This is a genomic window from candidate division TA06 bacterium, from assembly GCA_016208585.1.
Classification (GTDB): Bacteria; Edwardsbacteria; AC1; order AC1; family EtOH8; genus UBA5202.
Window position 1 is genome coordinate 1 of sequence record JACQXR010000043.1, and the last position, 50,984, is coordinate 50,984.

Annotated in this window: 44 protein-coding genes, 2 tRNA genes and 1 rRNA gene; 37 read left to right on the plus strand and 10 right to left on the minus strand. The window is 51.0% G+C overall.

The features are described 5' to 3' along the window. From HY768_03510 to HY768_03520, 3 genes are all read left to right on the plus strand, one after another. A partial coding sequence (locus tag HY768_03510; GenBank protein ID MBI4726286.1) for a transposase occupies window positions 1–259 on the plus strand: 259 nt, incomplete at its 5' end. A gap of 206 nt (window positions 260–465) precedes the next feature. Further along, window positions 466–1,314, plus strand: a complete 849-nt coding sequence (locus HY768_03515; protein ID MBI4726287.1) for a T9SS type A sorting domain-containing protein — start codon at window positions 466–468, stop codon at window positions 1,312–1,314. Beyond that, window positions 1,311–1,886, plus strand: coding sequence for a hypothetical protein (locus HY768_03520; GenBank protein MBI4726288.1), 576 nt, complete (start codon window positions 1,311–1,313; stop codon window positions 1,884–1,886). Before HY768_03515 ends, HY768_03520 begins: the two co-directional genes overlap by 4 nt. A gap of 46 nt (window positions 1,887–1,932) precedes the next feature. Here the strand turns inward: HY768_03520 and HY768_03525 are convergent, their stop codons facing one another. Continuing rightward, the gene (locus HY768_03525; GenBank protein ID MBI4726289.1) at window positions 1,933–3,036 is read right to left on the minus strand and encodes a metallophosphoesterase; all 1,104 of its coding nucleotides are present in this window, start codon (window positions 3,034–3,036) and stop codon (window positions 1,933–1,935) included. A 371-nt stretch (window positions 3,037–3,407) separates the two neighbouring features. On the opposite strand from HY768_03525, the gene HY768_03530 reads away from it, so the two are divergent. Both HY768_03530 and HY768_03535 read left to right on the plus strand, forming a co-directional pair. Beyond that, window positions 3,408–4,939: ribosomal RNA gene (locus HY768_03530) — 16S ribosomal RNA — on the plus strand. A gap of 156 nt (window positions 4,940–5,095) precedes the next feature. Further along, window positions 5,096–5,172, plus strand: a tRNA-Ile gene (locus tag HY768_03535). A 228-nt stretch (window positions 5,173–5,400) separates the two neighbouring features. Here HY768_03535 and HY768_03540 read toward each other — a convergent pair. Continuing rightward, the gene (locus HY768_03540; protein ID MBI4726290.1) at window positions 5,401–5,913 is read right to left on the minus strand and encodes a hypothetical protein; all 513 of its coding nucleotides are present in this window, start codon (window positions 5,911–5,913) and stop codon (window positions 5,401–5,403) included. Between the two features lie 591 nt (window positions 5,914–6,504). On the opposite strand from HY768_03540, the gene HY768_03545 reads away from it, so the two are divergent. From HY768_03545 to HY768_03645, 21 genes are all read left to right on the plus strand, one after another. Next, window positions 6,505–7,194, plus strand: a complete 690-nt coding sequence (locus HY768_03545; GenBank protein ID MBI4726291.1) for a HAMP domain-containing histidine kinase — start codon at window positions 6,505–6,507, stop codon at window positions 7,192–7,194. Window positions 7,195–7,215: 21 nt separating this feature from the next. Beyond that, complete coding sequence (locus HY768_03550; GenBank protein ID MBI4726292.1) at window positions 7,216–8,616, plus strand: sigma-54-dependent Fis family transcriptional regulator; 1,401 nt, start codon at window positions 7,216–7,218, stop codon at window positions 8,614–8,616. Continuing rightward, on the plus strand, window positions 8,613–8,984 hold the full coding sequence (locus HY768_03555) for a response regulator (GenBank protein MBI4726293.1): 372 nt from the start codon (window positions 8,613–8,615) through the stop codon (window positions 8,982–8,984). The genes HY768_03550 and HY768_03555 overlap by 4 nt, the downstream gene beginning before the upstream one ends. 147 nt (window positions 8,985–9,131) lie before the next feature. Continuing rightward, window positions 9,132–10,256 carry a response regulator gene (locus HY768_03560; GenBank protein MBI4726294.1) on the plus strand — a complete coding sequence of 375 codons (1,125 nt, stop codon included), beginning with the start codon at window positions 9,132–9,134 and terminating at the stop codon, window positions 10,254–10,256. 258 nt (window positions 10,257–10,514) lie between these two features. Continuing rightward, window positions 10,515–14,117: a CHASE3 domain-containing protein gene (locus HY768_03565; GenBank protein MBI4726295.1), complete on the plus strand. Its 3,603-nt coding sequence runs from the start codon at window positions 10,515–10,517 to the stop codon at window positions 14,115–14,117. Window positions 14,118–14,299: 182 nt separating this feature from the next. Further along, complete coding sequence (locus HY768_03570; GenBank protein ID MBI4726296.1) at window positions 14,300–15,982, plus strand: PAS domain-containing protein; 1,683 nt, start codon at window positions 14,300–14,302, stop codon at window positions 15,980–15,982. A 120-nt stretch (window positions 15,983–16,102) separates the two neighbouring features. Further along, complete coding sequence (locus HY768_03575) at window positions 16,103–16,483, plus strand: response regulator (GenBank protein MBI4726297.1); 381 nt, start codon at window positions 16,103–16,105, stop codon at window positions 16,481–16,483. A gap of 33 nt (window positions 16,484–16,516) precedes the next feature. Continuing rightward, window positions 16,517–16,900 (plus strand): response regulator, encoded by a 384-nt coding sequence (locus HY768_03580; protein ID MBI4726298.1) that lies wholly within the window; start codon window positions 16,517–16,519, stop codon window positions 16,898–16,900. 487 nt (window positions 16,901–17,387) lie between these two features. After that, window positions 17,388–18,038 (plus strand): DUF4159 domain-containing protein, encoded by a 651-nt coding sequence (locus tag HY768_03585; protein ID MBI4726299.1) that lies wholly within the window; start codon window positions 17,388–17,390, stop codon window positions 18,036–18,038. Between the two features lie 37 nt (window positions 18,039–18,075). After that, window positions 18,076–19,251 carry an MFS transporter gene (locus HY768_03590; GenBank protein ID MBI4726300.1) on the plus strand — a complete coding sequence of 392 codons (1,176 nt, stop codon included), beginning with the start codon at window positions 18,076–18,078 and terminating at the stop codon, window positions 19,249–19,251. A gap of 14 nt (window positions 19,252–19,265) precedes the next feature. Further along, the gene (locus tag HY768_03595) at window positions 19,266–22,541 is read left to right on the plus strand and encodes a hypothetical protein (GenBank protein MBI4726301.1); all 3,276 of its coding nucleotides are present in this window, start codon (window positions 19,266–19,268) and stop codon (window positions 22,539–22,541) included. Between the two features lie 526 nt (window positions 22,542–23,067). Then, window positions 23,068–24,309, plus strand: a complete 1,242-nt coding sequence (locus HY768_03600) for an ATP-binding protein (protein ID MBI4726302.1) — start codon at window positions 23,068–23,070, stop codon at window positions 24,307–24,309. A 264-nt stretch (window positions 24,310–24,573) separates the two neighbouring features. Next, the gene (locus tag HY768_03605) at window positions 24,574–24,828 is read left to right on the plus strand and encodes a hypothetical protein (GenBank protein ID MBI4726303.1); all 255 of its coding nucleotides are present in this window, start codon (window positions 24,574–24,576) and stop codon (window positions 24,826–24,828) included. Between the two features lie 42 nt (window positions 24,829–24,870). After that, the gene (gene lepA / locus HY768_03610; protein ID MBI4726304.1) at window positions 24,871–26,682 is read left to right on the plus strand and encodes an elongation factor 4; all 1,812 of its coding nucleotides are present in this window, start codon (window positions 24,871–24,873) and stop codon (window positions 26,680–26,682) included. A 1,010-nt stretch (window positions 26,683–27,692) separates the two neighbouring features. Continuing rightward, window positions 27,693–27,986, plus strand: coding sequence for a hypothetical protein (locus HY768_03615; protein MBI4726305.1), 294 nt, complete (start codon window positions 27,693–27,695; stop codon window positions 27,984–27,986). Window positions 27,987–28,099: 113 nt separating this feature from the next. Beyond that, window positions 28,100–28,807 carry a signal peptidase I gene (lepB, locus tag HY768_03620; GenBank protein ID MBI4726306.1) on the plus strand — a complete coding sequence of 236 codons (708 nt, stop codon included), beginning with the start codon at window positions 28,100–28,102 and terminating at the stop codon, window positions 28,805–28,807. Window positions 28,808–29,047: 240 nt separating this feature from the next. After that, window positions 29,048–29,770: a signal peptidase I gene (gene lepB / locus HY768_03625; protein MBI4726307.1), complete on the plus strand. Its 723-nt coding sequence runs from the start codon at window positions 29,048–29,050 to the stop codon at window positions 29,768–29,770. Between the two features lie 150 nt (window positions 29,771–29,920). Then, entirely contained in the window at window positions 29,921–30,268 is a 348-nt protein-coding gene (locus HY768_03630; GenBank protein ID MBI4726308.1) for a class I SAM-dependent methyltransferase, read from the plus strand. A 94-nt stretch (window positions 30,269–30,362) separates the two neighbouring features. Further along, window positions 30,363–30,647: a hypothetical protein gene (locus tag HY768_03635; GenBank protein ID MBI4726309.1), complete on the plus strand. Its 285-nt coding sequence runs from the start codon at window positions 30,363–30,365 to the stop codon at window positions 30,645–30,647. 476 nt (window positions 30,648–31,123) lie between these two features. Next, entirely contained in the window at window positions 31,124–31,504 is a 381-nt protein-coding gene (locus tag HY768_03640) for a hypothetical protein (GenBank protein MBI4726310.1), read from the plus strand. Beyond that, complete coding sequence (locus HY768_03645) at window positions 31,461–32,015, plus strand: hypothetical protein (protein ID MBI4726311.1); 555 nt, start codon at window positions 31,461–31,463, stop codon at window positions 32,013–32,015. The genes HY768_03640 and HY768_03645 overlap by 44 nt, the downstream gene beginning before the upstream one ends. A 41-nt stretch (window positions 32,016–32,056) precedes the next feature. Here HY768_03645 and HY768_03650 read toward each other — a convergent pair whose 3' ends face one another. Further along, entirely contained in the window at window positions 32,057–32,923 is an 867-nt protein-coding gene (locus tag HY768_03650) for a phosphatase PAP2 family protein (GenBank protein ID MBI4726312.1), read from the minus strand. Window positions 32,924–33,221: 298 nt separating this feature from the next. On the opposite strand from HY768_03650, the gene thiS reads away from it, so the two are divergent. From thiS to nifU, 5 genes are all read left to right on the plus strand, one after another. Next, entirely contained in the window at window positions 33,222–33,422 is a 201-nt protein-coding gene (gene thiS, locus HY768_03655; protein MBI4726313.1) for a sulfur carrier protein ThiS, read from the plus strand. 45 nt (window positions 33,423–33,467) lie between these two features. Beyond that, complete coding sequence (locus tag HY768_03660; GenBank protein MBI4726314.1) at window positions 33,468–34,238, plus strand: thiazole synthase; 771 nt, start codon at window positions 33,468–33,470, stop codon at window positions 34,236–34,238. Beyond that, window positions 34,235–35,383: a 2-iminoacetate synthase ThiH gene (gene thiH / locus HY768_03665; GenBank protein MBI4726315.1), complete on the plus strand. Its 1,149-nt coding sequence runs from the start codon at window positions 34,235–34,237 to the stop codon at window positions 35,381–35,383. The genes HY768_03660 and thiH overlap by 4 nt, the downstream gene beginning before the upstream one ends. Before the next feature lie 36 nt (window positions 35,384–35,419). Then, on the plus strand, window positions 35,420–36,082 hold the full coding sequence (gene thiE / locus HY768_03670; GenBank protein MBI4726316.1) for a thiamine phosphate synthase: 663 nt from the start codon (window positions 35,420–35,422) through the stop codon (window positions 36,080–36,082). A gap of 62 nt (window positions 36,083–36,144) precedes the next feature. After that, complete coding sequence (gene nifU, locus HY768_03675) at window positions 36,145–36,579, plus strand: Fe-S cluster assembly scaffold protein NifU (GenBank protein ID MBI4726317.1); 435 nt, start codon at window positions 36,145–36,147, stop codon at window positions 36,577–36,579. Window positions 36,580–36,799: 220 nt separating this feature from the next. On the opposite strand, the gene HY768_03680 is transcribed toward nifU, so the two are convergent. Continuing rightward, window positions 36,800–40,657 (minus strand): S8 family serine peptidase, encoded by a 3,858-nt coding sequence (locus HY768_03680; GenBank protein MBI4726318.1) that lies wholly within the window; start codon window positions 40,655–40,657, stop codon window positions 36,800–36,802. A gap of 254 nt (window positions 40,658–40,911) precedes the next feature. Here HY768_03680 and HY768_03685 point away from each other — a divergent pair, with 254 nt between their 5' ends. The 6 genes from HY768_03685 to HY768_03710 all read left to right on the plus strand — a co-directional run bounded on the left by HY768_03685 (window position 40,912) and on the right by HY768_03710 (window position 45,904). Then, a complete protein-coding gene (locus HY768_03685) occupies window positions 40,912–41,193 on the plus strand; it encodes a zinc ribbon domain-containing protein (protein MBI4726319.1) in 282 nt (93 codons plus the stop codon). Beyond that, a complete protein-coding gene (locus HY768_03690; protein ID MBI4726320.1) occupies window positions 41,190–41,627 on the plus strand; it encodes a hypothetical protein in 438 nt (145 codons plus the stop codon). The genes HY768_03685 and HY768_03690 overlap by 4 nt, the downstream gene beginning before the upstream one ends. 170 nt (window positions 41,628–41,797) lie before the next feature. Continuing rightward, the gene (locus HY768_03695; protein ID MBI4726321.1) at window positions 41,798–42,721 is read left to right on the plus strand and encodes a PorV/PorQ family protein; all 924 of its coding nucleotides are present in this window, start codon (window positions 41,798–41,800) and stop codon (window positions 42,719–42,721) included. Continuing rightward, window positions 42,718–43,074 (plus strand): hypothetical protein, encoded by a 357-nt coding sequence (locus tag HY768_03700; protein MBI4726322.1) that lies wholly within the window; start codon window positions 42,718–42,720, stop codon window positions 43,072–43,074. Before HY768_03695 ends, HY768_03700 begins: the two co-directional genes overlap by 4 nt. Window positions 43,075–43,090: 16 nt before the next feature. Further along, a complete protein-coding gene (locus HY768_03705) occupies window positions 43,091–43,771 on the plus strand; it encodes a DUF4388 domain-containing protein (protein ID MBI4726323.1) in 681 nt (226 codons plus the stop codon). Window positions 43,772–43,855: 84 nt separating this feature from the next. Beyond that, entirely contained in the window at window positions 43,856–45,904 is a 2,049-nt protein-coding gene (locus HY768_03710; protein ID MBI4726324.1) for a S8 family serine peptidase, read from the plus strand. 286 nt (window positions 45,905–46,190) lie between these two features. Here the strand turns inward: HY768_03710 and HY768_03715 are convergent, their stop codons facing one another. The 6 genes from HY768_03715 to HY768_03740 all read right to left on the minus strand — a co-directional run. Then, window positions 46,191–47,330, minus strand: coding sequence for a restriction endonuclease (locus HY768_03715; protein MBI4726325.1), 1,140 nt, complete (start codon window positions 47,328–47,330; stop codon window positions 46,191–46,193). A 15-nt stretch (window positions 47,331–47,345) separates the two neighbouring features. Next, the gene (locus tag HY768_03720; protein ID MBI4726326.1) at window positions 47,346–48,284 is read right to left on the minus strand and encodes a site-specific DNA-methyltransferase; all 939 of its coding nucleotides are present in this window, start codon (window positions 48,282–48,284) and stop codon (window positions 47,346–47,348) included. 51 nt (window positions 48,285–48,335) lie between these two features. Continuing rightward, window positions 48,336–48,410: transfer RNA gene (locus HY768_03725), tRNA-Asn, on the minus strand. 137 nt (window positions 48,411–48,547) lie between these two features. Beyond that, window positions 48,548–49,663, minus strand: a complete 1,116-nt coding sequence (locus tag HY768_03730) for a hypothetical protein (GenBank protein MBI4726327.1) — start codon at window positions 49,661–49,663, stop codon at window positions 48,548–48,550. Next, window positions 49,629–50,417, minus strand: a complete 789-nt coding sequence (locus tag HY768_03735; GenBank protein MBI4726328.1) for a carbohydrate binding family 9 domain-containing protein — start codon at window positions 50,415–50,417, stop codon at window positions 49,629–49,631. Before HY768_03735 ends, HY768_03730 begins: the two co-directional genes overlap by 35 nt. Before the next feature lie 182 nt (window positions 50,418–50,599). Then, window positions 50,600–50,984 (minus strand): hypothetical protein (locus HY768_03740; protein ID MBI4726329.1); only part of this gene is annotated, 385 nt, incomplete at its 5' end.

Below are 50,984 nucleotides of genomic sequence, written 5' to 3' on the forward strand. Positions count from 1 at the left end.
TTGGGCCAGGAAATTCTTCGACAACTGGAAGACCTCACTCAAATGGCAGCGATTGGAACCCTACGAAAAGTTTGCCGGGATGATCGAACGCCACTGGGATGGCATTGCCGCTTACTGCAAACCCGAGAACAAGGTGTCTCTCGGTTTTGTGGAAGGTTTAAACAATAAGATCAGGGTCATCCAGCGGCGAGCCTACGGCCTTAGAGATGAAGAATATCTTCGGCTCAAGATCTTGACCTGCATGCTGCCTGAGATTTGATCCAAAATGAATCAAAATCGCCCACTCATTAGGGAGAAGAGCCTAAAGTTTTAACTTGAACCGGGAGCCAATGGATTTTTAAAAACAAAATTTTTAAAGCCACATATTTTACTTGACAGGACAATGCTTTAGGTGTAAGATCAATTGCACGGACAGGCAACGGCCTAAATTTTAACCGCTTTGTTTGGCTTGAAGGTAAGGGCCGGATGGAGTGGTTTTATGCTTTAAAACCAAATAAAATAAAGGAGGGAAATGCCATGAAAAAAATGTTAGTCATATTGCTCTTGGCAGTAGCATTCAGGGTTTTTGCCAATCCGATTGCTCTGCCAACCTGTATTAACGAGGTGCAGATCCGTCCGGTTTCCCGCTTTGAAATACATATTCATCCGCATTCTCCCGACTCGGTATATCCAATAAATTTCGATGGCTGTTCGGTGACCTGTTCCAGCGGCGTTTTTCAGGTGCCAAACTTTACGTTGACCGACAAGTATACCCACGCCGTTATTGCAGATTCGCAACTTGGCGTCGATTTTGTTCTGAGCCCGGTGGCGGATTCATTGGTTTTTAAAGATGGTTCCGGCACACTGCTTGATATGGTTCTATGGCCTTTGGATTTTGCCGCTCCTGATTCGGGCTTTAGCGCGGCGCTGTTATGCTCTCTCCAAAATAGCGCACAATATTTTTATTGGTGCGTCAATTGCACAACAACTTTCGGCTCCCACAACGGCGGTTACGATCCGGATTACCAGGGGGTTGAAGGCCGGGGTGATTCCTTAAAGCCGGAGGCTTTCTTTGAGGTGTATCCCAATCCGGCTTCGTCCCAGGTAGTTCTTTCTTTTATGGCGCCTAAAGGTCAAAGCTATGATTTAAAAGTTTATGATTTAGCCGGAAGATTAGTAAAAAAAATAGAGGAAGGCGTTGGCGAAGGGCGATACATTACAGCCATTTGGATGGGAATAAATATGGATGGCAGGATGGTCTCTGAGGGCACTTATTTTGTTGTATTGCATTCAGAAGGCCGTAAAACATCACGAAAAATAACCCGATTTAAATGAAGATAATTGCTTTAGCGGTATGCATTTTTAGCATAGTTGCGCCAGCCTATGCACGTATAGCTAAGTTCAAAAGCGAGAAGGTTGTAGTTACTATAAATTCAGGCTGGGCTGCGGTTAATGGGGTTTATTGGATGCAGGCCCAGAGAGCGCCCGCCAGGTTGAATATTTTTTATCCGTTTCCCAAAGGACGATGGAATTTTCCGGAAAATGTTAAAGCCAGTTCAATAAGCCAAAGCGGTAATATTTCTGAACTTAAAGTGATGGTCAGTCCGGATTCTGATGGAGTCTATTTTAACTTAGTGTTCCCGGATACTTTCTTGCTCCAATTACAGGTCTCCTATCGGCAAGCATTAAAAGGAAACGAATTTTGTTATATACTCAAAAGCACTCAAGAATGGGGATTGCCATTGGAGCGGGCAGAATTTGAAATAAGCATTCCGGTAAATTTAAAAAGACAAAATATAAACTATAAGCCCGATTCGATCATTGTTGAAGAAAAACGATTTATTTATAAAATTGTCAGGAAATCTTTTTTGCCCAAAGAGGATATTTGGATAAGGTGGGAAAAATAAGAGGGGCCGCAAACGGCCCCTCTTATTTATTGTCAACATTTACAGATTACTGGGGAACCAGGGTTATCAGCACTATCTCGCTTCTGGACCCTATCCTCATCGGCGGGCCCCAGGTGCCTACCCCGGGGGAGACGTATATCTGAAACTCACCATCCTGGCCGTACCCGCTGTAAAACTTGTAAGCCAGGGGGATAAAAAGCGAGAAGGGAAATATCTGCCCGTTATGGGTGTGTCCCGAAAGCTGCAGGTCGATTCCGGATCTTTGGGCATCTTCAATTTCCAATGGTATGTGATAAAGCAAGACCGAGGGTTTCTGTTTGTCCCGGTTCAACTTTGCGGTTAGTTCCAGCAGGGCAGGGTTGTTTTTCGAATTGCCCCGGGGCGAATCCACTCCAAAAATCTGCAAACCGCTGCACTCGGCTGCTTCGTTCCGCAGCACCCGGACACCGGTTTTGGCCACTAAGGCCGTGGTTATGTCAATGCCCTCATAAATCTCGTGGTTGCCGGTAACGAAGAAGGCCGGAGCCTGCAATTTTTCCAGGGGCTGCACTAATTTGTAACCGGGCTTGGCCGAACCGTCGAACAAATCCCCGGCAATGGCCACCAGATCGGGGTTTAAGGCATTGGTCCGGTCCACGATCTTTTGCAGGTATTTGGGCCCGTAAACCGCCCCCACGTGAATATCCGTGAGCAGGGCGATGGTCACTTTCGGCTCTTTAAAGTTTTTAAGCCCGATGGTGGCCTCCGTGGTCCTGATGACTGCGGCGTTGATTATGCCGTAAACCCCGATCAGCACGGTCACCCATAGGGAGGCCCAGCCCCAAACCCTGGGGGGCAGGGGATGGGAGGCCAGTCTGAATAAAAGCTCGGCCAAGTGCAACATTCCGAAAACCCCCAGGCCCAGGAAAACAAAGCCGAACCAGGCCGCGGCCAGCCCATAGAAAGGCCGGATCAGCGGTCCATCCACAGTGCGCGATAGAAACATGGCCAGGGGAAAGCAAAGGGCCAGCAAGAAAAAAGCCGTCAAAAGCCAGCCGGTCCTGGAAAGAGCAAACGAAGAAACGATCCTGCGGTATAAATAAAAGTGTATCAACAATAATATGGAAATAATAACCAGCAATACTAAAACGAATATAATAGTGCGCAGCATAAGGCTCCAAGTTTATAAAGCTTTGATTAGTTGTTATTTTATGATATCCTAATATCCTTGTAAAGTCAACAGGTTATTGTGTTTTTGAGAAATTGAATGGAGGGCCGTTCCATCTTAATAGGGTTCTGAATCACCAAAAGGCTTTATAATCCATTAAATTATTAAAGTAAAGTAAAGTGCATTTATTTAAGGAATTTTGCAAAATGGTGCTTGACATTAAAGCCTGATTTGTGTATAATTACAAACACTACGGAACAATGGGAAACAAATGATTTTAGTTCTTTGAAAACTGAACAAGCAAGCACAGTGTACATATGATTGAGTTTCTGGATCGTTTTTTTAAATTTTCCATTTATAAAATTTAATATTTTTTTATGGAGAGTTTGATCCTGGCTCAGGACTAACGCTGGCGGCGTGCCTAATACATGCAAGTCGAACGGTCATGCATTTATAGCAATATGAGTGTATGGTAGTGGCGAACGGGTGAGTAACACGTGGATAACCTACCTTTATGTGGGGGATAACTCCGGGAAACTGGGGCTAATACCGCATAACATCATTCTGGGCCATCTCAGGATGATCAAAGACGTAAGTCGCAAGAAGATGGATCCGCGTCCCATCAGCTAGTTGGCGGGGTAACGGCCCACCAAGGCTTTGACGGGTAGCCGGACTGAGAGGTCGATCGGCCACAGGGGGACTGAGACACGGCCCCTACTCCTACGGGAGGCAGCAGTAGGGAATTTTGGTCAATGGGGGAAACCCTGAACCAGCGACGCCGCGTGGGTGATGAAATCCTTCGGGATGTAAAACCCTTTTCATCGGGACGAAATAAAAATGACGGTACCGGTGGAATAAGCCTCGGCTAACTCCGTGCCAGCAGCCGCGGTAATACGGGGGAGGCAAGCGTTGTCCGGAATCACTGGGTGTAAAGGGCGTGTAGGCGGGCCATTAAGTCGATTGTTAAATCTCTCCGCTCAACGGAGAAATCGCAGTCGATACTACTGGCCTTGAGTGCGGAAGGGGAGAATGGAATTCCTGGTGTAGCGGTGAAATGCGTAGATATCAGGAGGAACACCGGTGGCGAAGGCGGTTCTCTGGTCCTGCACTGACGCTGAGGCGCGAAAGCAAGGGGATCAAACAGACTTAGATACTCTGGTAGTCCTTGCCCTAAACGATGGGTACTAGGTGTTCGTCCTTTTTAAGGATGAGTGCCGCAGCTAACGCATTAAGTACCCCACCTGGGGAGTACGATCGCAAGGTTGAAACTCAAAGGAATTGACGGGGACCCGCACAAGCGGTGGAGTATGTGGTTCAATTCGACGCAACGCGAAGAACCTTACCTAGGCTTGACATGGCAGTGAACAACTATGGAAACATAGTCTTCCGTAAGGACGCTGCCACAGGTGGTGCATGGCTGTCGTCAGCTCGTGTCGTGAGATGTTGGGTTAAGTCCCGCAACGAGCGCAACCCTTATCCTTAGTTGTTTCCACGGAAGTGGTTACCCTCTAAGGAGACTGCCCCGGATAACGGGGAGGAAGGCGGGGATGATGTCAAGTCCGCATGCTCCTTACGTCTAGGGCTACACACGTCCTACAATGGGGCCGACAATGGGATGCAATACCGCAAGGTGGAGCTAATCCCAAAACGGCCTCTCAGTTCGGATTGCAGTCTGCAACTCGACTGCATGAAGTCGGAATCGCTAGTAATGGCGGATCAGCATGCCGCCGTGAATACGTTCCCGGGTCTTGTACACACCGCCCGTCACGTCATGGGAGCCGGTAATACCTAAAGTCGTTTGCCTAACCTGAAAAGGAGGGCGGCGCCTAAGGTAGGATTGGTGACTAGGACGAAGTCGTAACAAGGTAGCCGTACCGGAAGGTGTGGCTGGATCACCTCCTTTCTAGAGAACCCGCAGGACCTCCCAAGACTTATTGGGACCGGGGTCCTGCACATAAATCCAGGTTACTCAAATTGTATGGCCTGTGCTCTGCTTTTCGGTTTTTTAGGAAAAGGTTATGGGTTATAGGTAATAAACTTATAATCTGTAACCTTTTTTTATGGGCCCATAGCTCAGTTGGTTAGAGCGCGTCCCTGATAAGGACGAGGTCAGAAGTTCGACTCTTCTTGGGCCCACCATTCTTACTGCTTGCATTTTGCGGGCAGTTTTTTATCGGCTATAAGCAACGCCCCAGTGGATCTCATTATTTGGACAGACAAAAAGCCCCACGCTTTCAGCGGGGGCTTTTCTGCATAGCACCACATTCCAGTTTATCTTATAACCTGCATTCTTTTGGTCAAATTAAAGCTTGGTAACTCCGGCCGGTAAAGACAGGTTTCCGAAACGATGATCATTACGGTTAAACTCTAAATCGGCGAAGCGGTGAAGCTGGCTTGGTAGGAATATTCGCCGGGCGTCATCTCCTTTGAGATCAATAAGCGCAGGTCAATAGTCAGAGAACTGCCCCGTTCGATCTTTTGGCTTTGGTACAAGGTTTGAGGCTTGGCTGCAAAAGGCTGGTAGTTGTTTTGATCCGATAATTTGTACATCAAAAGTCCGCGGGGAAACCGCTGGCCGTCACAATTATATATCCCGCCGCTTAATTCGGTTTCTACCAGAGCTCCATCGCGGCTGTTGCACCAAAGCTGCAGGGCCAGGGCCCGGGGAATATCAACGTAGCCCCGTTCCATGTCCCGGGATGATATTTCAATGGTATTGTGACTTTCCCGAAGTTCCAAACGGGCTATTTTAGCCACTGTAACACTGGTGTTTACGCTGGCCGAAACATCGGATGGTCTAGGCAGGTCCAGACTTTGGGCCAAACCAGAACTGATGCTTAGCCCGGTTAGGGCTATTATTATGTTTAGTTTGTTTTTCATACTTCCTCAACTATTTAAGGAAGCATCTAATATGCCAAAACTAATTATTTTCGTAAAACGTTGTTACGCAAAATATTATAATAATAAATAGAAAATGGATATTACTTTAAAACGACATGTTTTAACGACAATAGTCATAACAAACACTCAAACTGTAAATGTCTGAAATAAAAGACAATGGTTTCAATTTATTGTATATCAACGTATTATGCCAATATTATAAATTTGGTATGTCTTATGCAACATAAAATAATGACAACTTGTGAATGAAATAATTTTCATTGCTATTCTATTGACATCTTTTAATTCCTGTGATACTCTTTATTAATCCCAAATGACAGTGCCCTTCACTCAGGTATTGTGAAGAAGACTCAATTGGGACGCAGACTTTGACCAACATTCAGTCAAACGATAAACGTTTACCCCGCCGGCGTTGCCTGATAATATCGATTTTTATCAGTGTAATCATTGAAAATCCGGTATCGCCTTTGTTGGCGGGCTAAACGAAAATTTGCGTGCCGTTCCCCCGGATACCTTATTCCTGAATGAGCGGGACGATCATATAAATTCCAAATAGAATGGAGAATTAAAATGGACAACTCTCACGGCGGGATTCTGAAGACCTATAAGTATGCCGTATTTTCCGAGATCGCCACTTCATTCGTCCATGAAATGAAAAATCCGATCTCGGCCATAACCCTGGGCATGGAATTTTTCGACATGAGCCTGGCCGAAGGCGACCCCCAGAAAGAGACCCTAAGGAGCATTTACAAGTCTTCGGAAAAGTTGAATGCCCTGTTAGACAACCTGCTGGTTTATTGCCAAAACGGCAATTTCGAAAAAACGCCGTTCAAGATTTCACAGGTGGCCAGGCAGGCGGTAAGCCTGGTAAATTATTTCACCACCAGGCATCAGGTAAAAGTGGAGATAACCGAGGCGCTCCAGGAGCCATGGATCACCAGCCGGGCCAGCCTAGTGCTGCAGGGCCTGGTTTATCTGATGGTCTGGTCGGCCAAAAGAATGCCCCAGGGCGGCAAGATAATTATTGAAATATTATCGGGGGGACAAAGCGTTATTTTAAAATTCCATGACCAGGGCCCGGTCCTGAATGCCGGACAGCGCGACAGGATAATGAATCCCGAACTTCCCTTGGGACCCAATGCCGATGATCTGGGGCCGCAGCTGGCCCGGCGCCTGTTTCTGGAAAACGGGGCCGAGTTCAACCTGAATGCCGGCCAGCCGAAGGCGCCGCTGTTTTCGGTAAAATTCAGCAATCAATAACCAGCCGAAAGACATAAACCCATGAGCCAGAAACCACCCTGTAAAGTGCTGATCGTCGACGACGACCAAAGCATCTGTCTGCTTTTAAAGCAGATACTGGGAAGCGCCGGGTATCAGGTCAGTTCGGCCAGCAGCGCCGCCGAGGGGCTTAAAGTTTTGGCCGAGGAACAGCCGGATCTGGTGCTGTTGGACATGAGACTGCCCGATGCCTGGGGCCTGGACGTGATCCCCAAAATAAAGGAGATCGACCCCGATATTCCGGTGATAGTGATCACCGGACATGCCAGCATTGAGGACGCGGTCAAGGCCATCAAGGCCGGGGTCTACGATTACCTGCAAAAGCCGCTCCATGCCGACCACGTGCTTTTGGCCGCGGCCCAGGCGATGGAAAGAAAAAATCTGCTGGCGGAGAATAAATACCTACAGCAGACCCTGAACGAACGTTACGGATTCGAAAACATCGTGGCCAAAAGCCGGCCGATGATGGCGGTATTCGGCACCATCCGCAAGATAGCCGAGACCAAGACCACGGTGCTGATCCTGGGAGAATCCGGCACCGGCAAGGAGTTGGCGGCCCGGGCGGTTCATTTCAACAGCAAGCGCAAGGGGGCCAAGTTCGTGCCCATCAACTGCGGGGGTATCCCCGAAACCCTTTTAGAATCGGAACTGTTCGGCTACGTCAAGGGCGCATTTACCGGAGCCAACGGCAGCAAAGAGGGCTTGTTCAAGATCGCCGACAAGGGCACCATCTTTCTGGACGAAATCGGCACTATGCCGATGTCGTTGCAGGTGAAACTGCTGCGGGCCCTGCAAGAAGGGGTGTACTATCCCTTGGGCAGCACCGTTCCCACCGAGGTGGACGTCAGGGTGATAGCCGCCGCCAACCAGAACCTGGAGGAGGCCGTCAAGAAAGGACTTTTTAGGGAAGACCTGTTCTACCGGCTGAATGTCATCCAGATAAAATTGCCGCCTTTGCGGGAACGGCGCGACGACGTCATGCTGCTGGCCCATCACTTTTTAAAGAAATACTGCGCCGAGCAAGAAAAACCCATAGAGGGGTTTGCTCCCGAGGCTTCGGACTTCCTCCTGCGGCACGACTGGCCAGGCAATGTCCGGGAACTGGAGAACGCGGTGGAACACGGAGTGGCGTTGTGTACCGGGAAATTGATCACGCTGGAGGACTTTCCCCAGCGCCGGGCCAGTACCCGGACCGAGGAAGTGTCGCTGATGATAGACAAACCTCTGCGCCAGGCTCGTGATGAATATGAAAGGCGCTATATCATCGGCCTGTTGAAAGTTACCGGGGGCAATGTTACCAAAGCGGCCGAGATGGCCGGGATCGCCCGCCAGAATCTGCAGCTAAAGCTCAGGGAATACGGCATCAGCTCCAAATCGTACGCCCCCAAAAACAGGGAGCAATGATGAAAAAAGTGCTGATAGTGGACGACGAGGCGGTGCTGGCCGAAACGGTGGCGCTCCTTTTGAAACGCCAGGGTTATCATGTCCTGTGGGCCAGCGACGGCAGCCAGGCGCTTAAATTAGTGGAAGAACAGAAACCGGATTTGGTAATAGCCGACCTGGTGATGCCCAATATGAACGGATTGCAGCTTTTGGAATGGGTGCGGGACCGCCGCAGTCTGGATAAAGTGAAGTTCCTGCTGATGACGGTCAAGGAAAGCGTGCTGGAGCCGTTGAAACGGCATCACACCGAAGCCGACGACTACATGGCCAAGCCTTTTGACAAGGACCAGCTGCTGGAAAAGGTGAAAAAGCTGATCGGAGAATCATAACCCGGGCAAGCCGGAACCAATTTCGCCACGCCTGCGTGCCGACCTGTCCGCCGCAGTCCGCCAGAGTCGGACGAAGGAGGAAACGCAAAATATTTTCTTCAGTTTGTATTAAATTTGAGTGGTTAACTAAACTTTAGGTTTAGTAAAATGAGCGAACAACCAAAAATATTGCTGGTGGATGACGAGGAGACCAATCTTAATCTCCTCAAAAGCCTGTGCCATAAAATGGGGTACGGCTGCCTGACCTCTCGCGACGGCAGACAAGCGGTGGAGGCGGCGTCTACCCAGCACCCCGACCTGATAATGATGGACGTGATAATGCCCGAGATGGACGGTTTTGAGGCCACCCGCAAACTGAAGAGCGATCCCGCCACCTCCCATATCCCGGTCATCATGGTGACTGCGGCCAGCTCCCGGGAGGACAAGCTTAAGGGCATAGCCTGCGGGGCCAACGATTTCATCACCAAGCCGGTGGATGTCCAGGAGCTTTCCTTACGGATAAAGAACAACCTGAATATCAAGGAATACCACGATTTCTTAAAGAATTACAGCCTGACACTGGAACAGCAGGTGAAGGAAAGGACAGTCAAGCTGGAGAATGTCCTGCTGCAGCGGGACCAGGCTTTTGACAAGATCAAGGCCGGATACATCGACACCATATTCCGGCTGACCTTGGCGGCCGAGTACAAGGACGGCCAGACCGGGAATCACATCCGGCGCACCAGCCATTACGCCAAAACCCTGGCCCTGGAAATGGGGCTGGACCAGGAGTTCGCCGAGACCATTTACTATGCCATGCCCATGCACGATATCGGCAAAGTGGGCATCCCGGACTCCATACTGCTGAAGCCCGGGCCGTTAAACGCCGAAGAATGGCTGGTGATGAAGGAGCACACCACCATCGGCAGCCGGATATTGACTGGCTCGCAGTCCGAGATTCTGAACCTGGCCCAGCAGATAGCATTGACCCATCACGAGCATTGGGACGGCAAAGGTTACCCCCAAAAACTTGCAGCAGAGCAGATCCCGCTGGCCGGGCGCATTGCCAACGTGGTGGATCAATACGACGCCATCCGCAGCCGGAGGACTTACAAGCCCCGGATGGATCACCGGCAAGCCTTAAATATTTTGACTGAGGGCGATGATCGCTCCCAACCCGGACATTTTGACCCCGGAATAATTGAAGTATTCAGAAAAAAGCATCAGGTCTTTGAGGAAATATATAAGGCACATGCCGAACGGAACGAAGCGGCCCGGGGAGGAAAATCATGAACGCCCAAGTAAAGCTTATACAAACCAGTCGGTGACCTGCCTACGCCGAGGCTTCCGCTTACGTCAAGACTACAGCGGACAGGCAAAAGGCATGATAAGGGTCGCTGAGGCCCAATTGCAGGGCTTTTATGTCATTACGAGACCGACTTCATCGCCCTTACTTGCGAAGTAATCCAAAAATAAAAATGCAAATTATAATATGACCGGATTAATAATAAGACTGGGTTATTTGACAGTTAAGCTTCCAACGGAGGTCTGATGAAACAGGTTCCGGATGAGGGAATGGGGCTGCCGCGCGGTCGCGCCTCATGGAGCGTTTGGCTGGCCGGGGCAATAGCGGCAACCGGTTTAGCCGGGCTGGGCGGCTGGATATTCGATGTCGGCATTCTGAAGAGCGTGCTGCCGGGTTTGGTGGCCATGAAGGCCAACACCGCCGTGGGTTTTTTGACATCCGGGCTGGCCCTGTTGCTATTGACCTGGCCTGGGGAACGAAAGCGATTCCGGCTCATTGCCGGCATCGGCTCCGCCTTTGTCGCGCTGTTAGGATTAGCCAGCCTGAGCCAGTACCTGTTCGGGTGGAACCTGGGCATCGACCAGTTATTGTTCAAGGAACAACCCGGAGCGGCATTCACGACGCATCTCGGACGAATGGCGCCCCCGACCGCGTTCAACTTTGCGCTGCTCGGCCTGGCGCTTACTCTATCGTCGTTCGGCCGCCGGCCCCGCTTAGGTCAGTCGTTGGCTCTGATCGCCGGCCTGGTCGGGCTGCTGAGCATGCTGGGCTATTTTTTCGGTAATCAAGCGATCTATTTTTTTCCCTCCTGGACCCAGATGGCCGTCCATACCGCAGTTTGCTTTGTTTTACTCTCCGTCAGTATTCTCCTATACTACTACAGGTCGGAACCGAACATTTTACTTAGTTCCGATCCTGTTTCCCGGCCGGTCGGACTGGGCTTCGGCCTGGTGTTCTTTATCCTTTTAGTGGTCGGGATGATCTCCATTCAAAGCGTGACTATGATGAATGAATCGGCCCGAGGGATAGAACATACCCATCAGGTCATTCAAGAACTGGAGCAATATCGTGCCAAAATGAAGACCGCGGAGAGCGCCCAACGGGGTTATGCCATTTCAGAGAAAGCCGTCTTTCTGGAACGTTATCAAGCAGATCTGGGAGATGCAGTGCGGCTTCTGTCACAGGTTCGGGAACTGACCAAGGACAACCGGGGTCAGCAGCTCCGACTTGTCGGTCTGGATTCTTTAACCAGGTTAAAGATAGGTTTTTCGCACGACGTGGTCGCCGCCAGGCAGTGGAAAGGGAAAGCGGCGGCCCTGATTGCCTCTGGCTCCGGCCAGCGGTTGATGAGCCGGATCGACGCGGCCATCGACGGGATGACCGGGGAGGAAGCGCGGCTGCTGGCCCAAAGGCGCGAACAGGTTCGGCGGGCCCTTGCCATCACGGTAACGATGACCCTGCTCGGCGGTTTACTTGCCGCGCTGGTTGTCGTTTTTAGCGGCAGGCTAGTCGCCCGCGAGATGGAGGCCCGGCGCGGGGCCGAGCAGGCGCTTCAGGCCGCCAACGAGGAGTTAGAGGCCTCCAACCAGCAGGTCACCGCCGCCAATCAGGAGTTATCCGCCCTGAATCAGGAACTGCAGACTGCCCAGGAGGAGTTGGAACATCATCGCGATCAATTGCAACTGATGGTTAACGAGGCCACCGTCGAAATTCAGAAAAACTATCAAGAGTTGAAAGAAGAGGCCGAAGTTCGCAGGCGGGCCGAGGAATATCTGAAGGACAGCGAACAACTCAGCCGGGCGATCATGGAACAATCGCCGATAGGCGTCTCGGTTCGCAACAGGTTCGGAAGGCTGGAAAGATACAACGATGCCTGGCAAAAACTGTGGGCCATGACCGACGAAGATGTTAAAAAAGACCTGGAGACCGAACGAACCAGGCTGGCCCCGGATCAAAAGGACGGCTACCTGGGCGAGTGGGCTGCAGAAGTTGAACGGGTGTATAAAAAGGGTGGAATACTGCATGTCCCTGAACTTCTGCTCAGTAAGCCGGAATTAGGGGGCGACCGTTTCATTTCGCAATATTTCTACGCCCTGACCGGAAAAGACGGCGGGGTTGACCGGGTGGTGATATTGACCCAGGACATCACCGAACGCAAACGGGCCGAGGAGGAATTGCGCCAAATGCAAGGGCAACTGGAGACCAATTACGCCGAACTGGAGGCAGCCAACCAGGAGTTGCAATCTTCCGAAGAAGAGTTGAGGGCAGCGGAGAAGGGATTAAGGAGCCATGTGGAAGAATTGCACAAAACCAGAGAAATATTGCGGGAGAACGAAGAACGATATCGTAGTTTATTTGACAACTCCCTGCTGGGGGTATACCGGACAACACCGGAGGGCCGGATATTGCTGGCCAATCCCGCCCTGATCCGAATGTTAAAGTTCGGTTCCTTTGAAGAGATGTCCTGGCGTAACCTTGAAAAAGAAGGATGGCCCGATTTTTCGCCATCCAGGACGGCATTTAAGGAAAAAATTGAGGCCGAAGGCGTTGTCACTGGCTGGGAGACGATGTGGGAAAATTCAGCGGGCGAACCGGTTAACATTAGAGAAAGCGCCCGGGCAATAAGGGATGCCAATGGCAAAACATTATATTATGATGGAATGGTCGAGGATATCACCGGGCGCAAAGTGATGGAGCAGGAACTGCTGCAGGCCCAGAAAATGGAGGCCATAGGCCACCTGGCCGGCGGGGTGGCCCACGACTTCAACAACATGCTGGCCGGGATCGTAGGCAACGCCGAACTGCTGCAGTTAAAAGTTTACGGACAGAAGGAACTGGAGGCCTATGTAGACAACATCATCAAGGCTTCGGGGCACGCCGCCAATCTCACCAAACAGCTTTTGGCCTTTGCCCGCAAGGGGCAGTATCAGCAGGCTCCGGTCAATGTCCATCAGGTCATCGCCGAAACCCTGGGCATCCTGGGCAATACCATAGACCGGCGGATCAAGGTAGAACAGCGCTTAAGGGCCAACCCGGCGGTTATTCTGGGAGACCACAGCCAGTTAGAGAACGCTCTGATGAACCTGGGGATCAACGCCCGGGACGCCATGCCCGAAGGCGGCAAGCTGATTTTCTCCACCGACATGGCAAACCTGGATAAAGAATACCTCCGCAATCATAAGTACAAGGTCGAGCCCGGGCCTTATATCCAGATCTCGGTGGAGGATACCGGCTGTGGCATGACCGACGAGGCCAAACGCCATCTGTTCGAGCCGTTCTTCACCACCAAGGAAAAGGGCCAGGGCACCGGGCTGGGCCTGGCCGGGGTCTACGGCTGTGTCAAGAACCACGAGGGATCGATAGAAGTATATTCCGAACTGGGCCGGGGGACGGCGGTCAAGATCTACCTGCCGGTATACGGCGGCCTGCCTGCGGCCGGGGATCAGGACTTTATCCAAATGGAGTTTCTGCGCAATACGGCGGGTACCGGAAGCATTCTAATAGTTGACGACGAGGAAATGATCCGGAGCATCGCCGCCCAGATTCTTAAAAATGCCGGCTATCATGTCCATGCCTGCGCCGACGGCCAGGAAGCGGTGGAATTGTACTCCAGACAACACCAGAATATTGATCTGGTTATAATGGATATGGTAATGCCCAAACTGGACGGACGCGAGGCCTTTGGCCGGATGCGCAAGATAAACCCCAAGGTCAAAGTGCTTTTGTCTTCGGGTTTTTCCGAGGACGGCGACGCCCAGGCCATTCTGCAGGACGGGGCGCTGGGATTCATCCAGAAGCCTTACCGCAGCGCCGAGCTGCTGTTGAGGGTGCAGCAGGCCTTGCAATGAACAATAAATCCGACTACGCCCAGCCTTTGATAGGACTACGTCGGACAAGCAACGAATAATAATCGATGGAGTACTCACTATTCAGTAGGCTAACCCGGTAAATAGCGGCTACTGACTACTACTGGCTACCGTCTACCGAGTAGCTCCCGGTAATCAAACCTTCAACCCCGCGGTTCAAAAGTATGAAGCTGTTCAAAGGCCTGGCCTTAAATCACAAAAGTACGGTATTGATCATCCGCTGGTTGGTGGTGCTGCTGGTGATCTTCATGGCGGCTTATAGCCCCAAGGGCCTGGATTTTAACAGCCCCAATTACCTGCTGTCGCTGATCTACCTGATCCTCAACCTGGCCATCTCCTTTATTCCCCAACGTTACTTTGACAGGGGCTGGTTTGTTTACCTGCTGTTTGTGCTGGACATCATCTTCGTCTCGGCGGTGATCTATTTTGCCGAGGGCATAGACACCGACTTTTACCTGATTTATTTTTTAAGCATCTTCATGTCCAGCGTGGGCCAGAGCCTGGGGGGGTCCTTTCCGGTGGCCATCGTTACCTCGCTGTTGTACGGCTGGCTGGTCTACAAGAAGTACGGGACGGACATGTTCGGTGAGCCTGCATTCTGGCTGAGGATCCCGTTCTTCTTTTTGATAGCCATGTTCAGCAGTTTCTGGTCGGTCCAAGTTGCGGCCGAGCGGAAGAAGAAGGAACAGGCCGAGGAATTTAGTCACAGGCTTCAAAAAGAGATAGAACAGGCCACCGAAGAATATTTAAAGGCTAACGAAAACCTTAAATATTTTAAAGAATACAACGACAACATAATGGCCAGCATCAACAGCGGGGTGATCGTGGTGGATATAAACCGGGTGGCAACCACTTTCAATAAGGAAGCCGTGAATATTTGCCAGCTCGTTTCCGCCGCAGTGGTAGGCAAATCTTTGCGGGAATACGAAAAGCTTAAGCCCATTGACGATTTGCTTAAGGCTACCATGGAACACGGTAATCCCCTTTCCAGAAAAGAGATGGTTTTAACGATGGAAAACAAAAGCGAGAAAGTGATAGATGTCTCCACTTCGCTGCTGCACAGCCAGACCACTAGGACCAACGGAGCCATTGCCATCTTTTCCGATATTTCCAAGACCAAAAGCCTGGAAGAGCGGGTTAAAAATTCGGAAAAGCTGGCGGTGCTGGGCGAGATGGCGGCGGTGATGGCCCACGAGATCCGCAATCCCTTGAACGCCATCGCCGGATTCTCCCAGCTGCTGCAGACCAAGGTGAACGAGGCCGACCCCCGGCGCAAATACGTGGACATAGTCACCCAGGAAGCCTTCCGGATAGACACCCTGATCTCCGATATCCTTGATTTCGCCCATCAGAAGAAGGTCGCCAACCTCGAGGTCAATGTGGAAGAACTGGCGGATCGGGTGATCGCAGCCAAATCGGACCAGGCAAAGAAAAAGGGGGTATCCCTGACAAAACAGCCCGCGTCCAATACTCCGGCGGTAATGGGCGACGCCGTGAGGCTGGAGCGGATACTGCTGAATCTTGTTAATAACGCCATTGACGCCATGGACCAGCCGGGCAATATAACAATAAAGACAGAGCGGCTGGAGAGCGACCAGGGCCCCTTAGCCCATATTTCGGTGCAGGACAGCGGCTGCGGCATTCCCCCGGAAAACTTAAAGGCCATATTCAAGCCGTTCTTTACCACCAAGTCGGCCGGGACCGGCCTGGGGCTGGCCATCATCCAGAAAATAGCGGAGGAACATCACGGGATTATCAGCGTGGAAAGCGAGATAGGCAAAGGCACCACTTTTAACCTGACGCTTCCAGCGGTGGGAAAGACGGGGGCACAAGGCAATGAACAGTGAACAATTAACAGGCCACCAGTCACTGCGAGCCTACTTTACTACGGGCGTACTTTACTACGGGGTACTACTCTACTGCCGGCCTACTTTAATACTTTTAAAATACAACCAAGGAGCGTCGGTATGAAACGCATCATCGTGGCCGATGACGAGGCCAATATCCGGCTTCTGATGGAGGCGGTTTTAACCGAAGAGGGACACCAGATAACGGCGGTGGCCAGCGGCCGTGAAGCCCTAAGAAAGATACTAAAGGAGGATTTTGACTTGGGGATTTTTGACATTAAGATGCCGGACATGAACGGCTTGGAGCTGATCCAGAGAATAAGGGAACTTAAAAAAACTTTTCCGGTCGTCGTTTGCTCGGCCTTCAAGCACCTGCAGGACGACTATGTCATCGGCACTTCGGGCATTGCTGCCTATATCATCAAGCCGGTGAATCTTGATGATTTTAAAAACAAAATCAAAGAAATACTGGAACAAAAACAGTCGTCGGATTCCGGTTGAAATAAAAAATCAAATAAGGTATAATCATACGTTATGGAAAAGATCGTCAAGAATCCCAAAAAAATATTAGTGGTTGATGACGACCGCAATGTGCTGTTTTTGATGTCCGAATTGCTGGCCCGGGAAAACTATGAGATCATTCAGGCATCGGACGGGCTGGCCGCTTTGAAACTTGTCCGCCAGTTGTTGCCCGAACTGGCGGTGCTGGACGTGATGATGCCCGGCCTAGACGGGTTTGAACTCTGCCGCCGGATAAAAAATGATCCCCTGACCAGCGGCATTAAAGTGATAATGGTCACCGCCAAAACTTTGGGCAAGGATATTGAAACCGGACTATCGGCCGGAGCCGACCACTACATCACCAAGCCGTTTAAGATATCCGAGCTGTCCACTAAAATAAAGGAATTGATCGGCTGAATAAAAAAGGCGGCTTGATCAATAACCCGCCTTTTAATTTTATTTTATAAGTGGACGGATAATAAATATCATTGGCACCACGATTTAGAGCTTATCCTCAAATAACAATTTGGGCATAAACGGCTGCAAAACCGCCATACTGCGTCACGCTCATTCACCGTATCGCTGTGGATACGCTTCACTCGCGTTCCTGGTCTGGCATGGTTCGACAGGCTCACTACATGCCTTTTCGCTCGTTTATGCTGACCCAAAGCTTATTTAAGGATAAACTCTTAGTAAAAAATAATAGTTACCCAATATACTAATGGGAGCGTATATTAGTAGACATTCCGGTTTCTTTTAAATCCAATATAATTAGCGTATTTAGCGTGTTTCGGTGGAAAAAAGTCTACTATTATCCGCTCTGATTAGTAAAAGCTCCGCTTAAAAGCGGGGCCTTTCGTTTTCTCCTTGCTTTTAGGCATCCAGCGTTGTAAAATACTAATTTATGCGTATCAAAGTCCTTATATTATTTTTCATCGTGCTATTGGCCTGTAGTATTCAGGCCGGATTCATCGACATCGTCCGCCTGAAATACGGGGGCGGGGGCGATTGGTACAACGATCCCGAGGAAGAGACAAATCTCTTGAAGGAATTCTCGGCCCGCACCGGGGTCAGCGTCAATGCCGAAAAGGTCTCGCTTTCGGCCGGCGATGACGACCTGTTCCTGCATCCGTTTCTGTTCATCACCGGGCACGGCGAGATAAAGTTTACCGCCCGCGAAGTGGAGCGCCTGCGTCTCTTTCTGACCTCGGGCGGATTCCTATACGCCGACGACGACTACGGGATGGACCAGTCATTCCGCCGGGAAATGAAGCGGGTGTTCCCGGAGACGGAGATGCAAGAGCTATCTTACGACTTTCCACTGTTCAATTGCTATTATGATTTCTCCGCCGGCCTGCCCAAGATCCATGAGCACGAAAAGGGGCAACCTAAAGCCTACGGCCTGTTTTACCAAGGGCGGCTGGCGGTCTTTTATACTTTCAACACCAACATCTCCGACGGCTGGACCAACGACCACAACGACCCGGCCGAGAAAAGAGAAGAGGCGGTGAGAATGGGAATCAATATTTTGTGGTATGCGTTGACCAGGCCGTAAATCTTTCAGTCAGGCAAATAATCATATTTCAACTTGCATGAAAAACGACCAGGTTCAACTCAAATCCCTCAACATTCCCTTGATGTATGCCATCACAGTGGCCGGCGGAATGCTGTTCTTCCTGCCGGTGCTGGCCCTGTATTTTCAAAGCAAGTTGTACACCGCCACCAACGTGGCCCTAGTATTTTCCATCGAAGCCGTCTGCCTGGTTTTGTTCGAGGTTCCCACCGGCGCTGTGGCCGACCTTTTCGGCCGTAAAAGAACCATCTTATTAAGCCGGCTGGCCGACCTTTCGGCCGTGGTCTTGCTTTATTTCGCCAAAACCATGCCCATGTTCGCGGGATATGCGCTGTTGAACGCCCTGGCCCGCAGCCTCTCCAGCGGGACCGAAAGCGCGTTGATCTACGATACCCTGAAAGAAGAGGGCAGGGAGCAGCAGTATAAAAAGATAATCGGCATCCACTACGCCCTGTGGCCGTTGGGCGCTTCGGCCGGTTCGATAATTGGGGGATACCTGGTCAAAGATTCATTGCAGCTCCCGGTGCTTTGGACATTTCTGCCGGTAGGCCTGACATTCATAGGCTGCCTCTTTCTGAAAGAACCACGGTATCAAAGGAAGGAACACCGGAATATCTTCCGGCACATGAAAGACGCGTTCAGGACAATTTCCGGGAACAAGCAGTTAATAGTGCTGATCTCGGCTTCCCTGGTCATGATGTCGCTGGGGGAAACGATCCATTACCTGAGTCCGTTGTTCTTCAAATTCAAGTTGATACCAATACAGTATTTCGGATACATCTCAGCGCTTACCTACGGGCTTTCCTCGCTGGGGCATTATCTTTCGAACAGTTTTGTCAAGTGGATGGGGGACAGAGTCTCTTTGATAGTGATTACACTGCTCTCTCCCATTTTGACCCTGGCCGCCACCTTTGCCGGAAGCTGGGGAACGGTGGTCCTGTTCACCCTGCCATCGATCTGCTTCGGACTGAAGAACCCGGTGATAGACCATCTGTTGAACAAAGAGATCTCATCCGGCCAAAGGGCCACGATCATCTCCGCCAATAGTTTTGCCAGCCAGTTGGGAATAGCGGCGACGGCCCCGCTGTTCGGGTTCATCGCCCAGACCTTTAACATCAACCGGGCGGTCCAAGCCAGCTCCTTAGTGCTGCTGGCGGTTCCCTTGCTGCTGCTGCTATTGCAGGACCAGGAATAAACAAAACAACTTGAATGAAATCAACCACTGACAACATAGATCCGGTAAAGAGCGGATTACAGGCGGCCGCCCGCAGTTTTAAAACAGCCGGTCTGCTGAGATCGGGGATATTTGCCGTTGCCCTGATCCTGGGCTGGTTGCTTTTGTGGCATTGCCTGGATGTGCTGCTGATCCTGCCTTCCGGCGCCAGGTCTTTTGCGGTCCGGTCTTCGCTGTCCCTGGCCGCAGCCGGTGTCATCTACCTGCTCTATCACCTGTTCAACCCGGTCTCCCCTAAAACGATCGCCGCCATGATCGAAGCTCGGGAACCAAGCTTCCGCCAGGAGATCTCCACCGCCCTGCAGTGGGAGGATGTCCAAAAATCAATAGAAGGATATTCCCCGGACCTGTTGCTGGCCCTGCGGAAAAAAATGGCCAAGGCGCTGAGCCTGCTCGATCACAAAAAAATATTTTCCGGACCGTCACTGAGGCTTAAAAACACAACACTGGCATTGTCTGCGGTTCTAGCCTTATCCCTGCTGATCTGGCCGGGTTCCTGCAAACTTACCTGGCAAAGGTTTTACAATCCTGATGGCATTTGCGGAAACTGGGAGGGCATCCGGATTCGGCCCTGCCCTGCCCGGCTGGCCAGCGGGGAAACTTTTACGGCGGAATTGTCTTTAGCCGGCCTAAACAAGAGGCAGTTTTATTTATCTATCCAAGGCCCGCAGAATCTGCAAAAGATCAAATTCCAGGATTCCGGGAACGGCCGTTTGCAGGCAGAAGCTGAAAATATCTTAGAGCCCTTTATTTACCGCATCATCCAAGGGCGCAGCCAGAGCGCAAGATATTCGGTTCAGGTCTACCAACCCCTGACTCTGAGCAACCTCAAACTCGAGATATCTTCCCCGGCTTATACCGGCATCCGCCCGTATATTCAGGAGAACGACGGCAGTATTATCGCTCCCAAAGGCGCCAGGGTAACCTTGACAGCCCTGGCCAGCCAGTCTTTGCAAAAAGCCGGGATGATCCACGATGACGGACGGATGACGGAGGCTTATGACATCAAAGACAGCCTTTTCAAACTCAACCTGACGGTAAATAAAAATTCCCGCTATCGGCTGTGGGCTAAAGGCAAAACCGGGGATACTTTGCTCCACGGCCTGGAATACTCCATCACCGCGCTGGAGGATGCCAGGCCCGCCGCCGAGATCATTTCCCCGGCCGATGACTGGCCCCTGCCCGAGGGAATGCCGGCGGAGATCCAACTGCGGTTTTCCGACGATTTTGGATTGAGCCGGGCCGCGCTTTATATCCGGGATACTCAGACCGAAAAGGTCTACCAACTAAAGATATATCCTGCCGTTTTAGACACCCAGATATTTTTTGTTTGGAACAGTTCCGAGTCATTCCTGCTGCCGGGGGACTCCGTGCTTTACTGGGCCGAGGTCTGGGACAACGATGCAACCAGTGGCCCCAAAAACTCAAAGTCCAAAGTTCAGAAATTCAAGGTGCCCACCAGGGAAGAATTTTATAAGTCGGCGGCCCAGGCGGATTCGGCCTACCAGCAGAACCTGGACCAGGCCCAAAAGCAGAACCAGTCGCTGAAGCAGGAGATGGAACGCTTAAGCCAGGCGGTAAAGGAGAACCGCAAAATGGACTGGCAGCAGAAGGCCGCGGTGGAAGAGGCCCTGAAGAAACAGGAGGAACTGGTCAGCCGGATGGAACAGACCGCCGAAGAGGCCCGGCAGGACGTGAAACAGCAGGCCCAGGGCTTCAAATTTGATCCCCAGACCGTGGAAAAATTGGCCGAGCTCAAAAATCTCTTTGATCAGGTGGCCAGCGAGGAGATGCGCCAGGCCATGGAGCGGATGCAACAGGCCCTGCAGAATATGGACCGGAAACAGATAGAACAGGCGTTGGAGAATTTCAAATTTTCCCAGGAGGAATTCCAGCAGCGGCTGGATGCGGCCATCGCCTCGCTCAAAGAGCTCAAGCAGGAGCAGATGCTTTCCCTGCTCAAGCAGGAGGTGGACAAAATGGCGGCCGAGCAGAAGGCCGTCAAGGATAGCCTGGGAAAAGTTCAGGGGAAACCAGCCTCCAACAATCTTAAACAGAGGCAGGAGCAGCTGGCTAAAGATTTGGAAACTTCCCTCCAGCAGATGAATGAACTGGCCAAACAGATGAGCGAGGGGAACCCTGAGGCTTCCCAAAAGCTGAAACAGTCGATGCAGAAAGCCCAGTCACAGAACACCATCCAAAAGATGCGGCAGGCCGGCCGGAAAATGGAATCCGGACAGAACCAGGAAGCGCAAGGCCTGCAGCAGGAGGCCCTGACCGACCTGACAGAGCTTTCGGCCGGACTGCAGGGGGCCAAGAACGCCATGGGCTCGCAGCGCAGTCAGGCGGCCTCAAAGGCCATGAGGGAAAAGGCCAAGGAACTGATCAAACTCTCCCAGCAGCAGGAACAGCTCAACCAAAAAATGGAGAACGGATCGAACGATCCGGTGGACCTGGCCTGGAGGCAGCAGGTCTTACAGCGGCAGGCCGCCCGGGTCAAACAAAAGTTAGACGAGCTGACCCGGAAGAATTTTTTGCTTTCGCCCCAGGCTAGCCAAGCTTTGCAGGAGGCCGCCAAACAAATGGAGAATTCCGCCAGCTCCCTTTCCGAAGGCCGGGGCCAGCAGGCCGGAACCAGCGGGAAGGCGGCCCAGGGGCTGTTGAACCAGTCGGCCGCGGCCTTGATCCAGTCTTCCTCCAAAAGCGGCGGGTCTTCCGGATCCGGCGACATGATGGGCGACCTGGAGGGTATGTCCGGAATGCAGCAGAACATCAACCAGGCCAGCCAGGGGCTGATGCCGATGCCGGGCGGGGAGCAGGGCGGGCTTTCCCAAGAAGCCCGCAGCCAGATGGCCCGGCTGGCCGCCGAGCAGGAGGCGGTGCGCCAGGGGATGGAGGAGTTCAACCAGAAGTACGGGGGCCGGTCCGACCTGGCCGGAAAGCTGGATGACCTGGTGCAGGAGATGCAGAAGGTGGCAGATAATATGAAGAACAATCAGCTTGACCGCCAGACCATAGAGCGGCAGGAGAAAATCCTGGCTCGGATGCTTTCGGCCGGCCATTCTTTGAAGGAGCAGGATACCTCGCCGCAGAGGCAGGCCCAACCGGGCCGGGATCAGACACCGGACAGGCCCGCCCAGCCAAACAAGGGCGACCCGGCCTGGAAGAACCTGCCCGACTGGCGCAACCAGCCTTATCCATTGGAATACCGGGAACTGCTGGAGAAGTATTACGAGTCGCTGGGGCGGTGACAGCATTTGCCACAAAGATACGCCAAAAACTATGCACAGGTTATAGTGTGTGTTACTGCGAGAAAGTTTTCTTGCTTTGCAGACGAGTGCCTTCGCCAAAGCTAGTGCCTCCGCTAATTTATTCGCCGTAGCTTTAGCGTAGGTGAAAGCTATGGCACTCTCAGCCAACCTGCTTGCCCCGTTGTGGCGGTGGTCCGCCGTAGTGTGAACAAAGGAGGAAGGCTGATCCGCCGTGCTTGCGCCCCGCCGTTGGCGGGGCGCAAGCACGCCATGCCCCGCCTAAAGGCGAGGCTCCGCTTTGCGGGGCCGTGGGCAGGCGTGGAGGAGAGGAAGCCCAATATAAAGCGTAAGCGGATGGCGCTTGAAGAAGGCAAGCAGGTAGCGTAAGCGAATTAACATGGTTTCGGACGATTAATTTCCTGCTTGATGCCGAAGAAATCAAATCAAGATGATCCTGTAAATCCTGTCAATTTATGCATTTATTTTATGCTTGACAAATACGCCTTTTTGCATTATCATTCACCTTATGAATAATAATCATTCACACCATGAATGGATTTACAAAAAGCGGCTTTTGGCCGGGCCGCTGGCCCAGGCCCTGAAAAGCCACCGGGTTTTGGTTTTAAGCGGCGCCCGGCAGACCGGCAAAAGCACCCTGCTGCAAAACGAGGAGCCCTTTTGCGGCTGGCCCTATATCACCCTGGACGATTACGAGGCGTTGAAGCAGGCCCGCCAGAGCCCGTCCGGGCTTTGGGCCGGTAAGGCCGCCGTGGTGATAGACGAAGCGCAAAAAGCGCCGGAACTGCTGCCGGCGCTTAAACGTGATGTTGACCGGGGTAAAGTCAGGGCGGTGCTGTCCGGTTCCTCCAACCCGCTTTTGATGAAGCATGTCTCCGAAAGCCTGGCCGGGCGGGCGGCCTATTTCGGGCTGGGGCCGATGTCCCTTTCCGAGGAAGCCGGCCATCCGCCCAAAGCCGGTTGGGCCGGGCTGATGAACGGCCAGCCGTCCAAACCGCAGGCCGTCCCCCAAAGGGATTATCTGAATCTTATGCTGCGGGGGATGCTGCCTCCGTTGCTGTGGCTGGACGGCGAAAAACAGCGGGCACTTTGGTGGGAAAGCTATGTGGCCACCTATTTGGAGCGGGACTTAAGGCAGATTACGGCCATTGAAGGCCTGCCCGATTTCAGGAGGCTGATGGCCGCGGTGGCCTTGCGCAGCGGCCAGCCAGTAAACCAGACCGAGTTGTCCCGGGAACTGGGCCTAAGCCAGCCTACCATTTACAGGCATTTGGGGCTTTTGGAAGCCACTAATCTGTTTTACAAAATACCGGCCTTCAGCCGTAACCGAGGCAAAAGGCTTTTAAAATCCCCCAAGGCATACTGGTTGGACGCCGGGCTGGCCTGTTTTTTGTCGGGCCATTACGGCCGGGAAGGGTTGAAAAATTCCAGGGAAGCGGGCGGGATTTTTGAAACTTTGGTTCTTTCCCAAATAAAAGCCTGGTCCGAGACCTTAACCCCTAGGCCGTCCGTTTATTACTGGCGCACGGCGGATGGCCGGGAGGTGGATTTTGTAATAGCGCAAGGGCGCAGGGTTTTGCCGGTGGAGGTCAAGCTTGGGCCCAAGGTTACTTTCAGTGATACCGGCAATTTGAGGATGTTTATGGAATATCACCCCGAGGCCCGGTTGGGCGTTGTGATCTACGGCGGGGATAAAGTTGAATTTGTGGACGAAAAAATCATCGCCCTGCCCCTGGCCGCGTTGTTTTAGTTTTAGTTTTTTTGCTTGACATTCACTCCGAAAGCGTTATAATGGCCTTAACGGGTTTGAACTTGAATCAGGAACGATAGAACCGGGACGCTTTGGAACTCAACCCCCGACCCCTTCTCTTGAAAATACTAATCAGAGCGGATAATAGTAGACTTTTTTCCACCGAAACACGCTAAATACGCTAATTATATTGGATTTAAAAGAAACCGGAATGTCTACTAATATACGCTCCCATTAGTAAATAAGGAGTTAAAATGGTAACAGTTGCGCAATGACGAAATATGTGATAGAGGGATAAAAACAAAAGGAGGCGCAACCATGATTACCATTGCCGGGGATATTCAGTATAATGAACTGGCCGAAAAGCGAATAGCATCAATAAAAAACCAAGTGACTATGAACTTTGACAAAAAGTTTAAATCAGTAAAAAAAGATAGTGCAAAAGATACTACAATCAGCAAGCAACCAGGTATCAGGTATCAGGTGCCCTGTTTGATTTGTATGTGTAGCACGCCCTAAGAAGTCCATAACATTAGCCACTATTTTTAGGAGCATCCATAATTGTCTCAGTCACACATCCGTAATTTCTGCGTCATCGCCCATATAGACCACGGGAAATCCACCCTGGCCGACCGCCTGTTGGAGGTCACCGGCACCATCATGAAGAAGGACATGCAGGAGCAGGTGCTGGACAGCATGGACCTGGAGCGGGAGCGGGGCATCACCATCAAGATGCACCCCATCCGGATGAATTACAAATCCAAATCCGGGCAGGAATACGTCTTCAATCTGATAGACACCCCGGGCCACGTGGACTTTGGTTACGAGGTCTCCCGCTCACTGGCCGCTTGCGAGGGCGCCATCCTGGTGGTTGACGCCACCCAGGGGGTGGAGGCCCAGACCGTGGCCAACCTTTATCAGGCCGTCAACCACAACCTGACCATCATCCCGGTGATCAACAAGGTGGACCTGCCCTCGGCCGAGGTGGAAAGGAGCCGGACCCAGATAGTGGAGCTATTGGGCTGCGATCCTTCCGAGATCCTTTTGGCCAGCGCCAAGACCGGGCTGGGGATCCAGGAACTTTTGGAAGAGGTCATCATCCGGGTCCCGGCGCCCAAAGGCGACGGCCAGGCCCCGCTCAAGGCGCTGATCTTCGACTGCATCTTCGACATCTACCGGGGGGCAGTGCCCTACCTCAGGATGGTGGACGGCAGCCTGAAAAAAGGGATGCAGATCAAGTTGTTTTCCAATGAAAAGATATTTGAGGTGACGGAGGTCGGGATCCTTAAGCTGGGCATGTATCCCAAGAACGAGTTACTGGCGGGCGAGGTGGGTTATGTGGTGGCCGGGATCAAGACTGTCTCCGACGCCCGGGTGGGCGACACCGTCACCGACGCCGCCCGCCCGGCCCCGGAAGCGCTGCCAGGCTACAAGCAGGTCAAGCCCATGGTCTACGCCGGGCTGTATCCCACCGAGAACCAGCAGTATCCCGAATTGCGCGAGGCCCTGGAGAAACTGACCCTCAACGATTCCGCCCTACATTACCAGCCCGAGACCTCAAGCGCGCTGGGCTTCGGCTTCCGCTGCGGATTCCTGGGCATGCTCCATCTGGAGATCGTCCAGGAGCGGCTGGAGCGGGAGTACAACCTGTCGCTGATCAACACCGTGCCCAACGTGGAATACCGGGTGATCCGGACCGACGGCCAGGTGCTGGTGATAGACAACCCCTCGGACCTGCCCAATGAGGTCAAGGTGGAGCAGATCGAGGAGCCGTTCGTCAACGCCGAGATCGTGGTGCCGGCCGAGTTCATCGGCAACATCATGAAGCTGGGCCAGGACCGGCGGGGCATCTACCAGAAGCTGGAGTACCTGGACCCCACCCGGGCCCTGCTGTTCTACCAGTTCCCGCTGTCCGAGATCATCTTCGATTTCTACGACAAGCTGAAGAGCCTGTCCAAGGGCTATGCCTCGCTGGATTACGAGTTCCTGGAATACCGGCAGTCCGACCTGGTCAAGCTGGACATCCTGATCAACGGCGACCCGCTGGACGCGCTGTCGGCCATCATCCACCAGGACCACGCCCAGGAATGGGGCAAGCGGCTGGCGGTGAAGCTGCGCAGGATCATCCCCCGCCAGCAGTACGAGGTGGCCATCCAGGCGGCCATCGGCAGCCGGATCATCGCCCGGGAGAGCGTCAAACCCTACCGCAAGAACGTGATCGCCAAGTGCTACGGCGGCGACATCAGCCGCAAGCGCAAGCTGCTGGAGAAGCAGAAGGAGGGCAAGAAGCGGATGAAGCAGGTGGGCAACGTGGAGATCCCGCAGGAGGCCTTTTTGGCGGTGCTGAAGGTGGGGGACGAGGAAAGCGAATGAAAATTACCTTTAAAGCACTTTGGATAGTACTATTGTCAATAACAGTAAATGCTTTACTTGTCGGACAGTTATTGGCTTTTATTGCCACAGATTATCCTCTTTCGACAATGGAACAAAGATATAAATGTGAATATGGGATAGAACATACTATCACCTGTAACGGTGGGAATTATGTATATTTAGAGCCCATAACATTTTCAATAAATTCAAAATATCTTAATCAAAGTCGAAAAATAAGTGCAGAAAAAGCTTTACTAATTGAGTTATATGCCCAAAATCGAAGGTTATCATTAGACAGCATTTATAAACACGAAATATTAATTAGAGATGTGGATAGTAATGAATATTGGATACCCATACAAGAAACGCATTTAACCTCTCTTAAAGACGAGTGGTTTAGCGGAGCTAAGATAACTTTATATTTACTTATGTTGGGAAAAATACATGACAGTTGTATTGTTATAACTAATGAATTTAAAGTAGATGAGGTTGATACAAGTTATTTATTAAATGGTCCATGCTGTGGTGATTCTGCATTATTTACCGTATATGATGTGCCAACAAACAAGGATGTTTATAATATTATCAATGGTCGTGTAAGCAGATTGAGCAAAAATCTATTTAATAAAACAAACTTTGGTTCGTTTGTCGAAGTTCAACATCACCAGCAAATAATGAAAGGCGTAGGGAAAGACATCATCTACTATTCAATATATGGCTGCCTCTCAGAAATATTAGTGGATACAAATGAAAACGTGATAAAAGGAAGAATAATTGCAAAAACAGGTCAAATACCAAATCATAATTATAAAAACAAATTTAACGGCAACCTTGTCTTTGGTTTATATTCATACACACTCGAACCATATCTTGAAGAATTAACAATGTCAAAAGCAATTTATAAATCTGGTGTATACTGGTATGATCCGAAGGTAGTCTTCAATAAAAATCGTAAAAAATCGAATACACATTTAATAACACCGTCCATAAAAATACCTTAAATAACGAATATGTTCCAAAATCCCTTCTCCGACAAGCTCAAGGCAGCCTTCTTCCTGGCCGCTATTCTGCTGGCCTGGGCCGCGGTGGTGGAGTTCTACGCCATCACCGACCAGTCCATCAAGCTGGATATGTTCAAAAAGCGTAACGCCGAGCTGGAGGCCGACCTGAGCGGGCTGGTCTCGCTGCTGCCCGACAAACTGATCAAGGCCGAGGCCGAGAAGCAGGGATTCAAAAGGATATTCATCATGTACAACGAGTCCGGCAAGGCGGTGGAGGTCAAATTCGACCGCAACAAGTTTTAGGAACAAAACCAAGCGGTATCTCGTAGTTTTATTAATTGTCACAGAGACACCCTTCGATACACTCAGGGTAAACTCCGCCACTGAGGTATTTATTTTAAGGATTTGAAATTGGAATGAAAGAAAAGTACACCTTCAAGAAGCTCTGGCACGACTGGCTGTGGCCCCTGATCTGGGCGGTGTTAGTGGTCAAATTGATCATCAATCCTTTTATTCTGGAAGCCTACCAGGTTCCCACCGGATCAATGGAAAGCACCATCCTGCCGGGGGACTGGCTGATTGCCGAGAAATTCAGCTACGGCCTGCACATACCTTTCACCAAGATATCCATCCTGCCGCTGACCTCGCCGAAGTCCGGCCAAATGGTGGTCTTCAAAAGCCCGCTGGACGGGATCAACCTAGTCAAGCGCTGCATTGCCGTCGGAGGGGATACGGTGGAGGTGAGGAACAAAATACTTTACGTCAACGGTATAGAACGGAAAGAATTTTTTGCCATCCACCGGAACAGCTTTGCGGTCCCGCAAATGAACCCATCCCTGACCAATGTCCAGTTCCAGCAGGAATGGGAAAACCGGCAGCTGTTGCAGACCTATGCGGTACGGGATAATTTCGGCCCGGTGGTGGTCCCCAAGAACTGTTTCTTCATGATGGGCGACAACCGCGACGAATCCTTTGATTCCCGTTTCTGGGGGCCGCTGCCGCGCCAGCTTATCCGGGGCCGGGCTTTGTTCGTCTATTGGTCGTTCGACAAACTGTCAAAATATCCGTTTGCCAGCCTATGGCGGCGCTTTCGCCCGCAACGAATCGGCCGGAAACTCTGGTAGTCCGGATTATACCTGCAGTCATTCCCGTCCCGCGTCAAGTGCGGGATAAACTCCAGCGGGCCTGTCCGCCGTAGTTTGCCAATGGCGAACGAAGGAGGAAATCCAAGAAATGCGTGGATTCCCATTTACATGGGAATGACAACGGCCCAAGTCAGCATATAATAAACCGGACAAAACAGCATTTTGCCAAAGTCCAGGTATGTTTAAAAGACAGTAACCATTTTCTTATAAGGAAAACTTATGGCCGTCAGGCAGAACAACGTAAAAAAATCGTGGTACCGAGACTGGGGCGAATCCATAATCTGGGCGGTGGCGATGGCCCTGATCATCCGGGCCCTGGTCATCCAGGCCTTTAAGATTCCCTCCGGCTCTATGGAGGACACCCTGCTGGTGGGCGATTTTTTGATGGTCAACAAATTCGTCTACGGGGTCAAGCTGCCGTTCACCGATAAGAACATCCTGCCCGGGCTGCGCCAGCCCAAAGCCGGGGACATCATCGTCTTCAAATATCCGCTGGACAAGAGGGACTTCATTAAGCGCTGCGCGGCGGTGGAAGGCGATACGGTGGAGGTCAGGAACAAAGATCTGTATGTCAACGGACGGAGGCCGACGGAGCCATACGCGGTGAACAAGGCCTGGGGAGAAAGCATTTCAGTGCCCCAGATGCTGTCCTCGGAACTCTGGCACAACGATTACCAAAGGGACTGGGAACAGCGCAAGTTCCTGAACCTGCCCATGCGCGACAACTTCGGCCCGGTGGCGGTGCCAAAAGGGTGCATTTTTGTCATGGGCGACAACCGGGACAATTCCCTGGACTCCCGCTTCTGGGGGCCGCTGCCCAAAAGCCTGATCCTGGGCAAGGCGGTGTTCATTTACTGGTCATGGGATTCCGAGAACGGCGAGCCGTTCTGGAAGGTCTGGGAGAACGTCCGGTTCAACCGGCTGGGAAATATGATCCGATAAACGGCCCGGGGTCCAATCCGCAGACGCCGTCGTGAGCAGCCCGGCTGAGCTGTTAGGCTGAGTTTATCGAAGCCCTGCCGAAGCCTTAGCCGAACGATTTACACAGGTTTTATCTTGAACTAACAGATGTGCTTTAGAAAGGTATTATCAATGTCGGACCTATATGCAAACCCTAAATATTATGAAATCGCCTTCTCTTTTTGTGATATAACCAAAGAGGTAGATGTGTTTCAAAAATGCATTGCCCAATATTCTAAAATACCCGTAAAATCGGTTTTAGAGCTTGGCTGCGGTAATAGCCCACATTTGCTTGAATTGTTGAAAAGAGGTTATAGATATACCGGCATTGATTTAAGCCGAGAAATGCTTGAGTTTAGCAAAAGTAAGGTCAGCGAAGAAATGTTAGGAAAAGCTACTTTTCTTCAGGCAAACATGAACGATCACTTTACTTGGTTCTATTTATGCCAAAACAACAGCAGAACTGTTATCTCACTTTAAATGTATTGCAGAAAATCTAAATACTGGGGGCTTATATTTTTTAGATTGGTGTGTTAACTTCGCACCATTTTCAGGCACGCAGGAATCATGGACGATGGAAAAAGATAATATAATTGTAAACACTGAATACTCTGGCAAAATAATAAATCATGTTGAGCAATTGTATGAAGAGAACATAGTGTTAAACGTATCCGAAAACGGGCAAGATAAAGTCATCAGCTTAAAAGAGACGAAGCGGGCAATTTATCCTCAAGAATTCTTGTGTATCATAAATAACATAGACTCATTGGAGTTTGTCGGTTGGTGGAATGATTGGGATTTAGGACAAGAATTGGGCAAGGCAGCCAAAATAAACAGGCCTATTATTATATTACTATAGTTTTGCACTTTTATAGGCATTAAGGATGGTTTGTCAGCCTATTTGCAAGCCTTTTCAAAGGGTGGAATATTATTCCTCTCTATGCTGTTGCCCGCGAAAGGCACAATAATCAGGTTCATTTGGGTGGATAACCACAATACTGGAACTATAGACTTTGGCTTACTTTTCTGTGCTGACAGCCTGTCCGCCGCAGGAGGGAAAAGTAACAAAAGAACTCTTGGAGTGCAGGACTTGCGTGATTGCCAACACCGCTGTAATAAGCGCCTTGACTATTTTACAACAGTCAGTCTATTCGGTCATTCCCTAAAGATCGCTACTGCACCCCAAACCACAATTTGCATATATCTTTCCCAGATTGACTGGAAAAGATAGGCCGGAAATCATTCCAAACAGGTTAAAAAGTGCAAAACTATAGTTATATTACGAAAAGTATAAAACCGGCCAGCGAAGCATATAGAAACTTATGGAGACAACCGATGCCCGATCTTCTAGTCAAAGCCGTGGAGTCGGAAAAAGAACTGGAACAATTCATAAAACTGCCCTGGACGATATACCGGAACAACCCCAACTGGGTGCCGCCGCTGATCGCCGAGCAGAGGAAAATGCTTGATCCCGGGCACAACCCTTTCTTTCAGCATGCCCGGGCCGCCTACTTTCTGGCCGTCAAAGACGGCGAATACCTGGGGCGGATCAGCGCCCATGTGGACGACAACAGCAACAAGTTTCACGGCGAGAAGTGCGGGTTCTTCGGTTTCTTTGAATCGGTGGACGATCTAAATGTGGCCAAAGCCCTGTTCACCGCAAAGAATCAAAATGCTTTCCCAGCGGGCCGAACAAAAGGGAATAACCTTCCGTAGCATCAATAAACGCCGGTTTGACCAGGAAGTCAAGATATTCAAGGAGGTCTATAACCAGGCCTGGAGCAAGAACTGGGGCTTCGTCCCCCTGACCGAGGCCGAGATCGACCACTATGCCAAAAGCTTTAAGGATATCGTTGAACCGGATTATGTGATCTTTGCCTTTGACGGGGACAAGCCGGTGGGCTCGCTGTGGGCTTTGCCGGATTATAATTATGCCATCAAGCGGCTCAACGGGAAAATGGGGCCATGGGAAATGATCAAATTCCTCTGGCACAAACGCCAGATAACCCATGCCCGGGTGATGACCGCCGGGGTGATAAAAGATTATCAGAAAAGGGGCATTGAAGCCGGACTGGTGAGCCGGGTATTTGAGAACGCCGTCAAAAAGGGAACTAAAACCGGGGAGCTTTCCTGGGTGTTGGAGAACAACCTGATGATGAATCGGCTGGGCGAAGCGGTGGGGGCCAAGGTTTATAAGACTTACAGGGTTTACCAAAAGAATATCTGAAAATAAAAAAGCCGCCCTGAATCCGGGCGGCTTTCTCAACTCTATTTCTTGTTTCTTAAAAACTGCGGGTTCCAGATCTCGGTTATCAATACGGCCAGGGCCGCCAGCACAAACCCAAAGATAACGTCGATTACGTAATGCAGTCTTAAAAACACCGTGGCCATTATCAGCAGCATCGCCACCGGCAGCATGAAAGCGAAAAGCCTCTTGTGGTAGGCGTAGGCGTAATAGAGCACGATCAGGGTTATTCCGGTATGGCCGGAGGGGAAGCAGTCCCGTTTGTTGAATTCGTTGGCGGTTAAAAAATTCAGGATCTGGTTTCCCCAGAAAAGCCCCTTGACCGGGGCGGACTGCTGGGCAGTCAGGGTGAACCGGGGCCCGATAGCCGGCACCAACAGATATCCCAGGTAAGAGATGAAAAACCCGATGGTCACCGCCAGGAACAAATGTTCCAGCTCGTGATGCTTCTGGTCGAAATGCAAAAAAACAGCCAGGATCACCGGCAGGAAATAATAGCTGGAGTAAGCCAGGGTCAGCACATCCACCATCCAGGGGGTTGTCACACGTTCCAGCCAGACGGTGGGGTGGACGCCGAACAGGGCGTAGTCGATCTTGATCAGATAACCATCCAGGTCCGGCCTTAAGTACTGGGTGATATAGCCCAGGCTTTGGAAGATCGGGAGGATGCCGGCATAGGGAAGCCAGCGCCGCAGCAATTCGAAGAACTTATAGGGCCAGCGGGTGTCCAAATAGATCACCAGGCCGTAGATCCCCAGGGTCAGCCCGTAGATCAGGAAAATCCAGGGCCAGCCTTTGAGCCGGGGCAGGTTGAATAATGTCAGCCCGCACAGTCCGGCCAGGAACCATAAATACAACCATTCTACTTTTTTAAATTTAAACTTTGGCATGTCTCAATTTTAACATTACCGGAATATTAAGTCAATTGCTTATAACTCCAAAATCTGACCGGCAGGGAAAAAAGCTGATAGGGGAAAAAAGCTGACAGGGAAAAAGCTGATATTGACAATTCCATTCAATAATCGTATACTAAAATGCTTGTCATTAAATAGTGTCTGTTAATAAATTGGTACTATGTCATTCCCATGAAAACGGGAATCCAGTGATTTCAATGAGTTCTGGATTCCTGCCTTCGCAGGGATTACCAGAAAACGGAGTTTATTAACGGACTCTAAATAATTCAAATATATGAAGATAAAACTGAACGGAAAAGACATAGAAACCGGAGAAAATACTACGGTTTCCGTCCTATTGGTAAAATACGGGCTTAACGGAAAACCCTTGGTGGTGGAGCTTAACGGCAGCATCATCAAGAGCGGCCAGTATGACGGGGTCCGGCTTAACGAAGGCGATGTGCTGGAAATAGTGCGCCTGGTGGGCGGAGGGTAACCAACCCTGCGACACTGCTCAGGGCAAGAAATCAAAAATCGAAAAATGCTGAAACCATTAGTGATCGCCAGGAGAGAGATAAGGTCCAGACTGTTCCTGGGCACCGGAAAGTTCTCCAGTTCCGCCGTCATGGCCCGGGCTCTGGAAGCCTCGGGGGCCGAGATCGTGACCGTGGCCCTGCGCCGGGTGGAGTTCGAAAACCCGCAGGATGACATCATCTCCCACATCGATCGGAAAAAATACCTGCTGCTGCCCAACACCTCCGGGGCCCGCGCTGCCGAAGAGGCCGTCCGGATTGCAAGATTGGCCCGGGCGGTCACCGGCTGGAATTGGCTCAAACTAGAGGTCACCCCCGAGCCCAATTACCTTCTGCCCGATCCGGTGGAAACATTGAAGGCCGCCGAACTTCTGATCAAGGATGGTTTTGTGGTCCTGCCCTATATCAATGCCGATCCGGTGCTGGCCAAACGCCTGCAGGAGGCGGGCTGTGCGGCGGTAATGCCTCTGGGCTCGCCCATCGGCTCGGGGCGCGGTATCAAGACCGCCGATCAGATCAGGATCATAATACAGCAGGCCATGGTGCCGGTGGTGGTGGATGCCGGGCTGGGCCTGCCATCCCATGTCTGCCAGGCCTTTGAGCTGGGAGCCGATGCGGTGCTGGTCAACACCGCGCTGGCCGTGGCTAAAGACCCGGTGCAGATGGCCAGGGCCTTCAAACTGGCGGTGGAATCATCTTTGGCCGGGAGGGAAGCCGGGCCGATGTCCGAGGGCGAGACCGCTACCGCCTCCAGCCCCCTGACCGGATTTTTGAGATGAGTTCGCTTTATGAGATCATAAATTCTCTGGATGCTGTCCGGATAAAAACAGATTCTCAGAACGTTACCACCGGACAGGTCAAGGCTCTTTTGGAATCGATTAGATCCGGGGACCTTCCCGATCCCAGCGATATATCCATCCTGGTGTCTCCGGCCGCGGCCGAACTGCTGGAGCCCATGGCCCAACTGGCCAAGGCCATCACCGTCAAAAGATTCGGCAGGACCATCCAGATGTATGCCCCTCTGTATATTTCCAATTACTGCAGCAATTCCTGCGTTTACTGCGGGTTCAATGTCTGTAATAAGATCAACCGCCGAACCTCAAGCCGGGAGGAAATATTATCCGAAGCCCGGCTGTTGAAAAACAACCATATCTTGCAATTATTATTGGTGAGCGGGGAATGTCCGGCCGAGGTCAGCGTCGATCTGCTGGAGAGGATTGCCCTGGATCTCAAGCGCCTGTTTCCCTCTCTGTCCATAGAAATATATCCGTTGGATACTCCGGGCTACACGCGGTTTTACGAGGCAGGCATAGACGGGCTGACTATCTATCAGGAGACCTACGACCGGAAGATATACGTCCAGGTGCACCCCGGAGGCCCCAAGAGCGACTATCAATTCAGGCTGGGGGCGCCGGAGAGGGGCGCGGCGGCAGGGTTCCGCCAGATCGACATCGGTTCGTTGTTGGGGCTTAACGACTGGCGGGTGGAATCGCACTACCTGGTGCATCATGCCGCCTATCTGATAAAACACTACTGGAAGAGTCAGATCTCCATCTCCTTCCCCCGCTTAAGGCCGGCGGCCGGGGGATACAGCCCGGAGTTCCCGGTCAGCGACAAGGAACTGGTGCAGATGATCTGCGCCTTCAGGCTGATGCTGCCCGATGCGGGGCTGGTGCTCTCCACCAGGGAGCCGGCCTGGCTGCGCGACAATCTGATCGGGTTGGGCATCACCAAGATGAGCGCCGGCTCTAAGACTGCGCCAGGCGGGTATTTGGACGAGCAGAGCCAGGCGGCCGAAGGGCAGTTCAACGTATTCGACGACCGGCCAGTGGAGGCGGTGGCCCAGAGCATCAGACAAAAGGGTTACGATACGGTTTGGAAGGATTGGGATAGGGGGTTTGAAGATCAGCAAGGCAGCAAATAAATGTTATAAAAGTTGGAAATGTTTTAAACGTTTGAAATGTTGATGGAAAATAAAGAACAACGGCTGAAAGCCTTTAATCAAATAGACCTCTATCCGGTGACCGACCAGGGGCTGTCTCGGGGCCGATCCAATCTCGAAATTTTGGAGGGCCTGATCGCCGGGGGCGCAAAGATCGTGCAACTTAGGGAAAAGCGCCTTTCCCCAAAAGACTTTTACCAAATGGCTGTTGCCTTCCGAGAAAAGACCGCCCAAGCCGGTATGCTGCTGATCATCAACGATCACTTAGACATCGCCCTGGCCTGCGGGGCCGACGGGGTGCACCTGGGACAGGACGACCTGCCGCTGACTGTTGCAAAAAAGCTTGCTCCCAATCTATTAATCGGAGTCTCCACCCACAATCTCGACGAAGTTTTAAAGGCCCAGGAGCAGGACGCTGACTACGTCAACATCGGGCCGATATTTGCCACCAAGACCAAGGAGTTGGCTATGGCTCCGCTGAATCCCCGGGCCATAGGCGATATTGCTCCGCATCTAAAGATACCATTCACTGTGATGGGTGGGATCAACCGGTCCAACATCGAACAGGTTTTGCAGGCCGGGGCCAGGAAGATAGCCGTGGTCACTGCAATCACTGAGGCGGATAATATTGGACAGGCCGTCCAAGTCCTGTGTAAGACCATTAATGCGTATGAATCCTAAAGTTGCCTTTTGGCATCAAATGTTATAATGGAAGATATTTCAAAAAGGAGCAAACAACTCAGATGTACAGCGAAAAAGTGATGGATCATTTCATGAATCCCCGGAACATGGGGGAGATAGAGAATCCCGACGGCGTGGGCATGGTGGGGAATCCCGTATGCGGAGACATGATGAAGATCATGCTGAAGATAGATGAAGACGTGGTGACGGACATAAAATTCAAAACCTTTGGCTGCGGCGCGGCCATAGCCACTTCCAGCATGGCCACCGAACTGGTAAAGGGAAAGACCATCGAAGAGGCCCTGCAGGTAACCAACAAGGCGGTGGCGGAGGCCCTGGACGGACTGCCCCCGGTCAAGACCCATTGTTCGGTGCTGGCCGAGGACGGCATCCGGGCGGCCATCAACGATTATCTGGTCAAGCAGGGAAGGCCGGGGCTTAAACTTTCCGAGGCCGGCCATGCCCACGGAGACGAGCATCAGAAAAAAAACAGTTAGATCCCCGATCGTAGAGTGCCACGGGCAGAGCCCGTGGCACTCTACCCGGGTTACCCGCCTACGGCGGGATTACACGACCTCTGTAATCAACAATTTCTTACTGATAATACAAGACACGAATTCATCCACGGGTAGAACCCGTGGTCTTCTGCGTCTTTGATTAAACTGATATAAAAAAACCCCCGCTGGCGGGGGTTTTTGTTTTACCGGAACGCTCAGGTTACTTTATCAGCACCAGTTTTTTGGTAAATTTTGATTCTCCGGCTTCTCCGCCCAAGGATCCGCCCTTATTATTATTTATAGGTGTGGCGGACAACCGGTAAAGATAAACCCCGGCCGCCAATCTGCGGCTGCCGCCGTCCCGGCCGTCCCATTTGACGGCATAGCTTCCGGCCTGCTGTTTGGCATTGACCAGGGTCCGCACCAATTGCCCGGCCACATTGTAAACCTTCAGCGATACTTTGGTTTCTGCCGGCAGTTGATAGAAAATGGAAGTTGTGTGCTTGAAGGGGTTGGGGTTGTTCTGCAAAAGGGCCAAGACCTTTGGCTCCAAAGCTTCTGGCCGGCCGCCGGCTATTCCCAGTATGGGCTGGACTTTGATATGGATATCATCCAGTACCCAGCCGTAAGCGTTGGTGGCAGTAGAATCAGACTTGAGGCGGAACCTGAAGTTCACGGTGTCGTTGGCTCCCTTACTGCTGAACACAGGATTGACCTCGGCGCTGTCCAAAGCCCAGGCGGTGGTAAGACTGGTGCGGGCTTTAAGGTTTGTCCAGGCGGAGTTGTCCGGGCTGCCTTCTATGAAAAGGGTATCGCTGGCCCCCAGTATTCCTTTCTGCCACCAGAACAGCTTGACGGTTTTGCCGTTGTCGGCATAGGGATCAAGATTGTAGGCGCTGTTCTGTCTCAAGGTCAGCAGAATGTTTGAATTACTGGCATAGTTGGCTGTCCCGGTGCGCATGCCGTAAGGAGCAGTATGGGGTGTGGACGTAAACAACCGCCAGGGGGCGGTACCGCCGGTGGTATCCCATTTGGCGATCTCGGTGGAGTTGTCAAAGTTGGAGACCAGTTCGGAGTCGGCCATCACGAAATAATAATAACCTGAAACCGGGCCCCGCCCCAAATTCTGCTGGCTGGAATTATCCACCGCAGTGACATAGTAATTAACGGTATCCCAGGTGTTGATGCGGACCGGCAGGGTTATCAGTCCGTTGTATGTTCCGCTGCCCGTCATTTTTACCGGCGGGTACTCCGAACCGGAGTTGATTCTGTAATGAAGATAAGTGGAATCCTGAAGCCCGATGTTGTCGGTAACCGTGGCGGTAACGGCATAGGGCCCGTTGAGGTTGATGGTGTTTTTAAGCGCAGTGCTGGAAATGACCGGGTCAACGGTGTCCGCTCCGGCGTAAAATCCGTAACTGGTAAAGGGGGCTTCTATGGGCTTGGCGGTTTTCAGGTCCTTGCTGTTTTGGGCCACGATGTAATACTGGACGGCCTGATTGGTTTGGGCCGGTATGAAGCACTCAAAGGTGTCGGTGGCACCCACCCAGGACATGGCCAGCTTCTGCTCAAAAGGGGCCGAGCCGTCCAAATTGTAATAAAGAAAGGCTTCCTTAACTCCGACGCTGGAACTGATCACGGCCGCCACCCGGTAAGGGGTGGAGGTGTTCTCGGTGTCGGTCAGAGGCGTATGGGCAATGCTGATGTCCCCCAAAAACCAGCGGATGATGCGGTCCATGAAAATCTGCCTCACCGATGATGTGGTGATGGCCTCGTAACCGAAGCCGGTGTAAACTAATTTGGCGCCGGTTACCCCGTTTTCCCAATGCAATCCGGCCCGGCTGGTGGTGGCTCCATAGTTGAAGCAGTATATCGCAGCGCCGTTGGGGGTGAAATAATCGGGAAACTGTTCGATTGACGCCCGCCCCGGCTGGTAGATGGCGGAGGTCAGCCCGTCGGTCAGAGTGTCTCCGGCTATCCCGGTAGCCGAGCTGCCGCCGTCATCGCCCAAGTAGGTGGCTTTTAGATAGTTTTGATAAAAATCGGTGCAGCCGGCGGAATCCAGCAGATATTCGTGGGAGTATATAGTTGTGGTATCCTGCAGGTCCCAGCCGATATCCTGTCCCGAAAGATAAAGCTTGCCGCCCTGAGTAATGTAATGTTTCAGAGCCTTGCGATCCATGGAATCAAGCGAGGGGAAAGCCCATTCGCAGGACCAGATCACCGCCGGGAACATATCCAACATCAAGGAGTCGGGAGTCCCCTGGGTAAGATGTTCGTAATAGTTGTAAAACACGCCTCCGGCGGCCAGGGCATCTTTATAGTAGCTTTCCACCGAGGCCCCGCCATCGTCGTCCACCAGCAACACCGGGGCCTGTTCGATCTGGACATAAAAGGTGTCGGTGTGCAGGTCTCCGTTGGTGTTGATATGTACAGTGAACAAGGCCTGATGAGGCAGGGCGGTGCTGTCCACGGTAAAGCTGTAGGTGGCAACGCTGGCGGTATCGCCGGAGTTTATGGAGCCGAAGTTGCCCGAGGTAGATATTAAATTTACCGCATAGTCCGAGGTGGATATTTCACCGGTAATGGAAGGGGCATCATCCCATCCGTTACGCAAGGTAACTGTCAAGTTCACGGTTTCTCCGGCCCGGGGAATATTGTCGTTGCCGTCAATGGTTTTATGACTGTAATAGCGCGTCCAGGAATTTACCGTAGTAGTGAGGGCTTTATAGGCGTTGACCCTTCCCGCCCCCAGCAGTCCGATATAGGCCGGGTTCTGGGCGTCAATGTTGTCGGCGGAGTGCATCAGCAGGGTGGCTATCATGGCGTTGGTATAGGACGGATAATAGGACTTTACCAGGGCCGCCACTCCGGCCGCCACCGGGCTGGCCATGGAGGTGCCGCTCCAAGAGACGTAAGTGTTGGGATAACCGGTGCTGTATATGGTGGAGCCGGGCGCGGAAATGTCAATAGTGGCGCCGTAATTGGAGAAAGACGATTTGGCGTCCCCGTTTTCGGTGGCGGCCACTGAGAAGGCATTCTCGCAGGCCGAGGGATAATGAGGGGCGGGAGAATCGTCGTTGCCGGCGGCGCAGACCACCAGCGATCCCAGGCCGTTGGCGTAATTAATGATATCCTGTTCGTACTGGCTGAAGCCGCCGCCGCCCCAGGAACAGTTTATTATCTGGGCCCCGTTGTCGGCAGCATACACAATTCCCTCGTAACCGAAATAAATAAGCGATTGGCCATAGTACTGGGTATCATTATCATAGCTGCATTTGATGGCCATCACCTTGCAGTTGAAGCCGATGCCGGCCACGCCCACGCCGTTGTTGGTGACGGCCGAAGCGTCTCCGGCCACATGGGTGCCGTGGTCATTGTTGGAGGCGGTGGGATTGGGATTGTTATCCCCGGCCGGAGATGGGTCAGCCAAATCGGGACCGGCAAAATCCCAGCCCCGGTAGTCGTCCACGAAACCGTTGCCGTCATCGTCAATTCCGTTGTTGCTGTCGGCCCCGGCCTCGCCGGGGTTAAGCCAGATATTGGCGGCCAGGTCGGGGTGGGTGGTCTGCACCCCGCAGTCCACGATGCCCACCGTTACCAGGGTGTCGCCGGTGGAAATGTCCCAGGCCGAAGTGGCCTGAATGGCGGTCAGGAACCACTGGTTTCCGATACCGGGATCGTTGGGGGTAAACTCGGCCTGCCTTAAGTATCGGGGTTCGGCATACTCCACCTGCCCGGTGTTTTTCAATTGCGCGCAAAGAGCCTTGATGTCCGCAGTCTCCGAAACCTTCGCCTGGCAGATCTTGGAAAGCTCCTGTTCCGCTTTGCTCTTGGCCAGGCGCTTATGGGGGTAGATCATTTTTATTTTATCAAGGCCGTGCTGCTGTAATACGACGTCCACCAGAGGCGCCCCGCAGGAAAAGCCCTTGGCGTCCATAACCGGAAAGGTTTTGAGTTTGAAGATCACCACGCCCTTCATGTGGGGTGATATGGCGATCCGGCCGTTGTCGGCCAGGGCGGCCCCGGCCAGGCCCAAAAGAGCCAAGACCAGAAAACCAACCAATGTTTTTTTCATGGGAAATTCCTTATTAAATTGTTAAAAATTTCAATCGGCTGAAATTCATAATTGTTTATGATACTACTTGACCCAGCGATTGTCAAGATATAATTGGGCAAAAAATTGGGCAAAAAACCAACCCCCGATATAAAAGCCTTGAAATAAAACGGAAACAGTGGTATATTAACGCATTAAATATCTGCCAAAAATTCCAAATTATATTGACACAAGGCCTTGTTAATAGTATACTTACTATTTTAGGATGAAACGGAATGCCCACCTACGAATACCAATGCGCAAAATGTGGACACCGGTTTGATAAACTGCAATCCATCAAAGACCAGCCCCTCAATTCCTGCCCGGTCTGCAGCGGCCCGGTGGAGCGCCTTCTTGGAACAGGATCCGGGTTTATTTTCAAAGGGGCCGGGTTCTATGCCACGGAATACCGCAGTTCCGAATATCAGAAAAGCGCCAAAGCCGATTCCGATAAAAGCGCTGTCATACCGACGCCTTCCCCCACCGTTAACAAAAGCTCTGAAGGAGATAAAAAATGAAACAGGCCAACTTATTTCTTCTGGCTTCTTTGGCCCTGGCCTCTCTGGCCGCCGCCCAGCCCGGCCCTTTGGATTTCAGCGGGGCGAACAATTTGAACAACGGACGGGGAAAGCTATTTGACCCTTCCCGGTTCACCATGCAGCAAAGCTTTTCCATAGGCTATGCCGCCTGGGGGAAATCCAGCCTGCTGTCCAACGCCTATCGCAATACCATGAATTACAGGCTTTCCCAGAAGCTGGAAATCAAACTGGACCTGGCCTACAGCTATTTGCCGGCGGCCTTCAATAAATCGGCTTACCGGCTCGACAGCCGCAGCCAGGGATTGTTTCTGCCGTCGTTCGGTCTTAAATACCAGCCCTTCCAAAATATGATCATCCAGTTTGAATACAACAGCCCGGGAAGCTACGGATCAAATTATCTGCTGGGGCGCTAATGCTTTTTACCGAAAAACCCCAGGTCTTCAGGTCTTCTAAAAAATAAAAACACCAAACCACTTAACCAATAGCATTAAAGGAGCAGATATAGCATTTAAAAGTAGGCGCAATCATTTTTGAAGCACCTTAAGATAACCTATTAGCAATGCTATTGCCAAGGGGAAAAGTTATGATCAAACTGACCGCCATAATAACGATAATCGTTTCGCTGATGGCAGCGACTGCTCCGGCCGAGATAAACGGTAACGCAGGCTCCACCGCCCTGTCCTTCTTAAAGATCGGGGCCGGGGCCCGGGCGGCGGGTATGGCGGATGCCGGGATAGCAGCGATAGCCGACGCCTCGGCCTGCTATTGGAATCCCGCCCGGCTGACGGCCATTCCAACCAAGCACAGCCTGCATTTTCAGCATAACCTCTGGATAGCCCAGACCTCGGTGGATGAGATTTATTACGCCTATAGTTCCGGCAGACACCGGCTGGGGGCCGCGGCCCGGATGCTGGCCGCCGGGGATATCCCCTTACGGGAGGAACTTCCGGCCGAGGAACCCATAGCCTACTATCAGGCCTACGATCTTTTTGCCGGGATCTCCTATGCCTTTGCCCCCATTCCGGAACTGGCCATGGGAATCTCCTACCGCAGGTTGTACGAAAAAATTTATCTGGATACAGGATACGGCTATAATCTGCAGGCCGGCCTCGACATCAGGATAAAAAAACTGGGGCTGAACCTGGCCGGCACCATAGACAATCTAGGGCCAAGGTTCCAACTTGACAAAGCCCTTTATAAACAGCCCGCCACCTTCAAATTAGGGGCAGGCTTCAGCCCCGACCGCCTGTTTTTCAGCGGACAGGCCTTGCTGGCTCTGGATGCGGTCAAGGCCATAGACGCCGGCTGGCAGACCAGAACCGGACTGGAATATTTTTGGCGGGATCAGGCGGCCTTGAGGCTGGGCTATAAAACCGGCCACTCCAGTGAAAGTTTCAGCGCCGGTTTGGGCCTGAAATGGAGGGGCTATTCCTTCGATTACGCCTTCGTGCCCCACGAGTATGATTTGGGAACCAGCCACCGGTTCTCGCTGGGGCTGGGATTTTGAAAGCTCCGGCATTCATTCTAACCCTGGCTCTGCTGATCCTAGCCGGGGTGGGAAGCCCCAAGGGGCAGGAAACGGAAAATAAAGTTTACAATGACCGCTGGTTGGCCCAGGACAAGGTTTCGCATCTGGCTTTAAGCGCCGCCTTAGTCGGTTTTAGTTATCACCTGCTGCGCTACGAACAACAGAAACAGAGGGCATTTTCCAGAAATCTGGCGGTGGGACTGAGCCTGGGATGGGGCCTGGCCAAGGAAACCAGGGACGCTTCCAGCCCCAATAATCATTTCTGTTACAAAGATCTGACTGCCAATCTGCTGGGAGCGGGTCTGGGAATAATAATCTTCATCACTAATTAAACGTCATACGGCAGCAATGGGACTAGAAGGCAATTTAAAAGATTTTGATCTGGCCGACATCCTGCAGCTCATAAGCCTGGGCAAGAAGACCGGGGCCCTGAACGTGGGCAGCGAAAGCGACAAAGGGGCCATATTTTTTGAGGGAGGCGCCGCGGTGTTTGCCTCCGCCGGGGATATTCACGGAGACGGCGCCATCACCAGGATCCTGCGCTGGCGCAAGGGTTCGTTCATTTTCAAGCCCGACGAGACAGCGGGCCGGCATAACGTGCAGTCTCCCATCATGCACCTGGTGCTGGAGGCGGCCCGGCAGATAGACGAATGGGAAGACATCCAGAAGCTGATCCCCTCGCTGGACCTTGTTTTAGCCATCGAGGAAAAACCGCCGGCCGGGACCGAGGACATCCAGCTGCAGCCCTTGGAATGGAAGGTGCTGGCCACGGTGGACGGCTCGCGCCCCATTACCCAGATCATCAAAGATTCGCATCTGGGCGATTTTGAGACCTGCAAGGTGCTCTACGGGCTTTTATCCTCGGGCCTGCTTAAGGTTCTGCCGGCCGCCAAGCCCGCTCAACCTGAGGAAAAGCCCCAACTCCCCCTCCTGCCCGCTCCTGCGTCCAAGCCCGCCGCGGTTCAAGCCCCCAAGCCCGGGCCCGAAAAAAGGGGGATTTTGGGAGGGCTGTTCGGCAAAAGGAAATGACGCCGAAGATAAAATTGTTTTGTCGTTTAGCCCCGGGTAATTTCCCAGTAACAATAAGATCAACCGAATAAAGATCGGGATCGCATGAAAACCGTAAAAATCCAGGTAGTAGTCCTTTCTGGACTTTTCGCCCTGCTGCTTCAATCTCCGGCTCCGGCTCAGAAAATTTCCCCGTCCCTGCAACAGGCTCTAAGCCGGGGAGCCAAGGGAACAAAGTATATCTGCTGGGTAACTCTGGCCGATAAGCCGGGGGCAGGTTACAAGAGCATACTGGAGAAAAGGTCCCTGGACCGCCGCCAGAAACTGGGAAGAACTTTAAGCTACGGCGACCTGCCGGTTTCGGGAAAATATATTGAGGCCATCAAAAAATCAGGGACTAGGATCAGGGTGATCAGTCCCTGGCTGAATGCCGTCAGCGTCATGGCCGGAGCCGATCAAATCGCAAAACTGGCAGAGCTTCCCTATGTCGCCAGGCTTGACCTGGTGGCCCGCTTTAGGGCCGAAGACGAACTTAAGACCGCCAAGCCGGCCGGCTCTAAATCGCTATCGGCGCTGGATTACGGCTATGCCGACGGACAGATAAAACTGCTAAATATTAACGATCTTCACGCCAAGGGCTACACCGGTAGCGGCATTCGTATTCTGATCATTGATACCGGCTTTGACCGGCAGCACGAAGCCCTTTTAAGGACCAGCGTGGTGGCCGAGCGCGACTTTCAGAGAATGGTGCACCCCCGGGACCAGAACGGCGATGAAGATACTTTGGCTTTACGGCCGGACAGCATCACTTCCTTTGAGCAGGATCAGGATAGCACTAGGCAGCAAACAAATCACGGCACCGGGATGCTATCCATCATCGGCGGTTATAAAAGCGGGTCTTTGATCGGCAGCGCCTACAACGCCGATTTTGTGCTGGCCAAGACCGAAAAATTGACCGGCAGCGATTTTTACCTGGAAGAGGACTGGTGGGTGGCGGCTTTGCAGTGGGGCGACAGCCTGGGTGTGGATATCGCCACCAGTTCTTTGGGTTACAGGCAATGGGGCGACACCACGGTCAGGGCGTCTTACACCTACGGCCAAATGAACGGCGATGTGGCCTTTTGCAGCCGGGCCGCCGACAGCGCGGTCTCCCGCGGAATAGTGGTGCTTAACTCCAACGGCAATACCAGCAACAACACCAGGCCCGATACCTGTTTGATCGCCCCGGCCGACGGCGACAGCGTTATCGCGGTGGGCGGCGTGCGGCCTACCGACAGGCTCTGGGCCAATCCATCGGTCGGAAACGGAGCCTCTACCGGCCCGGCGGCCGACAGCATAAAGATCCAACGTTTCGGAGGCAGTGATTCGCTGTTTATCCGCCGGATAAAACCGGATATTGCCTCCGCCTGGCAAACTTATTTTGCCAACAATAAGGATACAGTAAATTACAGCGAGATAGTCACTAGCCCAGGCACATCCGGGGCCTGCGCCCTGACCGCCGGTCTGTGCGCCCTGTTGCTGGAGGCGCATCCAACCTGGGGCCCCAAGCAAGTGATGGATGCCTTGAAGCACAGCGGCAGCAACAAAGCCACGATGGAGACTTTTCTGGCACATCCGGAATCTTTGTCCACGGAGTTGGGGATAGACCCCAATTATAATCCCGGTTTTGATAGCATTGCTACCGGCCACAAATATTATATTGACAATACCGGCACTATACACGATTTTTACGACGTTTACCGCATCGGCTGGGGAATCCCTGACGGACTGGCGGCGCTGAATTACACCGCGCCCGAAGTGGCGCCGCCGGAGAGCGACCAGTTGCTGGATCCCTATCCCAATCCCGCCAAGCCGGGCGATGCCGGGATATATCTGCCGTATTTTCTGGCCCGGGATTCTTATAATATAACCATACGAATTTACACCTTGGACGGCAGAATGCTGAGGCAGATGGACTACGGCACCCAGCTGGCCGGGGAGTATCCGGGACAGCGTCAGCCGCGCCAATCCTTGCTGCCTATAACCGGCGGCCGCCCCGGCGGATACTGGGATATGAAAGACGATAAGGGACAGCCTGCGCCCTCGGGGCTTTATCTGGTGATACTTTCCACCGGGTGGAACCAGTCGGTCAAGAAAGTTGTGGTGGTCAGGTAGCCTGTTTTCAATATATTTTAGACAAAATAAAAAAACCTTTAGCCTTTTGGCTAAAGGTTTTTTGCAATCTGACTCCAGCGGTAGGGCTCGAACCTACGACAATCCGCCAAGGGCGGATTAACAGCCGGAATTGTTTAATCGGCATTTAAGGAATTCTCTGCCCGCTCCGCTTTTTAAGAATTTCTCCCTTGCCATGGCTCCGCTCCGGCTTGCATATTCTTCGGAGTAAATAAAATGAAAGAACTGGCTGATAGAATTATTATTAAATCTAAGTTTTTATATCTTCCTATTCCTCTTCATTTTTACCTTCGATAAATTTCTCATAACTATCAATTTTGGCAAAATCAATTTTATAATTCTGATTGTCTATCTTAGTGATTCTAACACTATCTATCCCCAAAAGTTTTAATTTATCATATGTCAACAGTTCGCCTTCTTTAAGGTTTAATACCTTTCTTAATAGCCAATCAGAAAGCGCATTATTAGGATTTGTCATTAATGCTTTTGAGTTTTCTTGACAGAGTTTTGTACTTAAAGTTTCTGTTGTTGGAACATGTAAATTAAAAGGTGTCTCTCTGTCAGGAAAAAATTTTAGATACTTGCTGTGAATAATATTAGGAACTGGAATATAAACCTCGCCGACATCTCTTGTTCTTCCACCTGCGTTCCATTGGTTTAATCCACTTTTTTCTGGAACGACTTTATGACCAACCTTACTTTCTCTTAATGAATATAAAGGTAAAACTACAAAATTAACACCGGCTATTTCACGTTTGGTCAATCTTTTAATTTGTTGATTAAATAATTGATGAATAAGTTGTAATGGGTCATCTAATATCTCAATATCTACTATTAGGGCATCTTGTGGTGTATAGAATTTTTTGAATAATGTGGTTTTGGAGAAATTGAATGAATATTCATTTTTACCGTCTTCAAACGAAATACTTGCTTCTTGAGTTTTTATTTTTTTAATATCATCTATATCGATTAAATCATAGCTGGATTCAAATATTTTTAACAATTGTTTTTTTCGGGCCACGCAATGATAAATTGCTGATTTAATCCCATAGGTTCTGTTTGCAAATTCAATTCTTTCGTTTCTTAACTCAGATAGTCTAATGGCAAGATCATTCCCTGACAGTTTTCTTAATTGATTGCTAAAAACGTTCAGTTCTGTAATTTTTTCCGAGTTGGTTCCTTTGTCAATAAACGTTTTTAATCCAATTCCTACCTCTCCCATACGGGCATCATATGCCAAATCATCTCTTGATAAATTTTCTGCTTTAAACGCCTTGCAAAATATATTCTCAGCAATCCTATAATGCAAATAAGGAGTGTTTGACTCTGAGAATAATCTTGATAAAGAACAAATGGCTTTTAGATAGGCAATATAAGTATTATTATGTTTTAAATTATTTTCGTTCATAATTTTTCCATTTGTTTAATAAATGTTTTTTAATGATAACTGGCTATTTATTGATATTTGTGTTTCTCTAATGCGAGTTTCTGCAATCCTACAAAACTCCATGTTCATTTCAAAACCAATAAAGCGACGATTAGTAAAAATTGCGGCTACAGCCGTAGTACCGCTTCCTATAAAGGGATCCAATACAATATCGTTTTCCTTTGAGGTAGTCAAAATTAAAGGCTTTATAAGTGAAACAGGATATGATGCTTGATGTTCCTTAAAAGGTTCAATACTATTTCTATAAATATCCCTATGGTTGTTTAATCTTTTAGCAATTTCTAAATCAAAATAATATCTTCTCGATTTTACAAAATGGAAAATATGCTCATAAACAGGATAACGTCTATCTGGCGAGTAAGACGGTACAGGATTTGGCTTTTCCCAAATTATTTTATTGCGTAAAATCCATCCCTGTTCTTGCATACCTATAGCAACACGTTCTGGAATCATTAAAAGTTGTTTGTATTGTAGATATTTGCCATTTGGTCTTATTATTTTATGCTCTCTGTAATGTATATCTGTTTTTCTTGCATATCTTCCCTTATTTCTAATAAAACCTTTTGTTCCAAAATAAACATCACCAATATTCAAATAAAAAGAACCGTCTTGACGCAAGATTCTTTTTAATTCTATGGTGAATTGTAATAGATTACTAACATAGTCTAAAGGGGATTCTTCTCTACCTAATGTTTCATTGCCATAAATCCTGCATCCAAAATATGGTGGGCTTGTTATAATCAGATGGATAGAATTAGCAGATAAATTTCCTAGTAACTCTAAAGAATCTCCACAATATATTTTATTTACATTGTGATTTATCATATCTGACTGATAAGCAAGTGTAGAAGTTACACCCTCTTTTACAAAAAGTTGTTTGTTTCTTTTTTGCTTATATAATACTTTTATTTTCATTTTTCACCTTAAAGATATATGTAAAGCCCAAGTTCGTCTGGGCGTCAAGTCTGGCTCCAGCGGTAGGGCTCGAACCTACAACCTTGCGGTTAACAGCCGCTTGCTCCACCATTGAGCTACGCTGGAACTTAAACGTTAATTATATTTTATTTTTAACTAACTGTCAAGTTGAATTTAAAAGAAAAAAACAGGAACATAGATTTCCTGCAAGCAGCGCGGTAATGCGCCCTGCGCTAAAAAAAAGAGATTGATTATAGCTTGGTTTACAAATTCCACAAATACGAAAGCTTGGCAACAATGGTACGGCTTTGCACTGCCAGGTTCCCCAAGGAATTGTCCCGGACCTCATTATATGCCAAATAAAAGATACTCCCCGGAGCAAAGCTCCAGCTTATCAGGCCGTTAAAATTATGGCTGTGGTCCGAGGTGTTCTGCTGGACGAAAACCCTTAAGGCAATGTCCTTGGTAAGCGAGTATTGAAGCCTTTGCCCGGAGGTCAGGTCGGCCCGGTGATACTCCCAGCTTTGGTAATACTGCCAGATGTTACTGGCAGTGAAAGAAAAGGAAAGATTAGATAAAACATTAAGGCCGGACCATATTTCCAAGGTACGGCTATGGCCGAAATAATTCCAATCGTAATTGTAGGCATCGTTTTGGGAAAAATTAAACCCCCCGTTCAGTTTTTTCCTTTCATCGGAGTTGATCCCGGCCCAATAGCTCATGGTTTTTTGCCAAACGCCCTCGACACATCCCCGGTTGACATCCGTCCCGCCCCAAAATCCCCAGGCATTAAAAGTGCTAAAGTCGAAATTAAAAGAAAAACCGTCGCCGTATTTATCATCACGGTATTGCTTGCCTCGGCCGCAAAACAACCCGGCCCATAAAGAGCTTATGCCAAGATTGCTTAAGTCAGGTTTGATTCCTCCTCCGGCCGCCCAGTTTTTATATCCGGCATCGCCCCGATAGCCGAACTTTTTGATGTAAAAATCCCGGCCGATATCCTTCAGGCCGAAGAACAACTGGTAAGAATTAGCATCCCAGTTCAGGGAAGCCTCTCCCAAATTGCCATATAAACCGGAAGCCTGGTTGAGGGATCGGGCAAAAACTCCGGCCATTTTAAAGCGACTCGCAGTTACGTTGGCGTCGGCCACGAACACACTATTGACATCCCCGGGAACGGTGCGGTTGACGCCAAGCAGCCCAATGGTGGAGGATGAAAATATATCCTGGCGCAGGCGTAGTACGCTATAACTGGCATACGGTTCGGTGGCCGGCACGCCGTAGTCATCGTAATCCAATCCTCCGGTCCGGGCTATTATGGCGCCCAAAGTGGTCCCCAAGGATTTACCGGTCAGCTTGCTTCCCCATAAAATTGGCACTGGAAAGGTTGATGTTCTGGGGATCGGCTTCTATTTGGGCAAAATCGGGATTTATGGTGATATCCCAGGCCATATTGGTGGTGGGCGCCCATTTGGCGTCCAATCCCAACTTGCCCGCAGAAATTCTTTGATTCGAATATTTTTCGGTTCTCCCAAGACCATAAGGTAAAATCTCCAGGTTGCGCCCGGGCTTTATTCCGGATAACCCGCACAGTTTGCCGCATTTGGAGATCCGGGGGTAGCCTTCTTGTTTAGTGACCGGTTGCCAATATGACACTTCGTTATTTAAGGCGATGTACCTCCCAAAGTTTATGCCCCAGGTTTGATTTTCGCCGTCGGCGAAACGCAGGTTTTTAAAAGGAATGGCCAACTCGGCGGTCCATCCGCTAGTGTCTATTTTAACGGCCGAAGACCAAACGCCGTTCCAGCTCAAGTCACTGTTTGCGCCATCCTCCGAAAGGTAAGCGTCTCCCTGAATGCCTTTGGGATTGATGAATAGCTTATAAGCTCCGCGTTTATCATTGTAAGTGTCCAGCAGGATAATCACTATATCCCCGTAATCGCCCTCCTCCCGGGGAATAAGCCGGGAGGATATTTTGTCGGGATGTTTATCCTGGCAGTAAAGCGCAAAATAAAGATATTTACGGTCATAACAAATCTTTACTGCAGTTGACTCGATTGACGGCTGTCCCTCTTTAGGTGTTTTTTGGATAAACCCGGAAGCCGAAGGCAGGCTGTCCCAGCAAATATCCAACAAATCACCATCAATAACCGGGGCCTGTTCGGTAAAGACAGCCGGAAGGGATTGGCAACCTGGCGGTAAATTTTGAGCCGGGCAAATAGTGCTTGTTATTAAGCAAAAGACCAGAAAAAGTATTTTCATGGTATTTGATCCGGGCTGAAGATTATAGTAATTGTTTGATAGCGGCTTACAGGCTATTCCACGTAGACTTCCACCCGCTGGCCGGACCCGTCATCCTCCACGTCCACCATCTTGTACTGGCCGTTGACCGCAAACTGGTCAAATAGTTTTTCGATGTCCTCGAAGCTTTCGGCGTCCAGTTTTATTCCCTTGGATTCCATCTGGGACTTGGCCTCATCGGGCATCATCATGGAAAATTTTCCGCCCAGGCTACCGGCAATCTTTAACAGGGTCAGGGGGACGGTCACCCGGACCTTCGGTTTGTCGGTTCCTTTTTCGAAAACCCTGACCTTGAGCCAGCGGGCCTTGCCGTTGGTCCCTCCGGGCGAATCCATGGCGGCCATAAGTTTGGCCGCCTCCTCAGCGGTGATCTTCTTATCCTCCACCATTTTTAAGATG

Coding starts and splice junctions, on each gene's coding strand:
- HY768_03515 (MBI4726287.1), top strand. CDS start 466: ATGGAGTGGTTTTATGCTTTAAAACCAAATAAAATAAAGGAGGGAAAT.
- HY768_03560 (MBI4726294.1), top strand. CDS start 9,132: ATGAGCGAACAACCAAAAATATTGCTGGTGGATGACGAGGAGACCAAT.
- lepB (MBI4726307.1), top strand. CDS start 29,048: ATGGCCGTCAGGCAGAACAACGTAAAAAAATCGTGGTACCGAGACTGG.
- HY768_03580 (MBI4726298.1), top strand. CDS start 16,517: ATGGAAAAGATCGTCAAGAATCCCAAAAAAATATTAGTGGTTGATGAC.
- HY768_03660 (MBI4726314.1), top strand. CDS start 33,468: ATGCTGAAACCATTAGTGATCGCCAGGAGAGAGATAAGGTCCAGACTG.
- HY768_03650 (MBI4726312.1), bottom strand. CDS start 32,923: ATGCCAAAGTTTAAATTTAAAAAAGTAGAATGGTTGTATTTATGGTTC.
- HY768_03595 (MBI4726301.1), top strand. CDS start 19,266: ATGAAATCAACCACTGACAACATAGATCCGGTAAAGAGCGGATTACAG.
- HY768_03680 (MBI4726318.1), bottom strand. CDS start 40,657: ATGAAAAAAACATTGGTTGGTTTTCTGGTCTTGGCTCTTTTGGGCCTG.
- HY768_03550 (MBI4726292.1), top strand. CDS start 7,216: ATGAGCCAGAAACCACCCTGTAAAGTGCTGATCGTCGACGACGACCAA.
- HY768_03690 (MBI4726320.1), top strand. CDS start 41,190: ATGAAACAGGCCAACTTATTTCTTCTGGCTTCTTTGGCCCTGGCCTCT.
- HY768_03585 (MBI4726299.1), top strand. CDS start 17,388: ATGCGTATCAAAGTCCTTATATTATTTTTCATCGTGCTATTGGCCTGT.
- HY768_03545 (MBI4726291.1), top strand. CDS start 6,505: ATGGACAACTCTCACGGCGGGATTCTGAAGACCTATAAGTATGCCGTA.
- HY768_03600 (MBI4726302.1), top strand. CDS start 23,068: ATGAATAATAATCATTCACACCATGAATGGATTTACAAAAAGCGGCTT.
- HY768_03710 (MBI4726324.1), top strand. CDS start 43,856: ATGAAAACCGTAAAAATCCAGGTAGTAGTCCTTTCTGGACTTTTCGCC.
- HY768_03685 (MBI4726319.1), top strand. CDS start 40,912: ATGCCCACCTACGAATACCAATGCGCAAAATGTGGACACCGGTTTGAT.
- HY768_03555 (MBI4726293.1), top strand. CDS start 8,613: ATGATGAAAAAAGTGCTGATAGTGGACGACGAGGCGGTGCTGGCCGAA.
- HY768_03640 (MBI4726310.1), top strand. CDS start 31,124: ATGCCCGATCTTCTAGTCAAAGCCGTGGAGTCGGAAAAAGAACTGGAA.
- HY768_03720 (MBI4726326.1), bottom strand. CDS start 48,284: ATGAAAATAAAAGTATTATATAAGCAAAAAAGAAACAAACAACTTTTT.
- HY768_03695 (MBI4726321.1), top strand. CDS start 41,798: ATGATCAAACTGACCGCCATAATAACGATAATCGTTTCGCTGATGGCA.
- HY768_03565 (MBI4726295.1), top strand. CDS start 10,515: ATGAAACAGGTTCCGGATGAGGGAATGGGGCTGCCGCGCGGTCGCGCC.
- HY768_03645 (MBI4726311.1), top strand. CDS start 31,461: ATGCTTTCCCAGCGGGCCGAACAAAAGGGAATAACCTTCCGTAGCATC.
- nifU (MBI4726317.1), top strand. CDS start 36,145: ATGTACAGCGAAAAAGTGATGGATCATTTCATGAATCCCCGGAACATG.
- lepB (MBI4726306.1), top strand. CDS start 28,100: ATGAAAGAAAAGTACACCTTCAAGAAGCTCTGGCACGACTGGCTGTGG.
- HY768_03590 (MBI4726300.1), top strand. CDS start 18,076: ATGAAAAACGACCAGGTTCAACTCAAATCCCTCAACATTCCCTTGATG.
- HY768_03540 (MBI4726290.1), bottom strand. CDS start 5,913: ATGAAAAACAAACTAAACATAATAATAGCCCTAACCGGGCTAAGCATC.
- HY768_03630 (MBI4726308.1), top strand. CDS start 29,921: ATGTCGGACCTATATGCAAACCCTAAATATTATGAAATCGCCTTCTCT.
- thiH (MBI4726315.1), top strand. CDS start 34,235: ATGAGTTCGCTTTATGAGATCATAAATTCTCTGGATGCTGTCCGGATA.
- thiE (MBI4726316.1), top strand. CDS start 35,420: ATGTTGATGGAAAATAAAGAACAACGGCTGAAAGCCTTTAATCAAATA.
- HY768_03520 (MBI4726288.1), top strand. CDS start 1,311: ATGAAGATAATTGCTTTAGCGGTATGCATTTTTAGCATAGTTGCGCCA.
- HY768_03715 (MBI4726325.1), bottom strand. CDS start 47,330: ATGAACGAAAATAATTTAAAACATAATAATACTTATATTGCCTATCTA.
- HY768_03575 (MBI4726297.1), top strand. CDS start 16,103: ATGAAACGCATCATCGTGGCCGATGACGAGGCCAATATCCGGCTTCTG.
- thiS (MBI4726313.1), top strand. CDS start 33,222: ATGAAGATAAAACTGAACGGAAAAGACATAGAAACCGGAGAAAATACT.
- HY768_03635 (MBI4726309.1), top strand. CDS start 30,363: ATGGAAAAAGATAATATAATTGTAAACACTGAATACTCTGGCAAAATA.
- HY768_03615 (MBI4726305.1), top strand. CDS start 27,693: ATGTTCCAAAATCCCTTCTCCGACAAGCTCAAGGCAGCCTTCTTCCTG.
- HY768_03705 (MBI4726323.1), top strand. CDS start 43,091: ATGGGACTAGAAGGCAATTTAAAAGATTTTGATCTGGCCGACATCCTG.
- HY768_03525 (MBI4726289.1), bottom strand. CDS start 3,036: ATGCTGCGCACTATTATATTCGTTTTAGTATTGCTGGTTATTATTTCC.
- HY768_03570 (MBI4726296.1), top strand. CDS start 14,300: ATGAAGCTGTTCAAAGGCCTGGCCTTAAATCACAAAAGTACGGTATTG.